Origin of the sequence: Streptomyces sp. NPDC059787, from assembly GCF_042732315.1 — a bacterium.
Lineage (GTDB): Bacteria > Actinomycetota > Actinomycetes > Streptomycetales > Streptomycetaceae > Streptomyces > Streptomyces atrovirens.
On record NZ_JBHWHX010000004.1, the window covers coordinates 76661 to 134331 of the forward strand.

The following is a 57671-nucleotide window of genomic DNA, read 5'->3' on the forward strand; positions in this document are numbered from 1 at the left end:
GCCGCGAAGGCGGAGGCCGAGAAGGAGAAGGCCGAGGCGAAGGCCGAGCAGGAACGCGAGAAGGCGGAAGCCAAGGCCGAGCAGGAAGCCGCCAAGGAGGAAGCCGCCAAGGAGAAGGCGGAGGCGAAGGCCGAGCAGGAACGCGAGAAGGCCGAGGCCAAGCAGGCGGCCGCCGAACAGCAGGCGTTCGTCCTCGCGCAGAACCAGAAGGCTCAGGACGAGGCGAAGAAGGAACGGGAGCGGGCCGCGGCCCAGGCCGAAGCCGACCGCGCCGAGGCCAAGGCCGAGCAGGAGGCCGCCAAGGAGGAAGCCGCCAAGGAGAAGGCCGAGGCGAAGGCCGAGCAGGAACGCGAGAAGGCCGAGGCCAAGGCCGAGCAGGAGGCCGCGAAGGCGGAGGCCGAGAAGGAGAAGGCCGAGGCGAAGGCCGAGCAGGAACGCGAGAAGGCGGAAGCCAAGGCCGAGCAGGAAGCCGCCAAGGCGGAGGCGAAGGCCGAGCAGGAGGCCGCGAAGGCGGAGGCCGACGCCGAGCGGGAAACCGCCAAGCAGGAACAGGCCGACGCGCAGGCCAAGGCGGAGGCCCAGCAGGAAGAGGCCCGCCGCGAGGCCCTGCAGGAGAGGCAGCAGGCCAGGCTGGACGCCGAGAACGCCAAGGCCGACGCGCAGGCCGACTACGAGCAGGAGAAGGCCGAGGCCCGCGCCGAGCGCGACGCCGCCCTCCAGGAGGCCGACCGCCAGGAGGCGGCGGCACGCCAGGAGTACGAGCAGGAGAAGGCCGAGGCCCAGGAACAGCGGGACCAGGCACGCCAGGACGCCGAACAGGAACGCGCCGAGGCACGCCAGGAGTACGAGCGTCAGATCGCCGCCGGCGCCGACGAGAACGAGGCCCGCGAGGAGTACGACCGGCGGATCGCGGAGATCGACGCCGCCGAACAGGCGGCCATCGACCGGGCGGACGCCGCCGAGGCCGACGCCAAGAGGGAGTACGACGAGGCGAAGGCCGACGTCCAGGCGGAACGCGAAGAGGCGCGCACCGAGGCCGAGCAGGCGCGCAAGGACGCCAAGGCCGAGTACGACCAGCGCATGGCCGACATCCAGGCCGAGTACGACCGGATCACCGCCGACGACAAGGACATCGACGAGCTGATCCGGCAGCGCATCGCCGACCTGCCCGAGCCCCCCGATCTCTCCGCCTACAACGGGGGCGGCTCCACGGGCTCGGCCGGCTCCGCGTACTCCTCCGTGTTCAACGACAACCTCTACAACCAGGACGACCTCGCCTCGGCGCTCGGGCGTCCGCAGAGCAGCGGCGCCCTGGCGGGCGCCTCCGCCGACGGCACCGGCACGGGATCGGGCTCGCCGGGGATGTACCCGCCGATGATGCGCGGCGCCGGCGGCGAGGCCGGCGGCAACAGCGGCGAGCGCACCAGGACCGTCATCGAGCCCACGGTCGGCCGCTCCGGCCGGACGACCGCCACGCAGACCGTCGACGACGAGGAGCACCGCGTCGTCCCCAGGTCCACGCAGACCAGCAGCAGCACGCCCTTCATGCCGCCCATGGGAGGCATGGGCGGGGCGGGGGAGAGGCCGCAGACGGAGAGCGGGGACAGGGAACGGACCACGTGGCTGGCCGAGGACGAGGACGTCTGGGGCACCGACGAGGGCGGCGCGCCGCAGGCCCTGGGGCGCTGAGGGGAAGGGGAGGAGCGGGATGAGTCAGCCGATGGAGGACCGAGTGGCCCAGGCGATGGCCCACCTCAAGGCGGCGGAGGCGGCCGCGGCCTCGGCGCGGGCCGAACTGGACACGGCGTCGGCCACCGCGCGTTCGGCGGACCGGTCGGTGCGGGTCTCCGTCGGCGCGAAGGGCGAGCTGACCAGCCTGGAGTTCCTCGACGGCAAGTACCGGACCATGGCCGCCGCCCAGCTCTCCGCGGCGGTGCTGGAGGCCGCGAACACGGCGCGGGCCGAGATGGCCCGCCGGGTCGTCGACCTGCTCGACCCGATCACCAGGATGACCGCGCGCGGCGCCGCCCCGGAGCGGATGGGCGTCGACTGGGAGGCCGTCTTCGGCTCGCTGATCGCCGAGACCTCCGTGGCGAAGGGGCCCACGGCGATGAGCAGGCTCCGCGACGAGATCGTCGAGGACGACGAGGACGACAAGGGACGGCAGGGGGGCGCGTAACCATGTCCGGCAACTATTCCGCCGACATCCAGGCGATTCTGCAGGGTTCCAGGCACCTCGCCGACGCCGTCCGCTACGGCGACGAGATGCTGCCCCGGTTCGAGACCGGCTGCGCGCAGTACTCGGGCTGGTGGGGCGAGGAAGGCGGCGACGACGAGTTCGCCAACGCGGTCGGCGAGCAGGTCCGGCGCGAACAGCAGCAGGTGACGGACACGGTCCTGGCCATCACCGGTGGGTTCCTGGCGCTGGTCGACGCGGTCGCCGCGGAGGCCGACCACGTGCAGCGTCCGCAGACCCAGGCGGTGGAGGACATCGAGACACACGGCTCGGAGAGCGAGAACAGGCGCTGAATGGCCATCATGTTCCCGCCCGGCCTGCGGGAGTTCATCGAGGTCTGGGTGGGCGCGAACGTCGCCACCGGCAACGAGGACCGGGGCTTCGACAGCCGTAACCCCTACAAGCGGCTGGCGGACGACGTCAGGGACCTCTCCGACGCGATGAAGGGAGCGATCTCCACCGCCGGGAACTCGCTCCCGCCGCGGATCGCCGACGAGTTCGTCGCCGCGATGAAGCTCTTCGTCGACGACAACGGCCAGAACCACCTGCAGAAGTTCTCCGACGAACTCCGGGAGCTCGGCTCCCAGCAGATCGACCGCTCCATCAAGCTGTCCGAGGCGAAGTACCAGATCCTCATCGAGTTCATCCTGATGAACATCGAGCTGGCCCTGATCGCCGCGCTGGCGGTCTTCACCGGCGGTACGTCGCTCACCGAGATCGCCATCCAGAAGGCGCGCACCGCGCTCACCATCCTGCTGCTCCTCCAGCGGCTGGGACGGGCCATCCCCACGCCGCTGTCGGTGCTGCTGGAGGCGATCCAGGAGGCGTTCGTCTCCTTCGCCTCGCAGCTGATCTCCATGACCGCGCCGGACGACCCGGAACGCCGGCGGGACAAGTTCGACTGGACGGACATCGGCCAGTCGGCGGTCGCCGGCGCGTTCGCGGGACTCTTCGGGGGCATCTTCGGTGAGGTCGGCGGACATTTCATCAACAAGTACTTCAGGAACAACAACTTCTGGAAGGAAACCTTCGAGCTCCCGTTCACCTTCGTCAACGAGGGGCAGGCGGAAACCTTCGCCGAGGCCTTCACCGGCCTCATCTTCCTGGGCACGTTCACGCTCAACCCCGGCACGTTCCTCAGCGCCGGCCTCAGCGGCCTGGTCTTCGAAGCGGCCTCCACCGGTGCGGAGTTCGGCGGAAAGTTCGTCTACAAGAATTACTTCCAGAACATCGACTTCGGCTCCGGCGACGTCAACGACCTGCCGGGCGGCGGCAACCGGTACGGGAACGGAAGCACCGGCCGGTACGAGTACGAGAACCGGTACGACACCACGTACGACGACGGAAGCACGTACCAGGACCTCCACGACGACACCTACAGCGCTCCGTACACGAACAGCAGCACGTACCGGAACACCTACGACGACACGTACGGCGACGACTCCCGCTCCTACGTCGGTGACACCAGCGACAGCGCGTCGGTCTTCAGCGACATCAGTGACACCGCGTCGGTCTTCAGCGACACCAGCGACATCAGTGACACCGCGTCGGTCTTCAGCGACACCAGCGACGTCTCGTCCGTCTCGTCCGTCTCCTCCCTCCCGTCCCTCCCGGACTACGACACGGTCTACGGCGCCGGCACCGACACCAACGCGTACGGCCTCCCGGGCACGACGGGCACGACGGGCGCGGTCAAGCCGTCGTACCAGCCCCCGTCGTCGAACGCGTACGACGACGTCCACCGGGACTCCCTGGTGGACGACACCGACACCGACACCGTCTTCTCCACCCTCAACCCGTCGGTGACCACGACCCCGGGGACCGACTGGACCGCCGGCACGGACAACACCCTGCCGGTCAGCAGGCCCGCCACCGTCGGCTCCTCCGTCCCGGAACCGCTCCCGACCCGGACCGGCGGCAGCGACCTCACACCGGACGAGACCGAACGACAGCGGTCGACGGACGACGACACGACCCGGTCCACCTCCGACGGGCAACAGCAACGGCAACAGCCGAACGCACAGGCGCCCCTCGCGACCCCCACCCCGTCGACCACCACCCCCACCCCGTCGACCACCACGCCCCCGGGCCACACCTCGCCGACCGCCACCCCGCAGCCACGGTCCCAGACCGCCGCACCCGGCGACCCGACGGTCACCGCCGGGCCGTCGGCCTCGGACACGGCCGTCCCGGACGACGTCCGCACCCCCTCGCCCGAGGCGTCCGAGCAGGCCGGCCCGTCCTCCACGGTGCCGAAGGCCGAGACCCGGACCACGTCCGACGCCCCGGAGCCCTACCGGCCCGTACGCACCGAGTCCGAGGAGCTGCCGGCCGCCACCGGCTCCACGGCGGAGCCCACCCGGACCCAGCCCGTCACCGTCGACGAGACACCGCTCAGCTCCCGGGCGCCGGACGGGATCCCCACCGGGGAGTCCTCCGCACCCGGTTCCCCGGACTCGATCGACATGATCATGGACTGGGAGGAGGAGCAGGGCGCGTCCGAGTACGAGTCGGAGCCGGACCCGGCCACCGAGGCGCTGTACGACCGGCTGCTGACGGACGTGTTCGGCCCCGGCATCGCGGCGAACCCCGTCCACCCCGCCCTCCGTGACGCCCTGACGCACCTCGACCAGCTCCGGCAGGCCGATCCCGCACTGCGGAACGCCCCGCTCGACCTGGACGGCCTGACCCGCAAGGTGCTGCTCCTGGACACCGCCCATCCGGTGACCGACGCGCAGCGCAGCGAACTGTTCCGGGTGGCGCTGGACCCGGCGGTGGAGTCGGCGAGCAGCCTGGCCGCCCTGGCCGCCTTCCACCTGGAACTCCGCGGCGTACTGTCCCCCAGCCACAGTCTGACCGACGCCGGCGGCGTGTGGGGCCGCAACTGGACGAACGCCACGATCCCCGACCTCGACCTCACCGAGGTGGGGAAGGTGGTCCGGCAGCCCGACGGCACCCTGGGCCGCGGAGATGTGGAGCCCGCGCCCTGGCACCGTCCCGGTGAGCCGAAGCCGTACGTCGTCATGGCGGAGGGCGACCACCGGCGGATCGTCGTACGAGGCCACGACGGCGCCCCGCGCCAGGTGCCCCTCGACGTGTTCGCCGAACTGCTGGCCCGCGACCCCCGGCTCGCCGGGCTGCCCCCGGACACCCCCGTGGTGCTGCTCGTCCCCGGCGCCGGTGCCCGCGGCCTGGAGCTGCCGCGCCAGGCCGCGGACCGGATCGGCCGGGACGTCTGGTCGGCCAACGGCACCGTGAAGGTCTCTCCGCAGCGCGACCCGTCGCAGCCGCACGTCGTCTCCCTGCTGTTCGGGGAGGGGATGCCGCGCGCCGACTGGATCCGCAGCACCCCCGGCCAGGTGCTCGACCCGGCGGAGCGCGAGAACGCGCCGGAGTGGGAGCGCGAGATGCTGTCGCACAGCGTCGTCGGCGACGGGGGCACGACCATCGGCAGAGGCGTGTTCGAGGACTCCGAGGCCCCGCGCCGGATCGCGGTGCTGAAGCTCGCGACGGAGTCGTCGGAGCTGTGGCACTACGACCCGGTCACCAAGGAAGCGGTCAAGGACGACGAGCCGGTTCCGTTCGCCGGCAAGCCGGTGTACGTCTTCAGCGCCCACGCCCGGCCGGGCGCGACCCGGGTGCCGACCACGACGGACCCGAGGCACCACACCCACCAGCGGGAGACCGGCCGGATGCTCAGGCGGCGTCCGAGCCTGGCCCGGCTCCCCAAGGACCACGCCGTGCTGATGGAGGCGTGCTCCAGCGCCGGGCCGCCGGGTGTGGTCCGCACCCGCAGGGGCATCGACGACACCTTCGTCCCCGACCCGCTGGCGGTCGTCAGCGAGAGCCAGCACGTCGCCAACGAGACCGGCCGCACGGCGTACGGCGGCACCCACATGGTCAGCTTCGCGACGCTGCCGGACGGGAAGTTCGTCCACCGCCTCTACACGGACTCGCGGGGGCGGCGCGGCAAGTGGGTGGAGCACCGGCCGGAACCCACCGGTGACCTGCTCGACGACCGCGCCCGCGCGGCGGGCCTGCACACGGACCCCGGACGGCCGGTCACGGACGCCACCCGCGAGCGGACGCTGCGGCTGGTCCGCGCGCTGCGGCTGGCCTTCGGCGCGGCGATCGAGGACGACAGCCGGTACGGCGATCTCCTCGCCGGGATCGGCGCGCTGGAGACCATGCGGGCGGCCGACCCGGCGCTGGGTGACCTCGGCCCGTTCAGCATGGACCTGTTCGAGCGCGCGGCCCACGCCCGCCGGCCGGGCGGCACCGGCCCCGACGCCTACCGGGACCTGCTCACCGACGCCGCCGACGCCGTACGCCGCGGGCCGGACACCGTGCTGTCCGACTTCGTCACCCTGCCCCACGTCACCGCCGCCGCACAGCGGCTGGGCGGTCTGACGGACCAGGACCTGGACACCGAGGCCGCCCGCGTCCTGCGACTGGACGACGGCCCGGCGGCCGTCGGGGAGCCCGAGCGGGCCCGGCTGTTCTGGGCGACGGTCAAGGCCCTGGAGTGGGAGAGCCGGACCCCCGACCCGGACGCCCTCACCGGCAGGGTCCTGCACCTGGAACAACCGGACCCGTCCCGGCGCCCCGACCTGCTCCACCTGGTCGCCCGGGCGGCGGCCGTCGGCGTCGACATCGACAACCTGACCGAACTGGGCGCGTTCCACCTGGAGACGCTCGGCGCCCTCGCGTCCGCCACCCAGCTCCGCGACGCCAACGGCGCACCGGTCGGCCGCCATTGGGCGCAGGCTCCGCCGAACGCGACCATGACGACCGACCGTGTCGTCGTCGCCGCTCCGAAGCCGGGCGGCGGCTACCAGCCCGTCGGCCAGGAGCGACCGCCGTGGAACGTGCAGGGCGGCCCCTCGGCCTACACGGTGTGGGCCGGAGGAGGCAGGGACCACCTGCTCATGCACCTTCCCGGAGGCTTCCGCGGTCGGGTGCCGTACGAGGAGGTCGCCGAGCTGCTGGCACGGGACCCGGTACTGAACACCCGCCCGACGGACGGCACGGACATCGTCCTGGCGGTCTCGAAGGCGGCCCCGCCCACCGGACCGGGCACCGCCCCGGGCACCGACCCGCGCGCCGTCGTCAGCGCCGGCACCGGCCGCGCCGTATGGGCCTCGCAGAGCAGTGTGGGTCTGGCCGCCACCGGGCCGTCCCGGCCGTACGTTCCCACCTTGCTCCCCGGCGCACCGGGCCGCCCGGCCGCCGCCGACTGGGCGGCCGCCCGGCCCGGCGACCTCACCGCGCCCGGCACCGGCAACACCGGAGTGGACGACGTCACCTTCGCGGACCGCCACGGGACCGATGCCCCGCCCGCCGCCCTCGTCGGCCTTCTCGATCCCGGACCGGTCGGGGGTCTCGACACGCCGTTGCCGAGCCTGGACGGCCTGCTGGACGGCCACGGGACCGATGCCCCGCCCGCCGCCCTCGCCGGCCTTCTCGATCCCGGACCGGTCGGGGGTCTCGACACGCCGTTGCCGAGCCTGGACGGCCTGCTGGACGGCTTCGACACCTCGCTGTCGGACCACCAGGACGACGGCGTGGACGGGGACCGGGGGGCGGAACCGACCCCGGAGGAGATCCGGCACCGGGAACTGCTGGCGGACATCTACGGCCCCGACATCATGTCGAGCCCCCTGTACCCGGACATCCGCGACGGCCTCGCACGCCTCGACCGGCTCCGCCGGACCGACCCCCTGCTGGACTTCGGCCCGCTCGACCTGGACGCCGTGGCCCGCCGGGTGCTGCTCCTGGACCCCGCCGATCCGGTGAGCGACGTGCAGCGCGCCCGGCTGCTGGGGCTGGCCTCGACACAGGAGGCACGGGCGGCGGGCGGTCTGGCCGCCCTCGCCGCGCTCCACCTCCGGCGCCAGGGCGTGCTGTCACCCACCCACGCCCTGACCACCGGCCCCGACGGACGCCCCCGCGGCCGCGACTGGACCCGGGGCAAGGACGGGCTCGACGACCTGGACCTCACCCGTACGGGAAGGACCGGGCCCCGGGCCGACGGCAGCCTGTCACGCGACGAGGTGGGACCCGCGCCCTGGCACCGGCCCGGCGGCCCGGACCCCTATGTCGTGCGGGCGGACGGCGACCGTGACCAGGTCGTCGTCCGCGGCCACGACGGCGTCCCGCGCGAGGTGCCCCTCGACGTGTTCGCCGAACTCCTCGCTCTGGACGCCGAGCTGAGCGGACTCCCGGCGGACGTGCCGGTGCTGCTGCTCGTCTCCGACGCCGGCGGGGGCGGCCTGGAGCTGCCGCGACGGGCGGCGGACCGGACCGGCAGGGACGTCTGGGCGGCCAACGGGGTCGTGGACGTCGCCGAAGGCCCGGACGGAAGCGCCTCCCACCCGTACGTCGTGCCCCTGCGAAGTGCCCGGGGCAGCGACCGCACCGACTGGATCCGCAACTCTCCCGGCCTGCTGCCCGACCCCGCGGAGTCCGCCCGCGCCCCCTTCTGGGAACAGGACCTGCAGTCCCACACCATCGTCACCGATCAGGGGCCGATCGGCAGGGCCGTGTTCGAGGACGGCGACCGCGCACGGCTGCTACCGGGGATCCGGCACTCGGCGACGGCGACCGAGCTCTACCACGTCAACCGGCAGGACGGGACCTGGGTCAAGGACGACGAGCCGGTCCCGTTCGCCGGCAAGCCGGTGTACGTCTTCGCCGGGCACGGCTCGCCCGGCGAGACGGCGCTGCCGACCCGGTCGAACCCCCGCCACCGGAAGCGGGAGCGGGCGACGGGCGGCATGCTCAGGCGCCGTCCGAGCGTGGCGCGGCTCCCCAAGGACCACGCCATCGTGATGCAGGAGTGCTTCGCCGCGACACCGCCGGGCATCACCCGCAGGCGCAAGCTGGTCACGGACACGTTCGTCCCCGACCCGCTGGCCGACGTCAGCCAGAGCCAGCACGTGGCCAACGAGACCGGCCGCACCGTCTACGGCGCCACCCAGGAAGTCGGCTTCAAGTTCGAGAAGGACGGCCGGGTCGCCCACTACATCATCATGGATTCGCGGGGCCGGCGCGGGAAGTGGGTGGAGCACCGGCCGGAACCCGACGACGCCGCGCTCGACGACCGCGCCCGCGCCGCGGGCCTGCACACCGACCCGGTGGGACCGGCGTCGGAGGAGGTCCGCGAGCGGACGCTGCGGCTGGTGCGCGCACTGCGGCAGACGTTCGGGGTGGCGATCGAGGACGACAGCCGCTACGGCGAACTCCTCGCCGGGATCGGCGCGCTGGAGTCCCTGCGTGCCGCCGACCCGGTGCTGCGCGACGCCGTACCGTTCAGTCTGGACCTGTTCGAGCGCGCGGCCCGTGAGATCCGCACGACGGAACACGGCGACCCGGACGGCGACCTGGGGCCCGACGCCTACGAGGACCTGCTGGCCAGGGCCGCCGACGCCGTGCGCCGGGACCCCGGCGCCGTGCTCACCGACCTGGTGACCCTGCCGCATGTGATCACCGTGGCCGAAGGGCTGGACGGTCTCACGGACGAGGAAGTGAACGAGGAGGCGGCCCGATTCCTGGGGTTGGACCCGGACCAGGTGGTCATCGGGGCGCCCGAGCGGGCCCGGTTCTTCTGGGCGACCGTGAAGACCCTGGAGTGGGAGAGCAGGACCCCCGACCCGGCCGCCCTCACCGGCAGGGTGCTGCACCTGGGCCGGCCCGACCCGGACCGGCTGCCCGATCTCCTGGACCTGGTGGCGCGCGCGGCGGCCGTCGGCGTCGACGTGGACGACCCGGTCGCGCTGGGCGCGTTCCACCTGGAGTCCCTGGGCGCCCTCGCGCCGGACACCCTGCTGCTCGACGACTCGGGCGCCCCGGCCGGCCGGAGCTGGGCGCCGGGCCCACCGGGTGCGGCGGTGGACGTCAGGTCCGCCCTCGTCATGGCGGCGACACCGGACGGCGGCCACCGCCCGCTGCGCCGGGCCAGGATGCCGTGGACCACCGACCCCGCCAAACCCGCCCCGTTCCTGGTGCGGGGCGAGGCCGGACCGGACCACCTCACCATGGAGCTGCCCGGCGGATTCCGGGCCGCGGTCCCCTACGAGGAGATCGCCGAACTGCTCGCGGTGGACCCGGTGCTGAACGACTTCCCGCGCACGGCCGACATCGTCCTCGCCTCCACGACCCCGACGGACCCGCGGGCCACCGACCGGCGAGCCCTCGCCGGCGCCGGGACCGCCCGCGCCGTGTGGACCTCACCGGGACCCGTGGGCCTGCTCGCACAGAGCGACCCGTCGCTGCCGCACGTCCTCTCCCTGCTGCCCACAGCGGACGGCCGGCGTCAGCAGGCCGACGACTGGTCGGCCGCCCGGCCGGCCCCCGCGTCCCCGGCGGACACCCATCTGTCGCCCACCACGGCCACGGCCGGGAACGAAACCGTCACTCCTCCCGGCCCGCCTCCGCCCCTGGAGCCGGACCCGACGACGGCCCTCGTCACGCTGACCACCGAGCCGGACCCGCCGTCTCCGAACGCCCCGCGCCTCGACCCCGCCATGGCGCCCCCGCCGAGGCGCCGCACCCCGGCCCGGTTCCAGGACGGCCGGCGGATGCCCGCGTACGTCGACGACCTCCAGTCGCTGCTGCCGGCCACCCTGACCGCCGCCGAGATCGAACAACTCCTCGCCAATCCGGGCACGTTCGGTCAGAGCACGGTCGTCCTGCGCGGCCTGGAAGAGGCCCTGGACACCGTCGACCGCGAACTGGAGCGCAGGCCGGACGCCCGGCCCGCGGACGGCGCACAGTTGCTGGACGACGTCCGGCGGACGCTCCGGGACAAGCCAAAGACGCTGGCGGACGGCGAGGGACGCCCGTTCCCGTACGTCACCGCGGACGGGAAGGCACGCGTCCTGTGGGTCAGAGCGCGTCACCACGGCAACTGGGCCCCGTTCGACGACGGCATCGGCGACTCGACGAAGATCGACAGCATGCACCGGGCGGCCGCGACCTTCGGGCTGACCAAGAACATGCAGGCCAACTCCCAGTACGGCCTCGGCGGGCCGATCGGCCCGGCGGGCACCGCGGCGTTCGGCGGCTTCGGCCGTCTCGCCCTGCGGTTCGGCTTCATCAACAAGGTCGGCTACACGCTGACCGACCAGCGCATGAACCAGATGGAGACCCGGACGCTGGACAAGTCGCGGGCGTTCCTGGACGACATCCACTACGAGTTCCGCGTCACCGATCCCGCCGGGCGGGTCGTCACGGGCATCGACCCCGAGCCCGGCACCACCCCCGATCCCGAGGCCGACTCGGCCGTGCCCGCCCGGTTCTCCTTCGGCGTCCGCAAGGGCCTCCTGGTCCGCCTGCCCGACAGCGTGACGAAGATCCCGAAGCCGGGCCGGATCCCCCGGTCGATCACCCTGGACCGCAACTCCCAGTACCGCTTCGTCCGTATCGAGGGGTTCGGTCCCGTCGCGGCGATCCGCGACTGGGCGGCCCGGCAGATCGGAGTCCTCCCAGGCAGCTCCGCCTACACCGAGCTGGACATCTTCTTCTCCGGCGACAGCTTCCAGCGGCACGGCGGCACGATGGCGCGCGGCCGCATCACCACCCCGCCGCTGTTCGCCGACGACAAGAAGAAGTCACCGCTGGGCGTCTTCGTCGTGGAGGAGGTGATCCCGCGGACGGCGATCCTCGTCGGCGAGACCGACCAGGCCGAGATGCGGGACATCAACACCTCGACGGTCCGCAGCGAACGGAGCCGGGCCGACGGCAGGAGCCTGCTGCTGCAGGCCGTCGCAGGACCCGCCTTCAACTTCTTCGACCCCGGCACGGCCCCCTTCGACCTGCGGCTCCAGTTCGGGCCGACCGCCCAGTACTCGTACGCGAAGACCTGGTCGGTCGGACTCGGCGGGGCCGGCACCCTCAAGTCGGCCGGACAGGTGAAGGGCCCCAGGACCGCGCTCTACCTGGTCGTGAAGTCGGTGCGGGTGCGGCGGGCCGGTGACAACGCGCCGCCGACGCGCTTCCTCACCTGGAGCCTGGACCGGATGACCAGCTCCGAGGCGCGGCGGCTGGCCGGATGGGACGACGGGACCGCACTCGCCCTGCGCAACGGCGCCGCACCGCCGTTCGTGCCGCCCTACCTGACCGTGGACCGCCCGCGCACCCTGGGCATGCACCGGGTGAAGGAGTTCACCTTCGACGACGGCCTGCGCACCCGGGTCACCCCGGACGCGGCGGACGGCGTCGGCCGCACCCTGCTGGACGCGTTCGCCGACGGCGTGGTCGACGCCGTCTCGAACCTGAACCAGGACCTGGTGGTGCCCCTCGACCAGCTGCTGCCGCCGAACCTGCCGAAGGGCTGGCGCACCCGCTTCAACGACCTGCTGGGGCGCAGGCCCGACCAGGTGCTCCGGGCGGCCGAGAGCCTGCCCATGCCGCCCCGGTGGACCGATCCCGTCAAGTACCGGATCGCGCTCCAGAACACCCTGCAGATCCTCGGTGTGCTGTCCCAGCAGAGCGTCACCGCGAACCTGGAGGCGCTCACCACGGTCGGCCTGCCGGTCAGGCTCAGGGACCCCGACTCCGTCGGGACGGTCTACTACACCCTCCGCGTGCACGGGACGCTGACCGGGCGCCGCTACGAGGGCAAGGACGTCGACGAGGGCATGCGCTTCAGCGCCCAGGGCGTCGACCGGATCGACGGCCAGACGAGCGTGAAACGAGGCGTGGACCTGGGCTTCGAGGGCACGTTCTCGGGCCGCGACAACGACCGCGACGAGGCGGGCCTGCCCCGGAACACGCTCGGGCTGACCCTGGGCGCACGCCAGGGCTGGCAGTGGGAGTCGGAGACCGGCTTCGGCTCGACGGTCACCAACGAGCCGATGTCGGTGACCAACAAGCCCACCCACCTGTACCGCTACGACCTCGCCCTCACCGCGAGCCTGAGCGGCTACTGGCGGCCCCGCGGCCTGATCCGCGGTCTCGGCCTCGGGCTGCCGGGACTGCTGGTGCTGGACGAACCGGTCAACGTGCTCTTCGGCCGGACACCGCGGGGCCACCTGCGGGGCGGCGGCCCGATGACCGGACAGGTGCTCATCGGTGTCCCCGTCCAGCACACGCCCGACGCGGACCCGCACGCGGACGGGGCGCTCAACCCGTACCTGTCCGACGAGCCCGCGCCCACGTCCATGACCACCGAGCGGGCCCTCGCCCTGGCGAAGGGCGACCTCGTCCTGCCCGCGGGCACCGGCCCGCAGCAGCCCGCCGGACGGCTCGCCGACCGCGGGACACCGCAGTTCAAGGAGTTCCGGCAGCACCCGTTCGTCATCGTGAACGTGGTGCTGTCGCCCACGCTGACCGCGGAGGTGGACCGGGTCCTGCGGACGGCGTCGGGCAGCGCCTGGCAGCTGGTGAAGGAGGGCGCCCCCACCCGGGACGCCATCGTCCGCACCTTCACCCCCCAGTACCTGACGTCGAGCTTCGACCAGAGTTCGGGGCCGCTGGGCCTGGTGGGCAGCGGCCTGCTGGGCAAGGGGCCGTACGGCGAGCTGTGGGGAACCTTCCGGTACACCACGACGGTCGGGAACCTGCGCGCCCTCACCCCGCCGATGTCCATGGACACCGAGATGACGCTCGGCGGCACCCGCCAGGCGGCCGGCAAGACCAGCAACAGCACCGGCTTCGTCTTCGGCGGCCAGCTGGTCTACTCCGTCGCCCAGAATCCGGGGCACGGACTCATGGGCGCGTACGGAATCGTCGCCAACCCCATTTCGAGGACCGGCACGTACAGTCTCAGCGTCGTACGCACCGTCGTCGCGGACATGAACCGCAAGGGCTTCACCCACCAGGTGCTCGTGGCCGGCGACGTGCAGCACTGGTTCGCGCTGTTCACCAGCCGGCTGGGCACCGGCCGCGTCGGAACGGCCGCGGCGGGCAGCGCCCTCGTGCCGCGTTCCCTCGCCGGGGCCGCGGGGACCGCACTGACCAGCCCGGGCGGTCTGCTGGGGCATCTGCCGGAGAAGAGCGCCCACCGGATGGGGCTGATCGACGACGGCATGGGCGACGTCCCCCGCTACACGAGTCGGGCCTGGACACCGCAGCCCTGGATGCGCGGCGCCGCCTTCGGCACGTACGCGGTGAACGCGCTGGACCCCACGGACGTGCTGCTCGCGTTCGACAGGCGGATCGGGAAGCTGGGACTCGACGACGAGAGCCGGGAGCGGATCCGGCAGCTGGTGACGGGTCGTGCCACCCGGGCGCTCAAGGGGGAGATGACGACCACCGGTCCGTCGACCCTGGTCAAAGCCGGCGGCTGGGGCTGGGACAGCATCCGGATCGGCAGCCGGCGGGTGCGGGCACGCGTCGAACTGATCCCCGGGACGCCCGTGTTCGACGGACTCGACCACAGCGCCGAACTGGAGGAGAACCGGCGGGCGATCGAGACCGCCCAGCAGAACTCCGAGTTCTCGGCCGGCGCCGACCTCGGCTTCCTGACCAGCCAGATGGTGTACACCGGCAACCCCCAGGTCCCGGCCGCCGGACCCACGTACACCGAGGGCGGCTCCAGCCGGAAGACGGTCGCGTCGAGCCACACGGTGACCACCGTCACCATCTACCGGGCGGCGTCCACCGAACCGCACGCGGAGGTCGTCACCCCGTACCGGATGCGCATCACCCTGGAGGCCGACGACACCCCCAACACCGGCGCGCCGGCCGACCCGGACCTGGAGGAGGCGGAGTCCACGGCCCTCGACCGCTTCCGGGGCCGGCTGAGCATCGTCGAGGAGGACGACGTCGGCGAGCTGCGCGAACACGTGCCGCTCAGCCTGATGGAGCCGGCGCCGTCATCGACGGGAACGGACGGGACCGGCACCTCCGGGGCCGGCCGGCGGCTGCCCGCGCCCGACCCGGCGGCCGACCCCGCCCTCGCCGGTCCGCCCCGCCCGGTACCGCTCTCCGGGGTGGAGGAGAAACTGACGGTCCGGGACGGGGACGGTGTCACGCGGTCGTTCACCTTCCCCGAGAACGGCATGCACCCGCGCGGGATCATCGGCATCGAGAACATCCGCATGGCCGGTGACCTCCTCCTCACGAAGGCGTACGACGTCGGCTTCCCCCTCCGGGCCCTGGAGGCCGAGGACGGTCCCGACGACGACGCCCTCACCGACCTCCTGCGCAGAACCAGGGAGACCGGGCTGACCCGCCTGGGCACCGGCTCGGCGCAGGCACTGGAGGACGGCACCAGCTCCACGGCGGTCACGGCGTTCTTCCCGCGCACCACCGAACCGGACGGCTACCAGGTGGCGGGGCTGACCGAGAAGTCCCTCGTGGGCACCGACACCGGACAGCTGTCACTGCGTTCGGCCCCCGACTTCAGCCGCGCGCTGCTGCTGACGGTCGCCGACGGCAAGAAACTGGAGGTGCTCAGACGGTACGGGGACAACGCCGGCACGTCGTCGTCCGTCGAGCACAGCCAGTCCTCGAGCCTCGGCGGCGGCTTCCTGTACGACTCTCCCAACAACGCGGGCCTCAACCAGATCGGCGCCTTCGGCCCCGGCCCCAACGACCTCGACGGTGACGTCATGCCGGTCGGGGACGACCACCTGACCTCCCGCAACCTCAAGCCCAAGACGGGCCGGTCCTTCCTGTTCGCCGTCCCGGCCACCTGGATCGGCGTCGGCGACGTGCACCGCGGCATCGTGGACTCCAGGCTCGCCAACCGGATCCGGGGCGGGACCTTCGCCAAGGCCCGGTCGGGTCCGCAGGCCATGGAGTCCGAGGCGTACGTCGTCACCTGGATCCGGGAGGACGTCGCCCGCGAACTGCGGATCATCACCGACACGAACTTCCCCGAGCGCGTCTCGAAGGCGTGGGACGCGGTCGAGAGCGCGAGCAAGGCGTGGGTCGACGCGGACAAGGCCTACTGGAAGAAGCGGCGCGCCTCCGGCGGGCTGCGCGCGGACCTCGACGCCGCGCAGGCCTCCCTCGACAAGGCCGCCGGGATCGCCCGCGCGGCGGCACGCCCGGTCGACCTCGCCCGGACGGGCGTCGAGGACGCGGACAGGGCCCTGACACAGGCCGAGGCCGACGCCCGCCGGGACCACGGCGTCGCGGACGCGAACGTGGCCGCCGCGCGGGCCGAGGTCGACGCCTTCGCCGACGACGAGTACGCCCAGCCCGAGCACGACGGCTGGGCGGAGTTCCTGCGGGACGAGCAGGACGCCGCCCTGGCCCGCCTGGCCGACGCGGAAGAGGCCGCCGGGAAACTGCGGAAGGCGGCCGACCTGCGGCTGGAGACCGCGCGCACCGAGAAGGCGTTGGCCGACGGACGGCTCGACGCGGCCCTGCTGTCCGCGAAGGCGCCCGGCCGGGCCCTCGACGAGGCCACCGCCCGCCGGGACACGGCACGCGACGCCTTCGACACCCGGCGCGCCGAGCTGGACGCGCTCAAGGACACGGCGGAGAAGGCCGCGGCGGAGTACCACCGGGTACGGGCCGGGACGGACCAGCTCACCCGCTGGCACCGGCTCGCGGCCACCGAGGAGGGCCGGAAGGGACTGGACGGTCTCGCCGAGCCGCCCGCGGTGACCTACCAGGCCCCGCCCAAGAAGCCCGTGGCCAAGCCCCCGGCCCCGCCCCGCTACACCAGGACCGGTGAGGCACCGGACACCGTCCTCACGTCGCCCACGAGCGAGACGTACACGCTCCACGACGTGCCGGAGGACGGCGACGCCTTCTTCCGCGCGCTCGCCGAGGGCCTCGAACGCGCCGCTCCGGGGCTGCTGGCCGCGCAGGGCATCGACCTCACCGACCCGCGGGCGATGTCCGAGATGCGCCGGAGGACGGCCTCCTGGCTCACCGACCACGCCGACGAGGACCTGCTGGCCGTTGTCGCCCCCGACCACACCGACACCTTCAGCGCGGAGGAGATCGCCGCGGCGGGCCTGGACCTCGGAACGGACACTCCCGCACGCCGTGAGTTCGACGGCCTCGGCGGTCTGATCCCGCACGTCGCCGAGCTGTCCCCCGAGGTACGGGCCGAACTGGCGATCACCCAGCTCCTCCGCCGGGGCGACGCCCCGTCCGAGGCCGGCTGGAACCACGGCGCGTCCGACCTGCTCCCGCTGCTCGCCGCACGCACCTTCGGCGTGCGCGTCACGGTGGTCGGGAGCGACGGCGGCTTCCAGGACTTCGCCCCCGAGGACCCGACGGGCACCGGCGACCTCCAGAAACTCGTCGGCCCGTCCCCCCACTCCGGCGCACACGTGGTCCTGAGCCTCGACAACCGCCACTACCAGCTGGCCCTGCCGACCAACCCGGTCCCGAAGCCGGACCCGAAGCCCCTGGCTCCGAAGCCGAAGCCGAAGCCGGAGCCGAAGCCGAAGCCGGAGCCGGAGCCGAAGCCGGACCCGTCTCAAAAGGACGGCAAGAAGGGCTCCGAGTCGGAGAGCGACAGCGGTCGGGCGAGAGGCCGTCGGGTGCCGGTGCCCGGTACGGGGGAGTGCCTTCTGTACTCCTTCATGGCCGGCGACCCCGTGCACATCCGCAGCCGTCTGGGCGGCCTCGCCACCACCGACCGCGCCGCGTACGACCTGCTCGGGGACCCCGACGCCGTACGCGCCGAACTGCGTCACCGGACCGAGGTCCGCGCCAGGACCGGCAAGGCCCCGACCGGTCCCTCACAGGCCGCGCTCCGGGCCATGCGGTCCTACCTGGAGGACTACGTGGCCCGCAGCGCGGGCCGGCTGCATCCGCAGATCGTCGGCCAGTTCCGGCAGACGGTCGCCGACGCGTTCGCCGCACGGGTCCGGGGCATGAACCGGGCGGAGAGGCTCGCCCTCCTCGCCCACCACGGCGTCCGGCGCGTCCCCGTCCCCGAGGCCCTCGACCCCGCCGAACTGCTGAAGCGGTACGTCGACGCCCGCATGGCGTCGCTCCCCGCCGACCCGGGCATCTCCCCGCAGGACGCCCGGGCCGTCCTGGAGGCGGAGGCCGAGGACCTGAGCCCGCGCCGGATGTTCGAGCACCTCGATCAGCACGACCTGCTGCCGGCACCCGACGAGCTCGACGACCGCGCACTGGGCCGACTGCTCGGTACCGCCTACACACAGAGCACCGCGCCGCTGGACGACACGGAACTGACCAGGCTCCTGGACGCCGTCGTCAACTGGGAGCAGCGCTGGGGGACGCCGGAGGGGGAGACCTTCCTGCCCCTCGCCGCGCACGCGTTCGACCTGCGGGTCGACGTGGTGCGGTCGCTCCCGGCGGGTCCCCGACGGGTCAGCGGCGCCGGACCCGACAACGCCACACGGCAGACGGAGGTCTACTACAACGGCGTCAACCACTACGACGGCAGCGACGCCGAAGCCCGCGACCGGTTCGGTGACTCGGTTCTCCCGAAGCGGATCAAGAACGAGGAACGCGACCAGGACGGCGACGTACGGCTCAACCCCCTGTGGGTGCCGTTGGACGAGGTCGACCCGGACCTGCTGATCACCGGCAACCGCGACGCGGTGTGGCTGTACACGGTCACCGATGACGGCCGGGTGATCCTCGGCACGGAGGACCTGAGCGGGATCGTCACGCCGGAGCAGTTCGACGCGCTGCTGGCGGGGATGCGGGAGAAGGACCCCGACCTGACGGCGGAGTCGCTGCGCAGGACGCTCGACGGGCTGGGCCACACCGGTATCGCCGCCGGTTTCGTCGACGGCGGCGGGGAGACGGCCGGCCGGACGCTGCCGGGCCGCAGCCGGGTGTCCGGCGAGTTCCGCTGGAGCGAGAAGCTGCGTTCCTGGGTGGTGAACGACAAGTCGGGCCGCTACATGAGCGAGTCGGTCCGCCCGGGTCTGGACGCGGCGGAGGCCGCCGACTGGCTGACCAACGTGGCGGCCCTGTTCAGCGACCGGCTGGGTGTCGTCGTCCGGACCGACCAGGTGAAGACCGCCGCGACCGTCCCCGCACCGCCCCCGGCCCCGGCCCCGCCGAAGGAACCCGCACCGCCCCCGGCCCCGCCGAAGGAACCCGCACCGCCCCCGGCCCCGGCCCCGCCGAAGGAACCCGCACCGCCCCCGGCCCCGCCGAAGGAACCCGCACAACCCCCGGCCCCGCCGAAGGAACCCGCACAACCCCCCGCCCCGCCGAAGGAACCCGCACAACCCCCCGCCCCGCCGAAGGAACCCGTACAGCCCGCACCCCCGCCGCCGCCGTCGGCGCCCACCGCCACTCCGGCCGCCCGCGCTGTTCCGGCCCCCTCGGGCACGCCGGGCACGCCGTCCGGTGACGACACCGGCAAGCTGGACGTCGCGCGCCGGTTCGGCGCCGTGCTGCAGGGCCTCGGCCACCCGGTGGTGCTGGCCGGAGCCGCCCGCGGCCGGGTGCAGTTCGGCCAACAACGCCCGCTGGGCACCGTGGAGTTCCAGCTGCCCGCGGCCACCCTGCCCGCCGTCGACGGGATACGCGCGGCGCTGGAGCGGGAGCTGCCCGGAGCGTCGGTGCGGGTCCTGCCCGGCACGGGCGGAGGCCGGGTGCTCGGCCTGTCGGTGAACGGCGTCGACATCACGGTCACGGCGGTGGACCGGCCTGCCTCCGGCACGGTCACGGCCGACGGCTTCACCGTGCCGGCCCCTGCGGACTCCCTGGCGGACGCCGCCCTCGCTCTGGCCACCGGCACCGACCCGCAGCTACGCGGACGCGACCTCCTCGACCTGCTGTGGGCACTGCACCGCACCCCCGCCGACGGCCCCCGTACGGTCACGTCGGTTCTCGCGCGCGAGGACGCCTACCGTGCCGCGCGGCCCGCCGGCGCCGCCCCCTCCCTCGTCGTACGGCTCAGCGAACTGCTCGACTCCGCCGCCCGGAACCCCGACGCCCTCACCCGCCACGAGGAGACCTGGCGCGCTCTCGGCGTCACCGACGCCGACCTGCCCGCGCTGCGCGCCGAGCTGACCGCGCTCGCCGACGGGCTGCGGGTCCGTCCGGAGGTGACCGCGGACCCGGTCCGGGCACTCGCCGCGCGGCTGCCCGGCCTGTCCGCCGCCGACCGTGACGCGGCGCTGGCGTCGCTGCCGCCCGCGCACCGCGAACGGCTGGCCGCCGACCCCGTGCTCGTGGACGCCCTGAGCGCCGGGCTCACCTCGACCGGGCTCACCTCGACCGGGCTCACCTCGACCGGGCGCGCCTCGACCGGGCTCACCTCGACCGGGCCCACCCCGACCAAGCTCACCCCGACCAAGCTCACCCCGGCCGAGTTCGCCTCGGTCGCGGCGCGCCTCATGACCCAGGTGCCCGACGGGGTCGAGCAGCCCGTCTCCGCCGGTGACCGGGCCCGTGCCCAGATCGCCCGGATGCTGCAGGACCCCGACGTCGCGGCCCGGTTGCTCAAGGGCGGCTCACGGGTCCTGGTGGTGCCCAAGGGCGAGGCCCTGACCTCCCTGGACGCCTTCCGCTTCCTGCGGGGCGCCGTCACCGGCGACGGCCGCCCCTGGGACGACGTCCGCGGTGTCGGCACACGCACCGCGGCCGTCACCGAGGAGAACCTGCTCGGCGAACGCACCACCGTCGGCACCGGCAAGTCCGCCTATCCCAACGGCTATTCGACCACCCTGCACGAATTCGCCCACACCATCCACCTGCACGGTCTGGACCCCGTCGACCGGCAGCGCATCACCAACACCTTCCGCACCACCACCCGGGCCGGCGAGGCGGGCAACTGGCCCGACGGCCCCCTCTACGGCTACGACGCCGACGGCCGCCGCAGCGCCCCCAACTACAGCAGCCGCGACGAGCTGGAGTTCTTCGCCCAGCTCAGCAACGTCTACCTCATGGCCAACGGCGGCGACGACCCCTACACCGGGCTGCCCCGCAACAACGCCGGCCCGGAGTGGGTGCGCACCCGCCAGCCCGCCCTGTACCCCCTGCTGCGCCGGCTGTACGGCGAGGGCCCCCGGCAGGAGCCCCGCCACCCGCGCAGCGTCGAGCCGGCCCGCCCCCGCGGGGTGCGTCCCGCGGACGTCAACCCCGTCGAGGCCACCGACACCGAGAACGAGGCGCTGGCCCGCGCCCGTGCGCTGTGGGACGTCGCCGAGGGCGGCCCGGGTGACGGCAGCGACGCCTACACGGCCGTCCGCGCCCTGTGGGACGGCACCACCGGCGCGCACACGCCGCAGCCGCACACGCCCGCGCCGCTGCCGCTGCCGCACCTCACCCCGGAGCCGGCGGCGCGGTCCGCCGCCGCACCGCCGCCCACCGACAGCGCGGCCCGGCAACGCCTCCAGGAACTGTGGGCACTCGTCGACGCCACCTTCGGCTCCCAGCCGCTCTCCCCGGACCTGCGCAACGGACTGTTCAACTCGCTGCGCGTGATCGAAGCGGCGCGCGCCGGGCACCCCCGTTTCGGCGCCGGCCTCGACCTGGAGGGCATCACCCGGACGCTGTTGCACCTGGCACCGGACGCGCCGGTGGACGCGGCCCTGCACTACGACGCCCTCACCCTCACGAGCAGCGCCCACCGCCGGGGCCGTGCCGGCAGCCTGGACGCCATCGCCGCCTACGGGCTGACCCGGCAGGGCTACCCGCAGCAGACCGCGCTCAGCGGGGACGACGGCGTGCCGTACGGCAGGAACTGGACCGGACGTCCCGGCATCCGCCTGCACATGGACGTGGTGGCCGATCCCCAGGGCGTCCGCCCCTCGCCCTGGGGGCCCGACGCCTACGCGGTGGTGGCCGAACGGAACGCCGAGGGAAGGCTGCTGGCGGACGGAAGACCGGTGTCGGACGAGGAGTTCGCCGAACTGGTGCTGCACGACCCGGGGCGGCGGCCGGACGTGCCCGTGGTGGTCCTGATCGCGGAGGAGGACGGCCGCAACGAGGCCCTCGCACGGGTGATCGCCGGCCGCACCGGCACCCGCGCCTGGTTCACCTACGGCGACCTGCGCCTCGAAACGGCTCCGACCGGCCGCCGGGTGCCGTTCCTGACCGCGCCGACCCCCGGGAGCGATCCGGCCGGCACCTGGGTCCCCGCCGACCCGGACCTGGTCCCGGACGACCCGGAGGCCACCGTCAGGGCCTCGGACGGCACCCTCTTCCCCGACTCCGACATCCACTCGTACCCGCTGGTCACGGTCGACGGGCAGGCACTGACCGGGCGGGCGTTCCTCGACGCGCACGACATGGCGCTGCGGGAGGAGGCCCTGCGGGTGGTGTCCGCCATCCAGCACTACGTCAACGTCATGGAAGGGCTGCCCGGTGTGTACGCCGGGCGGCAGAGCGGCCTGCTGCCCCTGCCGCGGAGCCTGGCCGGCTCCTACGTCGCCGTCGGCCACGGCGACAGCGGACGCACCACCCTGCCCCGCCGCAGCACCGGCGCCAACCAGGCGGTCCACCCGCGGCAGTTGGGCCGGGTGCTGGCGCGGCGCAGGAGCATGCGGGCACTCCCTCCCGAGACGCCGGTGTGGCTGCTGCTCTGCGAGCTGTCCATGACGCGCGCCGACCAGGACCTGCTCGCCCATCCCTCCTCCGCCCAGTACGTCGCCAACGAGACCCGCCGCACCGTCTTCACCGTGGACCGGCAGATCTCGCCGAGCGAGGCCGAGGGCGGCCTGCCGCCGCACCTGGTCGTGTACGACGACCCCGACAACCCCGTGGGCCACGTCGAGGAGTTCCGTCCCGAGCCCAGGACCGCCGCCCTCGACGCGCTCGCCGACCTGGGCGGACTCCCCGACGATCTGCCGGGGCGCACCGACCGCGCCCTGCACTGGGTGCGGGCCCTGCGCCAGACCCACGGCGTGCACATCGACTCCGACCCGGACCGCGAGGCGGAGTTCCACGAGCTGATCGAGGGCTTCGGCGCCCTCGAGAGGCTGCGGATCCAGGCGGCCGGCAACGCCGACCCCGGCCTGCTCACCTGGGGCGGGCTCCGGCACACCGTCGGCCAGTACGCCGCCCGGCAGGGCTGGGACCGGTCCCTGACCGCCGGCTCCCTGACACACCTGCTGCGCGCCGCACGCGCCGGCCGGCTGTCGCCCTCCGACGCCGTGGGACCCACCGCCGCCGCCGCGCCGCCGGTCTCCACCGTCACCCTGGCCCCGGCGGACGGGGTGTCGCGGCAGGCGGGCCCGGGAGCGCTGCCGGGCACCGGCCCCGACCTCGGCGACGAGGCCGGGAGCGTGGCGGTGCCGGACGACGGCGGACCCGCCCCGGAGCCTCCTCCGTCCCCGTCCCGGTCCCGGGTCGCCTTCGAGCACCGCCACCGGGACGTCACCGACCCGGACCAGCGCCGGCGACTCGCCGACCTGGCCGAGCGGATCGTGGTGTCCGGCCTGCGGGACCTCAGGGCCGGTCTCCGGCTGCCCACGATCACGGTCACCGGTTACAGCAACGGCCCCCGCTTCGCCCTGTCCGGTGGCGCCGTCGAGCACGCCGGGACGGTCGGCCGGCAGCGGGCGGAGGCCGTGCGTGCCCTCCTCCTCGACGAGATCCGGCGTCAGCTGGAGCTCAACGAGCAGGCCGTGCGCGACGTCGCGGAGACACGCGGCGGCACGGTCCGGGCCGAGGACTTCACGGTCACCACGGAGAGCGGCGGCCGGGACATCGGCGCCGTCGGCCCGATCGACGGCGCCACCGGGCGGGCGGCACGGCGGCAGGCGGTCGTCACGGTCGACCGCTCCCCCCTGTCGGAAGCCGCCGACCGGCTGGCGGAACTGAGCCCGGAGGACTTCGGCCCGGCGGACTACTCCACCGGCCCGGACCGGCTCGCCAGGAACCTCCTGCACCTCGACGACAACCCCGGGGACGACCCCGACCCGGACGACGACCCGGACGACGAGTCGGACAGCGAGTCGGACAGCGAGTCGGACAGCGAGTCGGACAGCGACTCGGACAGCGACTCGGACAGCGGGTCCACGGACTCCGCTCCCGCACCGGTGCGCTTCGACGTCGACGATCTGTCGCACCGCGTACGCAGGCTGTACGAGCTGACGCAGGAGGCGATGGCCGCCGGGCGGGCGACCAGCCCGGCGGCGCTGACCGCCTACCACCTGGGCAAGCAGGGCCTGCTGTCCGACGCCACGCGCATGACCGCACCGGACGGCACCCCGCTGGGCCGGAACTGGACGGGCCGGCCCGCCCGGGACCCGGACACCTCCTCGTACGACGTGGTGGACGGCGACGACCGGGACCCCCGTCCGTCACCGTGGGCACGCCGGCCCGGTGCTCCCCTCCCGTACGTGATCGGGACGAAGGACGGCGACCACACCAAGGTCAGGCTGTCCCTGCCGGACGGCGGCAAGCGGTGGCGGTTGTCGACCGAGGAGTTCGCCGAACTGCTGGCGCTGGACGAGGAGCTGGCGGGACGCGAGGGCTCCGCCGAGGTGGTGCTCGTCTCGCCGAACGCCGGTGCCATGGGACTGGACCTGCCCCGCAGGTCCGCGGCCCGGGTGCGCAGGACGCTGTGGTCGCACAGCGGCGAGGTCGCCCTGAAGCCGCACCCCGACACCGGCCGGAACCGCATCGAGGTGACCGACGACCGGGCCCTCGGCGACGAGTCGATGGGCGAGTCGGCGGACGAGATGATGGGCGAGCCGCTGGGCGAGTGGATCGCCGCCGACCCCGACGACCTGGGGCCGGACGAGGGACGGCCGAACCCCGGGGAAGGCGTCCTGCACACGATCGACGGGAAGACCCTCCGGGACGCGGACGTCAAGTCGGTCACCCTCACCGACGAGGGCCGGCCCGTCGGCCGTGCGGTGGTCAACGGCTCGGACCTGCTCCGGCGCGAGCCGTGGCTTCAGCAACTGACCCGGTCAACGGAGTGGTCCGTCTACGACCCTGTCACCGGTGAGCCGATCGGGAATCCCCGGCCGGTGCCGTGGAAGGGCCGCAAACCCTACTTCTTCCTGGTCCACGGCCTGCCGGGGCAGACCCTCATGGTCGAGAACATGTTCCAGAACAACGTTCCGGTCCCGGGCACGGAAACCGGCGGCTACCTCCGGCGGCGCCCCAGCGTGTCCCGGCTGGACCGGGACACCCCCATCGTGTTCCTGTCCTGCTGGGGGAGCGGACCGGAAGGACACACCGCCGCCGCCCTGAAGCGGAGCCGCCCGTTCGTCCCCGACCCGCTCGCCGTCCCGTCGGCGGCCCAGGACGTCTCCAACTCGACACGGCGCGACGTCTACGCCCCGGACAGGGAGCACCTGAGCCGTTACGCGAAGGGAAAGCTGTACGACCACGGTATCGGCACCACCCCGGCGAACGACCCGGTGGACATGGTGAAGCTGCGCCCCGAACCGACCCCCGACGAACTCGACACCCTGGCCGCGCAGGCCGGCCTGGAGACCTCCCCGGACCTCACCCCGGCCATGGCCCGGGACACGACACTGCGACTGGTCCGCGCCCTGCGGGCCACGTTCGGCGTCGACGTGGAGAACGACAAGGATGACCCGGCGGGCACGTACCGTCGACTGCTGCGCGGCATCGGCGCCCTGGAAGTCATGCGCCGCGGGGACGGGAACCTGCGGGAGTACGGCGAGCTGACGCTCGACCTGCTCGACCGGGTCACCCGCGCGCACCACGGCCTGACGACCACCCCCGGCACCCGGCCCGCGCCGCCGGACCCCGAGGACGTACGGACGATGCTGGAGGCCGCGTCGGCGCGTCTGGCGACGGACCCCCGGTCCGCGCTGCCCGACTTCGTCCCCCTGCCCTCCGTGGACCGGGCCCGCGAGCTGATCACACGGCACGACCCGGACCGGTGGGCCCGCCAGGTGCTGGGATTGCGTACGTCGGCGCCGGTCACCGCGGCCGACCGGCAGAACGCGCTGTGGGCCACGGTCAAGGCCGTGGAGAGCGTGGAGAACCATCCCGATCCCGACGCCCTGACGGCGAAGGCGCTCCACCTGGGCTCCGGTGCGGACCCGGGGGACGAGGCCCTGCGGGCGGACCTGCTCCGGCTGGCGGCCTCGGCGGCGGCCCTGGGCCGTGACGCCTACGACCCCACGGCGCTCGCCGCGTACGACCTCGAACGCCACGGCGCGCTGGACGACCGCACCCTCATCACCTCCGTGAACGGCAGGAGCACCGGCCGCAGTTGGACGGGGAAGCCCGCCCCGAGCCGTATGTGGGCGGACCGCTACGTGATCTCACCCGACGGCGGCCTGAACAACAGCCGCGGGGCCCTGGCACCCTGGCACCGCAAGGGCGCCGGAAAGAACGACCACCCCGGTGGATACGTACTGGACATGAGCGGCACCACCCCGGGACGGGTCGACATGCCCTGGCCGGACGGCACCACCCGCCCGGTGCCCTACGACGAGATCGCCGAGCTGCTCTCCCACGATCCCGTTCTGGCGCAGCTCGACCAGGACGTCACGGTCGTCCCCGTCGGGGTGGGGGCAGGCGATACCGCCCTGGCCGAGGCGGTCGCCGCCCGGACGGGGGCCGCCCGGACGGTGTGGCTGCCGACGCGGCCCCTCCGGCTCCTCGACCGGCGGCCGGCGGTGAACGAGAGCCTCCTCGTGCTGACCTCGCCCCAGGACGACACGGGAGCCCACTGGTCGCAGACCCGTCCACCCGAGCCCGAGCCCGCGCCCGAGGCCGGGTCCGAGGCCGAGCCCGAGCCCGAGCCCGGGTCAGTGCCCGCGCCCGAGCCCGGGTCCGTGCCTGCGCCCGGGTCCGAGGCCGGGTCCGAGGCCGAGCCCGAGCCCGAGCCCGAGCCCGAGCCCGGGTCAGTGCCCGAGCCCGAGCCCGGGTCCGTGCCTGCGCCCGGGTCCGTGCCTGCGCCCGGGTCCGAGGCCGGGTCCGGGTCCGAGGCCGAGCCCGAGCCCGGGTCAGTGCCCGCGCCCGAGCCCGCGCCCGAGCCCGGGTCCGTGCCTGCGCCCGGGTCCGTGCCTGCGCCCGGGTCCGAGGCCGAGTTCGGGTCCGAGGCCGAGCCCGTGCCCGAGCCCGTGCTCGAACCCGCGCCCGCGGCCCAGCCCTCCGGACCCGCTCCCGACGTCGTCACGGTCGGTGACGACACCCCGCTTCAGGCGCCGCCGTCCGAGGAGGCCCGGCGCCAGTGGATCGCCGGCCGGGTGAGCGCGGACGACCTGTCCGGCAACCCGCCGGGGTTCACCGGCGCCGAGATCGTCACCCTGGCCGAACTGAGGGACGCGGGCATCGAGATCACCCCCGGAATGGACGTCGAGGCGCAACTCGGCGGAGGCGTGCGGGGCAGTGGACTGGCGCCGCTCGACCAGGTGCGGCTGCTGTTGGTCCGCCCCGGCCCGTGGCCGGACGCCCTCGGGGCCGTCGCGGCCGCTGTGTCGCGCCGGATCTGGCGCTCGGCGTTCACGGCCTTCGAGACCGCGAGCCCGGACCCGAACGCCGTCCGGGCATGGGACACGGCCCTCACGCTGCTCCTGCCGGGCGATGCGGACTCCGTGCTGGCGGACTGGCGGTACGCCGCGGAGACGTACCGCGACGGGGTGCGCCGGCTCGCCGACCTGTTGGCGGCGGAAGGGACGGACCCCCGGACGGTCGCGCGCCTCGCCGCTCGGTTCCGGGAGATCCTCGGACTGCCGCCCCTCGGGACAGGTGATCCGGATGCCCAGTAGACGAAGCAGGAGGACGGATGGCGGCCGACGAGCCGAGTGACCGGAGCGGGACAGCGATGATGCCCACGCCCCCCGACGACATCGTCGAGGCCGCACGGCTCGCGCCGGACCACTGGATCAGCATGATCGACCCCGGCTGGGACGGCGAGGGCGTGCCGCCCGACCGGGTCGTGGTCGGCCGCTGGCGCACGGGCGCGACAGGCGAGATCGAGGAGTGGGAGGACAACGAGGCGTACCGCCCCTCCCCGGAATCGCTCGGCTGGCCCGAGCCCACCGACGACGTCGACACGGCCCTCCAGCTCGCCGTCACCGGTTACGGACCACCCGAGGACGTCCTGCGCGCCCTGGCCACCGCCGAGGTGGCGGTGCTGACCCTGCCGGACGGATCCCTGGTGACTGCCGCAGTGGAGGACGGCGGGCTCGTGGTCCCGGTCTTCACCTCCTCGACCCACCTCGACAGCGTCGGCGGCTTCGCCTTCGAACGCGTCACCGTCCCGGCCCTCCTGGACCGCCTGCCCCCCGGCCACGCGCTCTACGTCAACCCGGCCGGCCCCGCGGGCAGCGTGCTGGAGCCCGATCAGCTCGGGCAGACGATCGGGGGCGGAACACACCCGGACGGGGCCGAGCCCAGTGCGCATAGCATCACCGGGTAACGGCCCGAAGGGCTCGGGGACTTCCGCGGAGGAGCGTGTTCGTGCAGCGCACCGGTCTGTACTACCCGTACGTCCACTTCCGTGATCCGGCGTGGATCAAAGCCGCCGCGCTGTACTTACCGGAGATGGCCCGTGTGGTGCCCGAGGGCTTCCGCGTCTCGGACCCGGACCACGTCCGTGTCCTGCGGGACGACCTCGGCTTCATCCAGGACATCGACCCCGCCGAGGCCGTCGAGGCGGCGTCACGGCACCTGCTGCGACTCGTGGACGAGCGGGGTGAGGAGGTGCGGAGCCGCTTCGGTGTCCACGGCACCGGCGGACCGGACGCCGTGGACGTGGTGAACGCCGAACCCTCGCCGCCCGGCACACCGGCACCCGTGGGCAACAGAGGGCGCTTCTCCTCGGCCGGGGGTCGGACTCTGGCGGGCCTGTACCCGGGGGAGATGTCGCCGGAGCTGAGGGACGCCCTGTTCGGTACCGGACTGGCGGTGCGGCGAGTGCGCAACACGGTCAGCCATGACGCGCACCACGCGTGGGTGGGGATGGACCCGGCGCTCGCCTGGGTCTACAAGTGCGCGCTGACCGCCGAACTCGCGGGCCACACCGCCTTCCTCCCCGTCACCGACCAGGAGGCCGCCCACACGGCCGTCGACCCCTGGGACGCCGAGCGGATGGCGGCGGTCCTCCTGGGTGGTGCCCCGGCCCCGGTCGGAACCGGCGACCTGACAGGGCGGGTCGGGGTGCTGTCGGTGCGGTGCGTGCTCCCCGCGGGGCTTGCCGAGGTGCCCGCAGAGAAGATCGTGGAACTCCGCAAGAAGTACGAGCCGGAGTTCTTCGCTTACATGGACGCCATCGCCCGGACGGCGGCGGACCTGCGCGAGGAACTGGCCGGCATCCGCAGTTCGCGGGCACTGGACATGTACGTGCGGCAGGCGGTGCACAAGGACTTCGAAGTCGAGTTGGTGAAGCTGCGCAAGGCCATGAAGGGCGTCGGCCTGCAGACGATCACCACCTCCGTCAGCACCACGTTCGACACCCCCACCTCGGCGGCCCTGGTGAGCGGGCTGTTCGGCACGGTCGGCGGCACCGTGGCCGGCAGCGCGGCGGGCATCGTGGCCGGCGTCGGCGCGACAGCCGTCGGCATCCTCGGCGGAGCCCGGAGACAGCGCGACGCAGCACTCGCCTCCTCCCCGGTCAGCTTCCTCCTGCGCGTTGAAGGCGGGCTGAAACCCACCACCGTGGTGCGCCGGATCGGACGCGCCCTGCGACGGAGCGCCGGCGCGAGCGTGTGACGGGCATCGAACCCTGTCCGAAGGCCGCTGTCGCCTCCCTCCGCTTCGAGATATGACGGCTGGGCGAGCGCGTGCTGCCGGGGGCGCATGACCCCTTACTCTGCCGAAAAGGGTGAGCATTTGGCGGGCAAATGTAACCCGTGCACTCAAATGAGCGGAGTGTGAACAGTAGGAGCCGGGATGCTCCCGCTTTTCAGAGCGACACATGCCTTCCGGCGGTGCGGTGGCCCCCGAGGGCCTCGACGAACCGGCTCCAGGCGTCCGCCGGGAACAGGAGGACGGAGCCGCGGGGATCCTTGGAGTCACGGACGGGGACGAGGCCGGGGAGGTTATCGGCGACTTCGAGACATTCCCCCCCGGTGCCGTTGCTGTAGCTGCTCTTGCGCCACCGCAGGTAGTTCAGGTCGGTCCTGCTGTCGGGCTTCATTCCGGTAATCCTCCGCCGCTGCCTCGATCATGGTCAGGGACGCCTCCGGCGCCAGTGCGGCGGCCCTGAGCGGATCGTACGACTCCCGGTGATCCATCACGAGGGACGGATAGTCGATGACCTGGCCATGGTGCACTCCTTCCGTGTACACCAGCGGTGGCGCGTCCACAAAGGTCATGATCCGCGTCGTCCCCATCATGAACGGATGGGCCACCACGGTTTCCGGAACGATCTGCACAATGGAACGCGTAGCCCTGGCCACCTCGACGATGTGCTCCAGTAGTTCCGCCATGCCCGTGGGCGGCAGCACCCGCCGTCGGACGACCGACTCGTCCAGAATCGCCCAGAGTTTAGGTGGTACGTCCACTCCGAAGAGCCCAGCCCACCTGGCTGGTCCTGCGCCACCCGGGCACGGACGACGAGATGGGCCGAAGCCTCCTCCTGCTCGACGCCGTGACCGCACGCTGGGGCGTGACGCAGAACGCGCGGGGCAAGACCGTGTGGTGCGAGCTGCCCGACGGCTCCGGCAGTCCCCTCTGACCGAACGGACGCCTCCCGCCAGGACGGCGTCTCTCGCCAGGAGACGCACCGTTGTGGACATTCGCGGCGGAAGGCCGACCCCGCCCCGGCGGCGACCGCGTGCGAATGCGCCGGTCGGGGCCCGCACCCTCAGCACTCGATGATGTTCACCGCGAGCCCGCCCCGGGCCGTCTCCTTGTACTTGACCGACATGTCCGCGCCGGTGTCCTTCATCGTCTTGATGACCTTGTCCAGGGACACCTTGTGCGAGCCGTCGCCGCGCATCGCCATCCGGGCCGCAGTGACCGCCTTCACCGCGGCCATGCCGTTGCGCTCGATGCACGGGATCTGCACCAGGCCGCCGACGGGGTCGCAGGTCAGGCCGAGGTTGTGCTCCATGCCGATCTCGGCGGCGTTCTCCACCTGCTCGGGGGAGCCGCCCAGCACCTCCGCCAGCGCGCCCGCCGCCATCGAGCAGGCGGAGCCGACCTCGCCCTGGCAGCCGACCTCGGCGCCGGAGATGGAGGCGTTCTCCTTGAAGAGCATGCCGATCGCGCCGGCCGCCAGCAGGAAGCGGACCACGCCCTCCTCGTCGGCGCCGGGCACGAAGTTCATGTAGTAGTGCAGGACGGCGGGGATGATCCCGGCCGCGCCGTTCGTCGGCGCGGTGACGACCCGGCCGCCGGCCGCGTTCTCCTCGTTCACGGCCATGGCGTACAGGGTGATCCACTCCATGGCGAGGGCCTGCGGGTCGCCCTCGGAGCGGAGCTTGCGCGCGGTGTTCGCGGCGCGGCGGCGCACCTTCAGGCCGCCCGGCAGGATGCCCTCGCGGGACATGCCACGGTCCACGCACGCCCGCATCACGCGCCATATCTCCAGCAGGCCCCCGCGGATCTCCTCCTCGCTCCGCCAGGCCCGCTCGTTCTCCAGCATCAGGGCGGAGATGGACAGACCGGTCTCCCTGGTGAGGCGCAGCAGCTCGTCGCCCGTGCGGAAGGGGTACTTCAGGACCGTGTCGTCCAGCACGATGCGGTCCGCGCCGACCGCGTCCTCGTCCACGACGAAACCACCGCCGACCGAGTAGTACGTCTTCGTCAGCAGCTCCGTACCGGCGGCGTCGTACGCCCACAGCGTCATGCCGTTGGCGTGGTACGGGAGTGCCTTGCGGCGGTGCAGCACCATGTCGTCGTCGAAGGAGAACGCGATCTCGTGCTCGCCGAGCAGCCGGATCCGGCCGCCGTCCTTGATCTTCTCCACCCGCTCGTCGGCCGACTCCACGTCCACCGTGCGCGGCGAGTCGCCCTCCAGGCCCAGCAGCACCGCCTTGGGCGTGCCGTGGCCGTGTCCGGTGGCGCCCAGGGAGCCGTACAGCTCCGCCCGGACCGAGGCGACGGAGTCCAGCAGGTCCTCGTTGCGCAGTCGCCGGGCGAACATCCGGGCCGCCCGCATCGGGCCGACCGTGTGCGAGCTGGACGGGCCGATGCCGATCGAGAAGAGATCGAAGACCGAGATGGCCACGGGAGGACTCCTAAGGGTTCGGCGGACGACGCTGTCCACCGGGAAAGGGTGGTTCAGAAGAGAGGGATCGTTCATGCGGCGGTGCATGGTGCGGGGCACCGCGCCCACCGACCCAGTGTGCGCGATGCCCCTGATGTTCGTACGTATGAAAGCGTACGAAATTACTTCAGACCGGGGTACAGCGGGTGCTTCGCGGCGAGTGCCGTCACCCGGGCCCGGAGCGCCTCCACCTCGAAGGACGGCTTCAGCGCCTCGGCGATCACGTCCGCGACCTCGGCGAAGTCCTCGGCGGTGAAGCCGCGGGTGGCCAGGGCGGGCGTACCGATGCGCAGACCCGAGGTGACCATCGGCGGGCGCGGGTCGTTCGGGATCGCGTTGCGGTTGACGGTGATGCCGACCTCGTGGAGGCGGTCCTCGGCCTGCTGACCGTCCAGCTCCGAGTCGCGCAGGTCGACCAGGACCAGGTGCACGTCCGTGCCGCCGGACAGCACGTCCACGCCCACGGCCTTCACGTCGTCCTTGACCAGGCGCTCGGCCAGGATGCGGGCGCCCTCCAGGGTACGGCGCTGGCGCTCCTTGAAGTCCTCGGTGGCGCACACCTTGAAGGCGACCGCCTTGGCGGCGATCACATGCTCCAGCGGACCGCCCTGCTGACCGGGGAAGACCGCGGAGTTGATCTTCTTGGCCAGCTCGGCCGTGGAGAGGATCACACCGCCGCGCGGGCCGCCGAGGGTCTTGTGCGTGGTGGTCGTCACGACGTGGGCGTGCGGCACCGGGTTCGGGTGCAGGCCCGCGGCGACCAGGCCGGCGAAGTGCGCCATGTCGACCATGAGGTACGCGCCGACCTCGTCCGCGATCCGGCGGAACGCGGCGAAGTCGAGCTGACGCGGGTACGCCGACCAGCCGGCCACGATCAGCTTCGGCTTGCTCTCCTTGGCGAGGCGCTCGACCTCGGCCATGTCGACCTGGCCGTCGTCGCCGACGTGGTAAGCGACCACGTCGTAGAGCTTGCCGGAGAAGTTGATCTTCATGCCGTGGGTCAGGTGCCCGCCGTGCGCGAGGTTCAGACCCATGATCGTGTCACCGGGCTTGAGCAGCGCGAACATCGCGGCGGCGTTGGCCTGCGCGCCCGAGTGCGGCTGCACGTTGGCGTGCTCGGCGCCGAAGAGCTCCTTGACCCGGTCGATGGCGATCTGCTCGATCACGTCGACGTGCTCGCAGCCGCCGTAGTAGCGGCGGCCGGGGTAGCCCTCGGCGTACTTGTTGGTGAGGACCGAGCCCTGGGCCTCCATGACCGCGACCGGGGCGAAGTTCTCCGAGGCGATCATCTCGAGGGTGGACTGCTGGCGGTGCAGCTCGGCGTCGACGGCGGCGGCGACGGCCGGGTCGAGCTCGTGCAGGGGCGTGTTCAGAAGCGACATGCGGTTACGGCTCCTCAGCCCTTGATGAAGGCGTCGTACTCGGCGGCGGTCAGCAGGTCGGCCGGCTCGTCGGTGACGCGCACCTTGAACAGCCAGCCGCCCTCGAAGGGGGCCGAGTTCACCAGCGACGGGTCGTTCACCACGTCCTCGTTGACCTCGGTGATCTCGCCGGTGACCGGGGAGTACAGGTCGCTGACCGACTTGGTCGACTCCAGCTCGCCGCAGGTCTCGCCCGCGGTCACGCCGTCACCGACCTCGGGGAGCTGGACGAAGACCACGTCGCCGAGCGCGTTGGCCGCGTGCTCCGTGATGCCGACCGTCGACACGCCGTCCTCGGCGGCCGACAGCCACTCGTGCTCCTTGCTGTAACGCAGCTGCTGGGGGTTGCTCATGGCCTGGATTCTCCTGTACGCGGGGGACTGCTGATGAATGAGGGGACTGCGGTGCGGCGCCGGTGAGCAGGCACGACGTGCTCACCTCACGCGCGGGAAGCCGTCTACGACGGTGTCACTTCTGCCGCTTGTAGAACGGCAGCGCCACGACCTCGTACGGCTCGTGGCTGCCGCGGATGTCCACGCCGACACCCTCGGTGCCGGGCGCCGCGTGCGCCGCGTCGACGTACGCCATCGCGATCGGCCTGCCCAGCGTGGGGGAGGGGGCGCCGGAGGTGACCTCGCCGACCACCTCGCCGCCGGCCACGACCGCGTACCCGGCGCGCGGGACCCGTCGGCCCTCGGCGACCAGGCCGACCAGGACGCGCGGCGGCTCGGAGGCGGCGCGCTCGGCGGCCTCGGCGAGCGCCGTACGGCCCACGAAGTCGCCCTCCTTCTCGAACTTCACCACCCGGCCCAGACCGGCGTCGAAGGGCGTGAGGGAGGTGCTCAGCTCATTGCCGTACAGCGGCATGCCGGCCTCCAGGCGGAGCGTGTCCCGGCAGGACAGCCCGCAGGGGACCAGGCCGGCGCCCTCGCCGGCCTTGGTGAGCGCCTGCCACAGCTCCACCGCGTGCTCGGGCTTCACGAACAGCTCGAAGCCGTCCTCGCCGGTGTAGCCGGTGCGGGCGATGAGCGCGGGCACACCGGCGACGGTGCCGGGCAGGCCGGCGTAGTACTTCAGACCGTCCAGGTCGGCGTCGGTGAGCGAGGCGAGGATGCCGGGGGACTCGGGGCCCTGCACGGCCAGCAGCGCGTAGGCGTCGCGGTCGTCGCGGACCTCGGCGTCGAAGCCGGCCGAGCGCTCGACGAGGGCGTCGAGCACCGTCCGGGCGTTGGAGGCGTTGGCGACCACCATGTACTCGGTGTCGTCCAGCCGGTAGACGATCAGGTCGTCCAGGATGCCGCCGTCCTCACGGCAGATCATGGTGTAGCGGGCGCGGCCCGGCTTCACGCTGCCGATGTTGCCGACCAGCGCGAAGTCCAGCAGTTCGGCGGCCCCCGGGCCGGTTACGGTGATCTCGCCCATGTGGGAGAGGTCGAAGAGGCCGGCCTTGGTGCGGACGGCGTTGTGCTCGTCGCGCTCGGAGCCGTAGCGCAGGGGCATGTCCCAGCCGGCGAAGTCGGTCATCGTCGCGCCGAGCGAACGGTGCAGGGCGTCGAGCGCGGTCCGGCGGGGTTCGGTACTGCTCATCGGTCGGTCTCCCAAAGGCATGACGGGCGGCGAGGGCGTTTCCTCCCCATCTGTCATCGGAACCTGAGAGGTTCGCCATGACCGCCCACGCAGGGGGCGTCCTGGCTTGCACCTTGGGTGGAGCCACCGGAGCACTGCTGAATGCCCTTCGGCGGCCCGCTTTTCAGATGTGCCTCGCCCGCGCGGTAACGGGGCCTGAGAGATTCAAGGGAGGGACTTGCTCCTTCGGCGCCCCGGCGGCAAACGGTGCCGGGGACTCTCCCGCGCGGATTCAAACGGCCGGTATGCAGTTGGCGCGCACATCATTGCACGCATTGCGGGGGCGCGGCAGGGGGACCCTTCCCAGGGGGTGCACAGGGTGTGCGGGCGCTGTCACAGGGGGCTGTGACACGCCTGTTTCAGGAAACGGACGGAAACGACAGACACCCGGCATTACCTTCTCTTTACACTCGGCGGGGATCGGTACTCGTACCCGGCCCCAGGGGAGGACGATCACGGTGAACAGGACCACGGCGTGCGCCACCACCACGGGCGTCACGCTGCCCCAGCAGCCGGCCGCTCAGGCCCGTCGGGCCCGCGGCGCGCTGCCGGCGCCCGTAGTCCGCGATCTGCGCGCACGGGCCGGCCGCAGCCCGCGCGCCCTGCTCTTCGGACCCCGGGACCTCGTCGTGGTCACCGGACTGCCCGGCAGCGGCAAGTCCACACTGATGCGGCGCACGGTGCGCGGCACCCGCGTCGACTCCCAGGACACCCGGGACCGCTGGGACGGCCGTATGCCGCGCCTCCTGCCGTACGCGGTCTACCGCCCGCTGGTCCGCCTCGCCCACTACGCCGGGCTGCGCCGCGTGCTGCGGGCCGGCGGGCCGGTCGTCGTGCACGACTGCGGTACACAGGCCTGGGTGCGCCGCTGGCTGGCCCGCGAGGCCCGCCGCCGGGGCGCGAGCCTGCATCTGCTGCTGCTCGACGTCACCCCGCAGCAGGCCCTGGCCGGCCAGCGCGAACGCGGGCGCGGGGTCTCCCGGTACGCGTTCCTGCGCCACCGCGCGGCGAGCGAGCGGCTGCTGCGCGCGGTGCGGCGGGGCGCCCTGCCGGCGGGCGCGGGTTCGGCGGTCCTGATCGACCGGGACGCGGCGGACGCGCTGCGCCGGGTCGGCTTCACGGGCTGACCGGTAGCCTTTCCAGCCACAGCAGTGGTTCCAGGCAGCAGGCGGTAGGTAGATGGACTTCCCGGCGGACTTCCCGGCACAGACGCACCCCCACCCGCACGGCGGATGGCCCGGCAACGAGCTGGAGGAGGTGCTCTCCGCCTCCCTCGGCGTCCCCTCGGCGGGCGGCAGGATCGTCGAGGTGCTGGGCCGCAGCTTCGTCTGGGTCCCGCTGCCGAACGGCGGCGGCCCGGACAGCGGCCCGCTGGACCTGCCCACCATGGAGATCGACGGCCAGGTCCACGTCCCCGTCTTCAGCTCCGAGGAGCAGTTCCGCCAGGTCGTCGGCGCCCACATGCCGTACACCGTCGCGCCCGCCGTGGAGTTCGCCCGCGGCCTGCCGCCGCAGGCCGGGATCGCGGTGAACCCCGGCGGCGTGGTCGGCATCCCGCTGCCGCCGCCGGCCGTCGCCGAGCTGTGCCGGGCCGGACGCACCCCGCTGGACGGTCCGGCGACCGGCGGCCGGGTCCGGCTGTTCGAGCCCGACTGGCAGGACGACCCGCTGGACTTCCTCGCCGCCGCCTCGGCGGAGTTCGACGCCCTCGGCGTGGTGACCACCGCCCGCCGCTGCCTCGCCGCGATCGAGACGGCCGCCCCGGTCCTCTTCATCGGCGTGGAACTCTCCCAGTGGGAGGGCGACGCCCGCACCCTCCCCCTGAACGCCCTGGGCCGGGCCCTGGGCCGGACCTCCGCCCCCTGGCCGGTCAACCTCATCGTCCTGGACATCGCCCAGGACCCCGTCGGCGACTGGCTCCGCACAAAGGTCCGCCCCTTCTACGAACGCCCGCAGTAACCCCCTGAAGGGGCGCGGGGAACTGCGCGACAAGCCACAACAAACCCGCACCCGCCGGACGACGCGAAGCCCCGAGCCCTTCCGCGCTCGCCGCACAGCAGCCTGCTGCACGACGTCGGCTTAAGCTAGGTCCATCCGCTGGCGAGGTACGGAGGGGCGATACAAGTGAGCGCTGGCACCGCGGCGACCGGACAGGTCGAGCACATGCTGCGCCAGGTGACGCCCGGGCGTTACGACGCGTACGAGGCACTGCTGCGCGCCCTCGCGACCCCCGCCTCCGGCCAGGTCTGGATGCTGCTCTGGCACGGCCAGGCCGGCTCCCCGGACGCCCAGTACGGGAACATGGAGGTCGACGGCCTCGGCTACGCGCCCTGCGTCACCTCCGCCCAGGAACTGTCCGCCAGCGGCTGGAACCGGTCGTACGAGGTGGTCGACGGCCTCGAAGCGGCCCGCGCGCTCTACCCCGACCACTACGGGCTCTGGCTCAATCCGCACGCCCCCGGGGGTGGCGTCGGCATCCCCTGGCTGGACCTGCGCCGGATCGCCGGCGGCCTGGACCGCCAGCCCGCCGGACCGCTGCGGCTGTCCGAACCGGCCATCGAGATCCCGCAGTTCTACGCCCTCCTCGCGCAGAACGCCCACCGCACCCCGGCCGTCCGCGCCCTGCGCCGCGCCTGGGTGCAGCCCGCGCTGGGCGCCCCGTACCTCGCCATCGGCCTGGACGTGTACGACACCTCCCCGCCGGCCGTGGACGCCGTACGGGCGATGATGCAGCAGTCCCTCGGTGGGGTCCCGGACGGACTGCCCGTGTCGACCGTCGCGATGTCCGACGAGCACGACCCGGTCGCGATGTGGCTGCGCGCCAACTCCCGCCCGTTCTACGACCGCGAGGCCCACGGTGCCGTGCCGTCCCCCGCCGCGGCCTACGGCTACCCGCCCGCGCACCGGGGCTGACCGGCCCGGATGCCGCTGTACTGACGGCCCGTCACTGTCCACGGAGTGGACAGGCCCGGAGGGCCGGAGTCGTCACGTCCGCTTGGCCCGCCGCGCACCGTCGACTTCCCGCCACATTTTCGGCCATGCGCGCTCAGCGACTACCTGTTGACCGCCCGTCACCTGCGGTTTCACCCGTTCTTCACGCTTCCCCGGTGCCACCTGGGCGACCGCCGCGACGGCGCTTCCGTGTCCGGCGGGTTAAATCCTGACGGGGGGACGCCTGAACCGTCCCTTATGTCAACTGTTCAGATCTCAGGTAGGTATCACCGCTATCCGGACTGTTCCTGACACCCTTCGATCGTCTGTAGTGTTCGGCCGGTCAAGATGCATCCACATAGCGGACCCGGAGTGGCCCCAGTATGCGCATATTCAAGTCCCGAACCGCTCGGGCGATCACGGCCGCGGTGGCGGTCGGTCTGATCGCCACGGGCTGCTCCAGCGAACGGGACGCTGACAACGAAAGCGGCGGCGGCGACAAGGACACCTTCGTGTTCGCCGGTGCAGGTGACCCGGGTTCCCTGGACCCTGCCCTCGCGAGCGACGGTGAAACCTTCCGCGTGACGCGCCAGGCGTTCGAGGCCCTGCTCGAGCACGAGTCCGGCGGCACCAAGCTGGTCGGCGGCCTCGCCGAGACCTGGTCGAGCAACGACGAGGGCACCGTCTGGACCTTCAACCTCCGCAAGGGCGTGAAGTTCCACGACGGCGAGGCGTTCAACGCCGCGGCCGTCTGCGCCAACTACGACCACTGGTTCAACTGGACGGGCACCTACCAGTCCAGCGCGGTCTCCTACTACTGGCAGACCATCATGGGCGGCTTCGCGAAGAACGAGGACAAGGAGACGCCCGAGGCGAACTACAAGTCCTGCACCGCGAAGGACGAGAACACCGCCGTCATCGAGGTCAAGAAGCCCTCCGCCAACCTCCCCGGCGGCTTCTCCCTCCAGGCCCTGGCGATCCACTCGCCGAAGGCCCTCGAGGCGTACGCGAAGGAGGAGGCGACCGCCAAGGGCGACGCCATCACCTACCCCAAGTACAGCCAGGAGGCCGGCACGGTCGCCGGTACCGGCCCGTACAAGATCACGAAGTGGAACAAGGGCAACAAGGAAGTCACCCTTGAGCGCTTCGACGACTACTGGGGCGACAAGGCCAAGATCAAGAACCTGGTCTTCCGCACCATCGACACCGAAGAGGGCCGCCGCCAGGCGCTCCAGGCCGGTGACATCGACGGCTACGACCTCGTCGCCCCGGCCGACGTCAAGACCCTCGAGAACGAGGGCTACGTCGTCCCGACCCGTGGCGTCTTCAACCTCTTCTACGTGGGCATGAGCCAGGAGGCCAACAAGGCCCTCAAGAAGAAGGAAGTCCGCCAGGCGATCGCGCAGGCGATCGACAAGGAGAACCTGGTCAAGACCCAGCTGCCCGAGGGCGGCAAGGTCGCCGACCAGTTCATGCCGGACACCATCGCGGGCTACTCCAAGAACGTCAAGAAGTACCCGTTCGACACCGCCGCGGCCAAGGGACTCCTCAAGAAGGCCGGTGAGGAGAAGCTCAAGGTCGAGTTCTGCTACCCGACCGAGGTCACCCGCCCGTACATGCCTGCCCCGCAGGACCTGTTCGAGCTGATGAAGGCCGACCTGGAGAAGGCCGGCATCACCGTCACGCCGAAGGCCATGAAGTGGGCCCCGGACTACATCGACGCCACCGAGGCGGGCTCCTGCGACCTGCACATGCTCGGCTGGACCGGTGACTTCAACGACGGCTTCAACTTCATCGGCACCTGGTTCGCCGGGTACGACAAGCAGTGGGGCTTCAAGGACAAGAAGGTCTTCGACGCCGTGAACGCCGGCTCGAAGCTGGGCAAGGCCGAGGAGCGCACCGCCGCGTACGAGAAGGCCAACGAGGCCATCATGGAGTACCTCCCGGGTGTTCCGATCTCGTCCTCCCCGCCGGCCATCGCCTTCGCCAAGAACGTGAACCCGCCGAACGTCTCCCCGCTGACGCAGGAAGTCTTCGCGGAGACCTCCTTCAAGTAGGCGAGCAGCGGTAGGAAACCAAAACGGGGGGTCCGCCCGGTCGTCGCAACTCGGCGACCGGGCGGGTCCATTCATGTAAGACATCACGCAAGAAAGGGGCATGCGGGGTGCTGCGTCTCGTCGTACGAAGACTGCTCCAGCTCATACCCACGCTGCTCGGCCTGTCGGTTCTGCTCTTCCTGTGGCTCGACCGTCTGCCCGGTGGACCCGCCTCAGCGATCCTGGGGGAGAAGGCCACCGAGGCCGAAGTGGTGCGCATCAACCGTGCGCTCGGGCTGGACCAGCCCGTTTACGTCCAGTACTGGCGCTTCCTGAAGCGCATCTTCGAGCTCGACCTGGGCACATCCACCCAGACCGGTCAGCCGGTGTGGGACGAGTTCGTCCTGCGCTTCCCCGCGACCGTGGAGCTGTCCCTCCTCGCCATCCTCATCGCGGTCGTCGTCGGTGTGCCCCTCGGCTACTTCGCGGCCCGCAACCGCGGTGGCTGGCTCGACGTCAGCGCGGTCTCCGGATCGCTGATCGGCATCTGCATCCCGGTCTTCTTCCTGGCTCTGCTCCTGAAGCAGGTCTTCGCCGTCAACCTCGGCATCTTCCCCGCTTTCGGGCGCCAGGACACCGGCATCAACGCCACCGACGTGACCGGCTTCGCCGTCCTGGACGGCGTCCTCACCGGGGAGTTCGACGCCTCCTGGGACGCGATCATGCATCTGATCCTGCCGTCCGTCGCCCTGGCGTCCATCCCGCTCGCCGTCATCGTGCGCATGACCCGCGCCAGCGTCCTCGAGGTGCAGGACGAGGACTACGTCCGCACGGCCGAGGCCAAGGGCCTCCGGCGGAGCGTCATCCGGAGCCGGCACGTGCTGCGCAACGCGATGCTCCCCGTGGTCACCGCGGTCGGTCTGCTCACCGGATCCCTGCTGTCCGGCGCGGTCCTGACCGAGTCCGTGTTCTCCTTCGGCGGCATCGGCTCCTTCATCCGGACCGCGATCGACGGCCGCGACTACCCCGTGCTCGTCGGGTTCATCATGTTCATCGCGCTGATATACGTCCTGATCAACCTGCTGGTGGACCTCGCGTACAGCCTCATCGACCCGAGAGTGCGGGTGCACTGACATGAGTGTCGCCACCAAGACCGACAAGATCCAGCGGCTCGCGGAACTGGCCGCGACCAAGGAGACCAGCACCGGCGCCAGCCTGTGGCGGGAGGCGTTCCGACGCCTCAAGCGCAGCAAGATGGCGATCATCGGCGCGGTCGTCATCGCCCTGTTCGTCGTCCTCGCGATCATCGGGCCCTACATCGCCCCGTTCTCCCCGACCGCCCAGACCTGGCGCGGCGAGGTCTTCCCCAACCGCGGCGAGTTCGTCGGCGCGCGCGGCGAGAACTGGTTCGGGCTCGACCACCTCGGCCGGGACATGTTCTCCCGCATGCTGGTCGGCGCCCGCCAGACGCTGCTCGTCGGTGTCGTCGCCACGATGATCGGTCTGATCATCGGCTTCGTGATCGGCGGCCTCGCCGGCGCCTTCGCCACCCTCGGCGGTGACACCGGCAAGCGCGTCGACTCCGTCATCATGCGTTTCATCGACATCATGCTGGCGATGCCCTCGCTGCTGCTGGCCGTGTCCATCGCCGCGGTCATGGGTCAGTCGCTGACCACCGTGATGATCGCCGTGGGTGTCGTGCAGATCCCGGTGTTCGCCCGGCTGCTGCGCGGCTCCATGCTGGCCCAGGGCAGCTCGGACTACGTGCTCGCCGCCCAGTCCCTGGGTGTGCGCAAGCGGCGCATCGTCCTCTCGCAGATCATCCCCAACTCGCTCAGCCCGGTGATCGTGCAGGCCACGCTCTCCCTGGCCACCGCGATCATCGAGGCCGCCGCCCTGTCCTACCTGGGCCTCGGCAACCCCGACCCGGCCATCCCCGAGTGGGGCGTCATGCTCACCCAGGCGCAGCGGTTCTTCGACAACGCGCCGATGATGGCGGTCTACCCCGCCGTCGGCATCATCATCACCGCCCTCGGCTTCACCCTCCTCGGCGAGGCCATGCGGGAAGCCCTCGACCCGAAGCTGAGGGGCTGAACCACCATGTCTCTGCTCAATGTCGACGAACTGACCATCACCTTCGGCGGCCGTGGCCGCAAGGAGTCCCGGGCGGTCGACGGCGTCTCCTTCGAGGTCGACCAGGGCCAGGTCGTGGGCCTGGTCGGCGAGTCCGGCTGCGGAAAGTCCGTCACCTCCCTGGCCCTGATGGGCCTGCTGCCCCACAAGGGCGTCACCATCGGCGGCCGTGCCGAGTTCGACGGCGTGGACCTGTTCACGATGAGCTCTTCCGCCCGCCGTGACCTGCGCGGCAGCGAAATGGCGATGATCTTCCAGGACCCGCTGTCCTCGCTCAACCCGGTCGTGCCGGTCGGCGTGCAGGTCACCGAGATCCTGGAGCGTCACCGCGGGCTCAAGGGCGAGGCCGCCCGCAAGGAGGCCGCCCATCTGCTGGACCGGGTCGGCATCCCCGACCCGACCCGGCGGCTCAAGGAGTACCCGCACCAGCTCTCCGGCGGTATGCGCCAGCGTGCGCTGATCGCCATGGCGGTGGCCTGCGCCCCCCGCATGCTCATCGCCGACGAGCCCACCACGGCCCTCGACGTGACCATCCAGGCCCAGATCCTGGAACTGCTCAAGGAGCTCGTGGACCAGGAGGGCACCGCCCTGCTGATGATCACCCACGACCTCGGAGTGGTCGCCGGCCTCTGCGACCAGGTCAACGTGCTCTACGCGGGCAAGACCGTGGAGTCCGCCGGGCGCCGCGAGCTGTTCGGGCACCCGACCCACCCCTACGCGCACGGACTGCTGGGTTCCATCCCGCGGCTGGACGCTCCCCGGGGCGAACCCCTCAAGCCCATCCGGGGCTCCATCAACGACCGCATCGCCTGGGCCGACGGCTGCGCCTTCGCACCCCGCTGCGACCGGTACGAGATGGGCTGTCTGACCGGCACCCCGCAGCTCACCGAGCCGCGCGCGGCCGGCCACCAGGTGCGGTGCGTCAACCCCGTACTCGACGACACGAAGGCCGAGGAGGTCACCGCATGAGCCTGCTCGAACTGGACGGCGTCAAGGTCCACTTCCCCATCAAGAAGGGCGTCTTCGTCGACCGCACGGTCGGTCACGTCTACGCCGTGGACGGGGTGTCACTGAAGGTCGAGGCCGGCGAGACCTACGGTCTGGTCGGCGAGTCCGGCTGCGGCAAGACCACCCTCGGGCGGTCCGTGCTGCGGCTGGTGGACATCACCGAGGGCTCCGTCGTCCTCGACGGCACCGACCTGGCGAAGCTGCCCGGCGAGGAGATGCGCCGCTTCCGGCGCCGGCTCCAGATGGTCTTCCAGGACCCGCTGGGCTCGCTCAACCCCCGGCAGAACATCGAGTCGATCCTGTCCGAGGGCATGGTCGCCCACGGCATCGGCAAGGACCAGGAAGAGCGCCGGGAGAAGATCAAGTCGATCCTGGACAAGGTCGGCCTGCCCTCCAACGCGCTCTCCCGCTACCCGCACGAGTTCTCCGGCGGCCAGCGCCAGCGCATCGGCATCGCCCGCGCCCTCGTCCTCGAACCCGACGTGATCATCTGCGACGAGCCGGTCTCCGCGCTCGACGTGTCGGTCCAGGCCCAGGTCATCAACCTGCTGGACGAGCTCCAGGAGGAACTCGGCCTGACCTATGTGGTGATCGCCCACGACCTCGCGGTGGTCCGGCACATCTCCGACACGATCGGCGTGATGTACCTGGGCTCGCTGGTCGAGGAGGCACCGAGCGACGCGCTGTACGCCGAGCCGAAGCACCCGTACACCAAGGCCCTGATGTCGGCCGTGCCGGTGCCGGACCCGGAGGTGGAGGACAGGCGCGAGCGCATCCTGCTCACCGGCGACCTGCCCTCCCCGGCCAACCCGCCCAGCGGCTGCCGCTTCCACACGCGCTGCCCGTGGGCCCAGGCCGAGCGCTGCGCGACGGAGCGGCCGGAGCTGCGGGACCTCGGCGGCGGCCACCGGGTGGCGTGCCACTTCGCCGACGAGATCGCGGCCGGGACGCTGGAGCGGACCACGGGCGAGGTCGTGTCGGCGACCCGCGAGGGCGTGGACGACAACCCGACGACCGAGGACCCCGGCACCCCGGCGGTACCGGAACAGCCCGGCCCGCCGAAGCAGGAGACCGTACCGGAGCAGGGGAACACGCCTGAGTCGGCGGAGAAGGCGGAGAGCGCCGACAAGGCCGACGGGGCCGCCGAGGCTGAGAAGGCCGAGATCGCCGACGAGGTCGAGCGCGCGGAGAAGGCCGCCGAGGCTGCGAGCGCCGACGACGCCGAGAGCGCTGAGAAGGCCGAGGCCGACGGGGCCGCCGAGGCTGAGAAGGCCGAGGGCGCGGAGAAGGCTGACGAGGCCGACGCGGCTGCGAGCGCCGACGACGCCGAGAGCGCTGAGAAGGCCGAGGCCGACGGGGCCGCCAAGGCTGAGAAGGCCGAGGGCGCGGAGAAGGCTGACGAGGCCGACGCGGCTGAGAAGGTCGCGACCGTCGACGAGGCCGAGACCGCCGATGAGGCTGACGAGGCCGCGGGCGCCGACGACACCGAGTCCGCCGATGAGGCCGCGACTGCCGTCAAGGCGGAGAAGGCCGTGAGCGCCGACAAAACCGAAAGCGCTGAGAAGGCCGAGACCGCCGGGGCCGCCGAGGCGAAGGCGGAGAGTGCGGAAGAGGCCGGCAAGGCCGAGGCCGCCGGGAAGGCCGGCGCCGCCGGGAAGGCCGTATGACCGGCTGACGGCTGCGACTGGCCGCAGCCGTCGGCCGGGTCTTCGCCCGCGTCCGGGGTACCGCCCGACGGGATCCCGGACAGCAAGTTCACATCACCCCTCGCCTTGCTTTGCAAGGCGAGGGGTTCTTGCTGGGTGAGAATACAAAGGTGCTCCAGCAACTGTTCAGTCCGTCCGTCCTGCATACGCTCGACCTGATCGGCATCTTCGTCTTCGCGATCTCCGGCGCCCTGCTGGCCGTCCGCAAGAACTTCGACGTCTTCGGCATCGCCGTACTCGCCGAGGTCACCGCGCTCGGCGGCGGACTCTTCCGCGACCTGGTCATCGGCGCCGTACCGCCCGCCGCCTTCACGGACCTGGGGTACTTCGTCACCCCGCTGCTCGCCACGGTCCTGGTGTTCTTCCTCCACCCGCACGTGGAACGCATCCAGACCGGCGTCAACGTCTTCGACGCGGCCGGTCTCGGCCTGTTCTGCGTCGTCGGCACGACCAAGGCGTACGACTACGGCCTCGGCCTGACCGCCTCCGCCTGTCTGGGCCTGGCCACCGCGGTCGGCGGCGGTGTGCTGCGCGACGTGCTCGCCAACGAGGTGCCGTCGCTGCTGCGCTGGGACCGCGACCTGTACGCCGTCCCGGCCGTCGTCGGCGCCGCCCTGACCGCGCTGTGCATCCGCTACGACGTGCTGAACGCGGGGACCAGCAGCGTCGCCGTGGTCACGGCCTTCGTGCTGCGCATCCTCGCGATGCGCTACCACTGGCGTGCCCCTCGCGCATGGCACCGTCGTTCGACGGTCCGGGAGGAGTAGTCCCAGGGACCGCAAGAGCAAAGCTACCGCTTAGTATTATCTTCTTGTACTGTTCAGCCATGCCAGAAGCAGCCTCCGCCCAGCCCGTCAGGGCCACCATCGGCGCCAGTGAGTTCGACCGCGACACCGCACTCACCCCGCGCGCGCCCGGCGTCTACGACATCGACCTCTCCGCCGGCTGGACGATCATCAACGCCGTCAACGGCGGCTATCTGCTGGCGGTCCTGGGCCGCGCGCTCGCGGACGCCCTGCCGCACGCCGACCCGTTCACCATCTCCGCGCACTACCTGACCGCCTCCCAGCCGGGCCCGGCGGTCGTCCGCACCGAGACCGTGCGCACCGGACGGACCCTGTCGACCGGTCAGGCATCCCTCTTCCAGCTCGACGAGCGGGGCGACGAGGTGGAGCGCATCCGCGTCCTCGCCTCCTACGGTGATCTGGACTCCCTCCCCGACGACGTCCGCACGACGGCCGAGCCGCCCGCGATACCGCCGATGGAGCAGTGCTTCGGCCCGGAGGACGGCCCCACCCCGGTCGACGGCAGCTCCGCCATCACCGAGCGCCTGATGCTCAAGCTCGACCCCTCGACCCTGGGATGGGCGCTCGGACAGCCCTCCGGCAAGGGGGAGATGCGGGCCTGGTTCGGTCTTGCCGACGGCCGGGACCCCGACCCGTTCGCGCTGCTCCTCGCGGTGGACGCCCTGCCGCCGACCGCCTTCGAACTGGGCCTGTCCGGCTGGGTCCCCACGGTGGAGCTGACCGTCCACGTCCGCTGCCGCCCGGCCCCGGGCCCCCTGCGCGTCTCGATCACCACCCGCAACCTCGCCGGTGGTTTCCTGGAGGAGGACGCCGAGGTCTGGGACAGCAAGGACCGCCTGGTGGCCCAGTCCCGCCAACTGGCACGGGCCCGCCTGTGAAAACCAGCCTCTCCGGCGTCTGAGGAGCGGGGGTCCGGGGGCAGCGCCCCCGGGATGGGACGGGTAGGGGCGGCGGGGGCGAAAAACCTCCGTACGCTCTACGGGTGAGCGAAAACAGCCAGTTCAGCTTCGCCCCCGCGACAGGGATCGGCTCCATGCCGGGCGGGGACGCCCGAGAGGCCGCCAAAACGGTCACCGGCAGCTTCGAGACCTTCCCCCACCTCCCCGAACTCCCCGCCCGCGGCCCCGGCGCGGACATGATCGGCCGCACCGCGGGCCTGCTCGTGGAGCTCTACGCCCGCGTCGAACCCAGCGGCTGGCGCCTCGGCGACCACCCCGGCCGAGACACCAGGCGCGCCCGCTCCTGGCTCGGCGAGGACCTCGACGCGCTGGAGGAGTTCACCCAGGAGTACCAGGGCCCCCTGAAGGTCCAGGCGGTCGGCCCGTGGACGCTCGCCGCCGCCCTGGAGCTGCGCAACGGCGAGGCCGCCCTCTCCGACCCCGGCGCCTGCCGCGACCTCGCCGCCTCCCTCGCCGAGGGGCTGCGCCTCCACCTCGCCGAGGTGCGGCGGCGCGTGCCCGGCGCGCGGCTCGTCCTGCAGCTCGACGAACCCTCCCTCACCGCCGTGCTGCGCGGACAGGTGAGGAGCGCCAGCGGCTACCGCACCCACCGCGCGGTGGACCGGCAGATCGTCGAGGCCACGCTGCGGGACGTCGTCGGGGTTCACGACGGCGGGCCCGTCGTGGTCCACTCGTGCGCACCGGACGTCCCGTTCGCCCTGCTGCGCCGGGCGGGCGCGGCGGGGGTCTCCTTCGACTTCTCCCTCCTCACCGAGCGTGACGACGAGGTGATCGGGGAGGCGGTGGAGGGCGGGACCCGGCTGTTCGCCGGTGTCGTTCCGGGGACGGACGGACCGTTGTCGGACCCTGGCGGTAGCGTCATGGGTGTCAGGACGCTCTGGCGCAGGCTGGGGCTGCGGCCGGGACTTCTCCCGGAGGCGGTCACGCTCACTCCGGCGTGCGGACTCGCGGGGGCTTCCCCGGAGTACGCGCGCAGGGCCCTCGCCCATTGCGTCCGGGCGGCGAGATCCCTCGCGGACAACCCAGAGTAACGGGAGGACACACGGTGGCCGGCGACAAGCAAGCGGAGACGACGAGCGTGCCCGCCGAGGCACGGGAGAAGCACGCCGAGCTCGCTGAGCAGATCGAGGAGCACCGCTTCCGGTACTACGTGAACGACGCCCCCGTCATCAGCGACGCCGACTTCGACCGGCTGCTGCGGGAGTTGGAGGCGCTGGAGGAGGAGCATCCGGAGCTGCGCACCCCGGACTCGCCGACCCAGAAGGTTGCCGGGGCGTACGAGACGGAGTTCACCTCCGTGCGGCACGTCTCGCGCATGCTCTCCCTCGACAACACGTTCAACGACGACGACCTCGCCGCGTGGGTGGAGCGCATCCACAAGGAGCTGGGCGAGCAGAGGTTCCACTTCCTGTGCGAGCTGAAGGTCGACGGCCTCGCCGTCAACCTCACCTACGAGCGGGGGCGGCTGGTCCGCGCGGCGACCCGCGGCGACGGCCGCACGGGTGAGGACATCACGCCCAACGTCCGCACCATCGCCGAGATCCCGGACCGGCTGAAGGGCGACGAGGTGCCCGACCTGGTGGAGATCCGCGGGGAGGTCTACTTCCCGATGGAGAAGTTCCAGGGGCTCAACGCCCGCCTGGTCGAGGCCGGCGACAAGCCCTTCGCCAACCCGCGCAACGCGGCGGCCGGTTCGCTGCGCCAGAAGGACCCCCGGGTCACCGCCTCCCGTCCGCTGCACATGGTGGTCCACGGCATCGGCGTCCTGGAGGGCTACAAGGGCATGACCCGCCTCTCCCAGGGCTACGACCTGCTGAAGAGCTGGGGCCTGCCCACCTCCGAGCACAACAAGGTGGTCGACGACCTCGCCGGCGTACGGGAGTTCATCGCGTACTACGGCGAGAACCGGCACTCCGTGGCGCACGAGATCGACGGGGTCGTCGTCAAGCTCGACGAGATCTCCCTGCAGGGCCGCCTCGGCACCACCTCGCGCGCGCCGCGCTGGGCCATCGCGTACAAGTACGCGCCCGAGGAGGTCAACACCAAGCTGGTCAACATCCGCGTGGGGGTGGGCCGTACGGGCAGGGTCACGCCGTACGCCCAGGTCGAACCGGTCACGGTGGCCGGATCCGAGGTCGAGTTCGCCACCCTGCACAACCAGGACGTGGTCAAGGCCAAGGGCGTCCTCATCGGTGACACGGTGGTGCTGCGCAAGGCCGGTGACGTGATCCCGGAGATCCTCGGTCCGGTCGCCGACCTGCGGGACGGCAGCGAGCGGGAGTTCGTGATGCCGGCCGAGTGCCCCGAGTGCGGTACGCCGCTGAAGGCGATGAAGGAGGGCGATGTCGACCTGCGCTGTCCCAACGCCCGTACGTGTCCGGCACAGTTGCGGGAGCGGCTGTTCTACCTGGCCGGGCGCAAGGCGCTGGACATCGAGCACTTCGGCTATGTCGCCGCGGCGGCGCTGACCGGGCCGCTGGAGCCGGAGGAGCCGCCACTGCGGGACGAGGGCGACCTGTTCGACCTCACCGTCGAGCAGTTGCTGCCCATCAAGGCGTACGTCCTCGACCAGGACAGCGGGCTGCCCAAGCGGGACCCGAAGACCGGTGAGGAGAAGACCGCCACCGTCTTCGCCAACCAGGAGGGCGAGCCGAGGAAGAACGCGGTCGCGATGCTGGCGAACATCGCGGCGGCCAAGGAGCGTCCGCTGGCGCGCGTGCTCACCGGTCTGTCGATCCGTCATGTCGGTCCGGTCGCGGCGGAGGCGCTGGCCCGTGAGTTCCGTTCCGTCGACCGCATCGAGCAGGCCACCGAGGAGGAGCTGGCGGGCACCGAGGGGGTCGGCCCGACCATCGCCGCCTCGCTCAAGCAGTGGTTCGCCGAGGACTGGCACCGCGAGATCATCCGTAAGTGGAGAGCGGCCGGTGTCCGTATGGAGGACGAGGGGGCGGGGGAGGACGAGGGGCCGCGTCCGCTGGAAGGGCTCACTGTCGTGGTGACCGGAACCCTGGAGGACTTCACCCGGGACGGCGCGAAGGAGGCACTGCAGAGCCAGGGGGCGAAGGTGACCGGATCCGTCTCCAAGAAGACGTCGTTCGTCGTCGTGGGCGACAATCCCGGGACGAAGTACGACAAGGCGATGCAGCTCAAGGTGCCGGTTCTGAACGAGGACGGCTTCACCGTCCTCCTCGGACAAGGCCCGAAGGCCGCGGCGGACGTCGCTCTTTCGGCCGAGGAGTAGCGGTTGAAGGTCGCCCGATCGGCGCATATCAGATGCATACGGGTGGCTGGGGCGCATTCGGGCAACCGTCGGCGACCGGTGCCCGTACAGGCCCTCTGCGGCCTACTGTTGAGATGTGCGCCTGCCGTGCCCAGCTGCGGTCGGAGCAACCCCGTACTCGTGAGGGGTCCGGGGTAAGGGCTTTCCACCGCGGAGCCGCTGAGGGTCGTCGGGCATCGGGCCGCGTGGCGTGGGCACCGCCGGCTGGGAGAGGGACGGGAATGGAACCGACCGAGAGCGCCGCCCCGGGCTCACGGCTGCGTCTGCGCCGCATGGCGGTCGCATGGCTGCGCGGCCGTGAGGACGGGCGGCCCGCGGGGCGGCCGGGCGCAAAGGGGCGCACCGGGGCGCGTACCGCGGACGCGCGCGGTGTCGGGCAGCCGGCCGCCGGGCACGGTCCCGGGCTGGCCGAGCTGTCCGAGGCGGACGCGGAACGGCACCCGTCCTGGCCCGCGTTGCCCACGGCGGTCGTCGCCGCGGCCGGGTTCGTGCTGGGCGCCGGCTTCCTGCGGGCGTTCACCGGAGGGCACGCGCTCTTCCCGTCCGGCACCGTCGGCTGGTCGCTGGCGGTGCTGACCGGAATCATCGTCGGCCATCTGGTGATGCTGGGCCGTTCCCGGTGGTGGGGCGGTACGGGTTCCGGCGCCGCCCTCACCCTCGCGGTGCTGCTGCTCTACGGCTGGGTCTCGGCCGGGATGGTCAGCCTCACCGTCGTCGTACTGGTCGGCATGGCCCGGCGGGGCCGCTGGCGGCAGGGCGTGCTGCACGGTGCGGTGGACCTGCTCGGCATCGGCGCCGGTGCGCTGGTGCTGGCCGCGTTCGGCTGCGTGCCGTCCGTCGAGTCGCCGTCGACCCCGGACACCTGGACGCTGTACACCGCCCCAGGAGTGGTGCTGGTCGCCGCGGTCTATCTCGCGGTCACCCGCGGTCTGCTGTGGTACCTGCACACCCCCCGCGCGGGGCTGCCCACCGTGGCCCGTACCGCGCTGGTCCGGCAGGGGCTTGTCGCTGTCGCCCTGCTCGGTATAGCCCCGCTGGTGTGTGTGGTCGCCGATGCCAAACCGGTGCTGCTGCCCTTGTTCTCCATTCCGCTGATCGCCCTCGACTCCACGCTGTGGATAGCCCGCGCGCGGGCCGAGGAGCAGCTGCGCGATCCGCTGACCGGACTGCCGAACCGGCAGTGGCTGCTGGAACGCATCTGGACCGCGCTGGACGACGCGGAGCGGATCGGAGCCCGCGCCGCGCTCATGCTGATCGACCTGGACCGGTTCCGGTCGGTCAACGACACCCTCGGGCATCTCGCCGGTGACCGGCTGCTGCTGCAGATAGCCGACCGGCTCAGACTCGCCCTGCCGCGCGGGGCGGAGGCCGCGCGGCTCGGTGGTGACGAGTTCGCCGTCTTACTGCCCGTCGCCGACTCCACGACGGCCGCCACCCGCGTCGCCCGCTCCCTCGTCGCCGCCCTCAGCTCCCCGCTCGACCTCGACGGGCTCACCCTCGTCCTGGAGGCGAGTGCGGGGGTCGCCGTCTTTCCCGACCACGCCGACGACGCGGAGGGGCTGTTGCGGCGGGCGGACGTGGCGATGTATCAGGCCAAGCGGGACCGTACGGGAGTCGAGGCGTACGAGTCCAAGCGGGACTCCAACACCCCTGACCGGCTGGGGCTGCTGGGGGATCTGCGGCGGGCGCTGGACGCCCGGGAGGTCGAGCTCCACTACCAGCCGAAGGTGCGCTTCGACGGGCAGGTCGCGGGGCTCGAGGCGCTGGTGCGGTGGGTGCACCCGGAGCGGGGGAAGGTGCCGCCGGACGAGTTCATAGCGATCGCCGAGTCGTCCGGGCTGATGCCGCACCTCACCGAGTACGTGCTGGAGACCGCGCTGGGGCAGGTCGCGCGGTGGCGGGCCCAGGGGCTGTTCGTGCCGGTCGCCGTGAACGTGTCCCCGCGCGATGTCCATACGGCCGGTTTCGCGGGCTCCGTGGCGGCGCGGCTGGCTCGGCACGGGGTGCCGGCGGGGGCGCTGCAGCTGGAGATCACCGAGCATGTGCTGCTGGAGGATCCGCAGCGTGCGGCCGACACGCTGAACGCGTTGACCGGGCACGGGGTGAAGATGTCGCTGGACGACTTCGGTACGGGGTACTCGTCGTTGGTGCATCTGCGGCGGCTGCCGGTGAGTGAGCTGAAGATCGACCGGTCGTTCGTGGCCCGGCTGGCCGTGGACACGGAGGACGCGGAGATCGTGCGCTGCACGGTCGATCTGGCGCATTCGCTGGGGCTGCTCGTCGTCGCGGAGGGGGTGGAGGACGACGAGACGTGGGAGCGGCTGCGCGATCTCCGCTGTGACGCGGTGCAGGGCTGGCTGGTCGCCGCGGCGATGCCGCCGGACGAGACCACGGCCTGGCTCCTCGCCCGCGGCTCGCGCGGCTGGCAACGCCCGGCCGCGGCGCTCCCGGCCGCGACGACCACGGCCGACGAATAGCCCGCGCCGGGTGGGCGGGACGCCTGCGGCGCGGCGTCCGGTCCGCGTCGGCACAGGGCGTCGCCCACCCTCCCGCCGCACGCGGAGAAACGCCGCAGCGCGTCCGGCGGGGCAGGCCCGCGGAAAGGGTTTCACGGGCACGGCCCGCCGCCCCATAGGATTGGGGACTGGCGTCACATTCCCGCCTGCCCCGCGACGCCTGGCACGCTCGCTCGCCGCGTTGCCGAACCGCCCACGTGGCTCCGCCACGAGGGCGCTCCGGCGCCTTGCGATCGCACGCACCGGACGCCGCGGGGCCCGCCCTGCGGGCGGACGACGGGAATGCGACGCCGGCCCCCAGCCCCAAACCACACACTCACCCCAGAGGATCGCTGCATGCCTGGCATTACGCGCGAGGAGGTCGCCCACCTCGCCCGGCTGGCGCGTCTGGAGCTGAAGCCCGAAGAGCTCGACCACTTCGCGGGCCAGCTGGACGACATCATCGGCGCGGTCGCCCGCGTCAGCGAGGTCGCCGACCAAGACGTACCGCCGACCTCGCACCCGCTCCCGCTGACGAACGTCATGCGCGCGGACGAGGTCCGTCCCTCGCTCACCCCCGAGCAGGCGCTCTCCGGCGCCCCGGCCCAGGAGCAGCAGCGTTTCAAGGTGCCGCAGATCCTGGGGGAGGAGTAACCCGTCATGAGCGATCACATCATCAAGCTCACCGCCGCCGAGACCGCCGAGAAGATCGCCTCCGGTGAGCTCACGGCCGTAGAGGTCACCGAGGCGCACCTGGCCCGGATCGAGGCCGTCGACGAGAAGGTGCACGCATTCCTGCACGTCGACCGTGAGGGTGCCCTGGCGCAGGCGCGCGCCGTGGACGAGAAGCGGGCCAAGGGGGAGAAGCTCGGTCCGCTGGCCGGCGTTCCCCTCGCGCTCAAGGACATCTTCACCACCGAGGGCATCCCGACCACCGTCGGTTCCAAGATCCTCGAGGGCTGGATCCCGCCGTACGACGCGACGCTCACCAAGCGGCTGAAGGCCGCCGACGTCGTCATCCTCGGCAAGACCAACATGGACGAGTTCGCCATGGGGTCCAGCACCGAGAACAGTGCCTACGGGCCGACCGGCAATCCGTGGGACCTGACCAGGATCCCCGGGGGGTCGGGCGGTGGTTCGTCCGCCGCGCTCGCCTCCTTCCAGGCACCGCTCGCCATCGGTACCGACACCGGTGGTTCCATCCGCCAGCCGGCCGCTGTCACCGGCACCGTCGGTGTGAAGCCGACGTACGGCGCCGTCTCCCGGTACGGCATGGTCGCCTTCTCCAGCTCTCTGGACCAGGGCGGGCCCTGCGCCCGTACGGTCCTGGACGCGGCCCTGCTGCACGAGGTGATCGCCGGGCACGACCCGATGGACTCCACCTCCGTCGACGCCCCGGTCCCGCCGGTCGTCGAGGCGGCCCGCAACGGCAGCGTCGCCGGCATGCGCGTCGGCGTCGTCAAGCAGTTCCGCGGCGAGGGCTACCAGGCCGGTGTCGTCCAGCGGTTCGACGAGGCCGTCGAGACGATGAAGGGGCTCGGCGCCGAGATCGTCGAGCTGGACTGTCCGTCCTTCGACCTCGCGCTGTCGGCCTACTACCTGATCGCGCCCTCCGAGTGCTCCTCCAACCTCGCCCGCTTCGACGGCCTGCGCTACGGCCTGCGGACCGGCGACGACGGCTCGCACTCCGCCGAGGAGGTCACCTCGCTGACCCGTGAGGCCGGCTTCGGCCCCGAGGTCAAGCGCCGCGTCATGCTCGGCACGTACGCCCTGTCGAGCGGCTACTACGACGCGTACTACGGCAGTGCCCAGAAGGTCCGCACCCTCATCAAGCAGGAGTTCGAGCGGGCCTTCGAGCAGGTCGACGTGATCGTCTCCCCGACGACCCCGACCACCGCCTTCCCGATCGGCGAGCGCGCCGACGACCCGATGGCGATGTACTTGGCCGACCTGTGCACCATCCCCACCAACCTGGCGGGCAACGCGGCCATGTCGCTGCCCTGCGGCCTCGCCCCCGAGGACAACCTGCCGGTGGGTCTGCAGATCATCGCCCCCGCCATGAAGGACGACCGGCTCTACAAGGTCGGAGCCGCCGTCGAGGCCGCCTTCGTGGAAAAGTGGGGCCACCCGCTGATCGAGGAGGCACCGTCGCTGTGAGCGCACTGTCCAAGGCCAAGGGCTTCAAGAAGTCCAAGTCCGGTCTGTACGTCTCCATGGCCACCTCGGCGTTCGGCGCCGTCGGTGTGTACAAGCAGATCAAGAAGGCGCGTGGCGAGAACGACACGCTGCGGCTGATCGACGCCGTCGTCACCGGTGCCGCGGTCGTCACCAACCTCGCCATCCTCTACCGCGAGCTGAAGAGCCTCGGCGACGACGACGTCCTGCTGGGCTGAGAGGGAAGTTTCACCGTGACCACCACGACTGACCTGGTGTCGTACGAGGACGCGCTGGCGTCGTACGACCCCGTCATGGGCCTAGAGGTCCATGTCGAACTCGGCACCAACACCAAGATGTTCTGCGGCTGCTCGACGGCGCTCGGCGCCGACCCGAACACCCAGACCTGCCCCGTCTGCCTCGGCATGCCCGGCGCGCTCCCGGTCGTCAACGCGACCGGCGTCGAGTCGGCGATCAAGATCGGTCTCGCGCTGAACTGCGAGATCGCCGAGTGGTGCCGCTTCGCCCGGAAGAACTACTTCTATCCGGACATGCCGAAGAACTTCCAGACCTCCCAGTACGACGAGCCGATCGCCTTCGACGGCTACCTCGACGTGCAGCTGGAGGACGGCGAGACCTTCCGCGTCCAGATCGAGCGCGCCCACATGGAGGAGGACACCGGCAAGTCCACGCACGTGGGCGGTGCCACCGGCCGTATCCACGGCGCGTCCCACTCCCTGCTGGACTACAACCGCGCCGGCATCCCGCTGATCGAGATCGTCACCAAGCCGATCGAGGGAGCGGGCGAGCGTGCCCCCGAGGTCGCGCGGGCGTACGTCCGTGAGCTGCGCGAGCTCATCCGGGCGCTCGGCGTGTCCGAGGCCCGGATGGAGATGGGCCAGATGCGCTGCGACGTGAACCTGTCGCTGCGCCCCCACGGCACCGAGAAGTTCGGCACCCGCTCGGAGACGAAGAACGTCAACTCGCTGCGGTCCGTGGAGCGCGCGGCCCGCTTCGAGATCCAGCGGCACGCCGCCGTGCTGAGCGGCGGCGGCACGATCATCCAGGAGACCCGTCACTTCCACGAGGACACGGGGTCCACGACCTCGGGCCGCGTGAAGGAGGAGGCCGAGGACTACCGGTACTTCCCGGAGCCCGACCTGGTGCCGGTCGCCCCGTCCCGCGAGTGGGTCGAGGAGATCCGTTCCGCCCTGCCCGAGCTGCCGCTGGTGCGCCGCAACCGGCTCCGCGAGGAGTGGGGGATCTCCGGCACCGACATGCAGGCCATCCTCAACGCCGGTGCGCTGGACCCGATCGTCGCCACGATCGACGCCGGTGCCGACGCGGCCTCCGCCCGCAAGTGGTGGATGGGTGAGCTGGCCCGCAGCGCCAACGAGTCCGGCAAGTCGCTCGACGAGCTGGCGATCACCCCGGAGCAGGTGGCCCGGGTCACCGAGCTGGTCGTCAAGGGCGATCTGAACGACAAGCTGGCCCGTCAGGTCATCGAGGGCGTCCTCGCCGGTGAGGGCACCCCGGACGAGGTGGTCGACAAGCGCGGTCTGAAGGTCGTCTCCGACGAGGGCGCCCTGGGCACCGCCGTCGACGAGGCCATCGCCGGCAACCCGGGCATCGCGGACAAGATCCGCGGTGGCAAGGTGGCCGCGGCCGGTGCCCTGGTCGGCGCGGTCATGAAGGCCACGCGCGGACAGGCGGACGCGGCCCGCGTCAAGGAGCTGATCCTGGAGAGGCTGGGCGTCGCCGAGGGCTGATCGCCGAGGAGTGCGAGAGGGAGGGGGCGCATCGGGTTCGATGCGCCCCCTCCCTCATGCGGTCACGCGGTCAGGCGCGGCGGCCCACCACACGGGCGAAGCCCAGCGTGCGGCCCCGGTCCGTGCGCAGCATCTCCGCGCTCTCCCGGCTCATCCGCACGTGGAACTCCTCCGTGCTCTCCTCGTGGACGACGTCGCACCAGAGCAGCCACTCCCGCCAGCCGTCCTCCAGCCAGTCGGCCGTCTCGACCTCCACGGCCCCGCTGCGGGTCCAGTGGCGGCGCCACCAGGCGGGGGTGTGGAAGCACCAGAACCCGGGGTCCCAGAAGGGCTTCAGGTGCTCCGGCGGTTCGCTGCCCTCGATCTCCTCGGTCAGCGCCGGGACGACGACCCCGATCCGCCCGCCGGGCTTCAGCAGCCGGGTCAGCGTCGGCAGGTACAGGTCGTCGGTGCCGAAGTACTGGTACGCGTCGACGGAGACGATCGCGTCGAAGCTCTCCTCCCCGAAGGGCAGGTCGTGCGCCTCGGCGAGGACCGGGAACACCCGGTCGGCGACGCCCGCCTCGGCGATGCGGCGCGCGTTGTCGTCCGGCCTGATCCACAGGTCGGCCGCGGTGACCTGGACGTCGTACTCCCTGGCCAGGAAGACCGACGTCATGGCGCGTCCGCAGCCCAGGTCGAGCACGCGTGCGCCGGGGCGCAGGGTGTCGAGGCCGAGGGCCGGGGCGAGCCACTCCAGCAGCCACAGCGCGTGCGGGCCCATCTGGTTGTCGACGGCCCAGCGGGCGTCGTAGGCGCCGCTGCGGGGGTACCGGGGCAGGGTGATGCGGCTAGCGAGGTCGTCGTGCGGGGTGTTCGGTGTGATGTCCGACATCGGTGAACGGGCTCCTTGGGGCCGTGAAGAGGTAAAGGGACGCGTCGGAGATCGGGCGGACAAGCATCAAAGCACCTGCTTCGGCCGGCGGCGGACTGCCGCGGAACGTCGGAACGGCGGACGTTAGCAGTCGGCCCCGCACCCCCGCATCCGGATTTCCGGGCCGCGGACGCTACGCTCCCGCGCCATGAGTGGACGCGCCGATTCCGATGACTCGACCGCGGACGTCC

The 57671-nt window shown here is 72.2% G+C and carries 30 protein-coding genes, 2 pseudogenes and 1 riboswitch (1 of these 33 cut by a window edge); of the genes and pseudogenes, 25 read left to right on the forward strand and 7 right to left on the reverse strand.

The features are described from left to right. From ACFV5H_RS05345 to ACFV5H_RS05370, 6 genes and pseudogenes are all read left to right on the forward strand, one after another. Window positions 1-1689, forward strand: a pseudogene (locus tag ACFV5H_RS05345) (hypothetical protein); the annotation flags it as partial. A 19-nt stretch (window positions 1690-1708) separates the two neighbouring features. Further along, a complete protein-coding gene (locus tag ACFV5H_RS05350; RefSeq protein ID WP_167744726.1) occupies window positions 1709-2179 on the forward strand; it encodes a YbaB/EbfC family nucleoid-associated protein in 471 nt (156 codons plus the stop codon). Between the two features lie 2 nt (window positions 2180-2181). After that, window positions 2182-2529 (forward strand): hypothetical protein, encoded by a 348-nt coding sequence (locus ACFV5H_RS05355; protein ID WP_385192978.1) that lies wholly within the window; start codon window positions 2182-2184, stop codon window positions 2527-2529. Next, a complete protein-coding gene (locus ACFV5H_RS05360; protein ID WP_385192981.1) occupies window positions 2530-27795 on the forward strand; it encodes a lonely Cys domain-containing protein in 25266 nt (8421 codons plus the stop codon). It begins immediately after the preceding gene. A 17-nt stretch (window positions 27796-27812) separates the two neighbouring features. Beyond that, window positions 27813-28448: a type VII secretion system-associated protein gene (locus tag ACFV5H_RS05365; protein WP_385052578.1), complete on the forward strand. Its 636-nt coding sequence runs from the start codon at window positions 27813-27815 to the stop codon at window positions 28446-28448. 41 nt (window positions 28449-28489) lie between these two features. After that, window positions 28490-29740, forward strand: coding sequence for a DUF6236 family protein (locus ACFV5H_RS05370; protein WP_385052577.1), 1251 nt, complete (start codon window positions 28490-28492; stop codon window positions 29738-29740). Between the two features lie 193 nt (window positions 29741-29933). Here the strand turns inward: ACFV5H_RS05370 and ACFV5H_RS05375 are convergent, their stop codons facing one another. After that, window positions 29934-30167 carry a DUF397 domain-containing protein gene (locus ACFV5H_RS05375; RefSeq protein WP_385052574.1) on the reverse strand — a complete coding sequence of 78 codons (234 nt, stop codon included), beginning with the start codon at window positions 30165-30167 and terminating at the stop codon, window positions 29934-29936. Continuing rightward, window positions 30070-30534, reverse strand: coding sequence for a DUF5753 domain-containing protein (locus ACFV5H_RS05380; protein WP_385192983.1), 465 nt, complete (start codon window positions 30532-30534; stop codon window positions 30070-30072). Before ACFV5H_RS05380 ends, ACFV5H_RS05375 begins: the two co-directional genes overlap by 98 nt. Between ACFV5H_RS05380 and ACFV5H_RS05385 the strand changes: the two genes are divergently transcribed. Continuing rightward, window positions 30522-30707, forward strand: coding sequence for a hypothetical protein (locus ACFV5H_RS05385; protein WP_385193125.1), 186 nt, complete (start codon window positions 30522-30524; stop codon window positions 30705-30707). The two genes, ACFV5H_RS05380 and ACFV5H_RS05385, sit on opposite strands and share 13 nt — an antisense overlap. Before the next feature lie 129 nt (window positions 30708-30836). Here ACFV5H_RS05385 and ACFV5H_RS05390 read toward each other — a convergent pair whose 3' ends face one another. The 4 genes from ACFV5H_RS05390 to gcvT all read right to left on the reverse strand — a co-directional run bounded on the left by ACFV5H_RS05390 (window position 30837) and on the right by gcvT (window position 35251). Next, a complete protein-coding gene (locus ACFV5H_RS05390) occupies window positions 30837-32204 on the reverse strand; it encodes an L-serine ammonia-lyase (protein WP_385192985.1) in 1368 nt (455 codons plus the stop codon). Between the two features lie 161 nt (window positions 32205-32365). Further along, the gene (gene glyA / locus ACFV5H_RS05395; protein ID WP_385052566.1) at window positions 32366-33625 is read right to left on the reverse strand and encodes a serine hydroxymethyltransferase; all 1260 of its coding nucleotides are present in this window, start codon (window positions 33623-33625) and stop codon (window positions 32366-32368) included. Window positions 33626-33639: 14 nt separating this feature from the next. Next, a complete protein-coding gene (gene gcvH, locus ACFV5H_RS05400) occupies window positions 33640-34017 on the reverse strand; it encodes a glycine cleavage system protein GcvH (RefSeq protein ID WP_385052563.1) in 378 nt (125 codons plus the stop codon). A 115-nt stretch (window positions 34018-34132) separates the two neighbouring features. Then, a complete protein-coding gene (gene gcvT / locus ACFV5H_RS05405; RefSeq protein WP_385052560.1) occupies window positions 34133-35251 on the reverse strand; it encodes a glycine cleavage system aminomethyltransferase GcvT in 1119 nt (372 codons plus the stop codon). 173 nt (window positions 35252-35424) lie between these two features. Next, window positions 35425-35525, reverse strand: a riboswitch (glycine riboswitch). A gap of 223 nt (window positions 35526-35748) precedes the next feature. Here gcvT and ACFV5H_RS05410 point away from each other — a divergent pair. From ACFV5H_RS05410 to gatB, 17 genes and pseudogenes are all read left to right on the forward strand, one after another. Beyond that, a complete protein-coding gene (locus tag ACFV5H_RS05410) occupies window positions 35749-36417 on the forward strand; it encodes an AAA family ATPase (RefSeq protein ID WP_385052557.1) in 669 nt (222 codons plus the stop codon). Window positions 36418-36469: 52 nt separating this feature from the next. Next, window positions 36470-37249 (forward strand): enhanced serine sensitivity protein SseB, encoded by a 780-nt coding sequence (locus tag ACFV5H_RS05415; protein ID WP_385052554.1) that lies wholly within the window; start codon window positions 36470-36472, stop codon window positions 37247-37249. A 204-nt stretch (window positions 37250-37453) separates the two neighbouring features. After that, window positions 37454-38203, forward strand: a complete 750-nt coding sequence (locus ACFV5H_RS05420) for an enhanced serine sensitivity protein SseB C-terminal domain-containing protein (protein WP_385052587.1) — start codon at window positions 37454-37456, stop codon at window positions 38201-38203. Window positions 38204-38604: 401 nt separating this feature from the next. Beyond that, window positions 38605-40278: an ABC transporter substrate-binding protein gene (locus ACFV5H_RS05425; protein WP_385052552.1), complete on the forward strand. Its 1674-nt coding sequence runs from the start codon at window positions 38605-38607 to the stop codon at window positions 40276-40278. Between the two features lie 107 nt (window positions 40279-40385). Then, window positions 40386-41390: an ABC transporter permease gene (locus tag ACFV5H_RS05430; protein WP_385052549.1), complete on the forward strand. Its 1005-nt coding sequence runs from the start codon at window positions 40386-40388 to the stop codon at window positions 41388-41390. A gap of 1 nt (window position 41391) precedes the next feature. Continuing rightward, a complete protein-coding gene (locus ACFV5H_RS05435) occupies window positions 41392-42351 on the forward strand; it encodes an ABC transporter permease (protein WP_385052546.1) in 960 nt (319 codons plus the stop codon). 6 nt (window positions 42352-42357) lie between these two features. Next, window positions 42358-43359 carry an ABC transporter ATP-binding protein gene (locus ACFV5H_RS05440; RefSeq protein WP_385052545.1) on the forward strand — a complete coding sequence of 334 codons (1002 nt, stop codon included), beginning with the start codon at window positions 42358-42360 and terminating at the stop codon, window positions 43357-43359. Continuing rightward, window positions 43356-44403 (forward strand): annotated as a pseudogene (locus ACFV5H_RS05445) (ABC transporter ATP-binding protein); the annotation flags it as partial. The gene ACFV5H_RS05440 and the pseudogene ACFV5H_RS05445, both read left to right, overlap by 4 nt. Before the next feature lie 811 nt (window positions 44404-45214). Further along, window positions 45215-45871, forward strand: coding sequence for a trimeric intracellular cation channel family protein (locus ACFV5H_RS05450; RefSeq protein WP_385052539.1), 657 nt, complete (start codon window positions 45215-45217; stop codon window positions 45869-45871). Between the two features lie 59 nt (window positions 45872-45930). Continuing rightward, window positions 45931-46788: a thioesterase family protein gene (locus ACFV5H_RS05455; protein WP_385052536.1), complete on the forward strand. Its 858-nt coding sequence runs from the start codon at window positions 45931-45933 to the stop codon at window positions 46786-46788. A gap of 104 nt (window positions 46789-46892) precedes the next feature. Further along, window positions 46893-47900: a methionine synthase gene (locus ACFV5H_RS05460; protein ID WP_385192988.1), complete on the forward strand. Its 1008-nt coding sequence runs from the start codon at window positions 46893-46895 to the stop codon at window positions 47898-47900. 14 nt (window positions 47901-47914) lie between these two features. Beyond that, window positions 47915-50110: an NAD-dependent DNA ligase LigA gene (gene ligA, locus ACFV5H_RS05465; protein ID WP_385192990.1), complete on the forward strand. Its 2196-nt coding sequence runs from the start codon at window positions 47915-47917 to the stop codon at window positions 50108-50110. Between the two features lie 260 nt (window positions 50111-50370). Beyond that, the gene (locus ACFV5H_RS05470; RefSeq protein ID WP_385192992.1) at window positions 50371-52626 is read left to right on the forward strand and encodes a putative bifunctional diguanylate cyclase/phosphodiesterase; all 2256 of its coding nucleotides are present in this window, start codon (window positions 50371-50373) and stop codon (window positions 52624-52626) included. A gap of 375 nt (window positions 52627-53001) precedes the next feature. Next, window positions 53002-53298: an Asp-tRNA(Asn)/Glu-tRNA(Gln) amidotransferase subunit GatC gene (gene gatC, locus ACFV5H_RS05475; RefSeq protein WP_006130840.1), complete on the forward strand. Its 297-nt coding sequence runs from the start codon at window positions 53002-53004 to the stop codon at window positions 53296-53298. A gap of 6 nt (window positions 53299-53304) precedes the next feature. Further along, window positions 53305-54801: an Asp-tRNA(Asn)/Glu-tRNA(Gln) amidotransferase subunit GatA gene (gene gatA / locus ACFV5H_RS05480; RefSeq protein ID WP_385052347.1), complete on the forward strand. Its 1497-nt coding sequence runs from the start codon at window positions 53305-53307 to the stop codon at window positions 54799-54801. Beyond that, entirely contained in the window at window positions 54798-55037 is a 240-nt protein-coding gene (locus ACFV5H_RS05485; RefSeq protein ID WP_030824592.1) for a hypothetical protein, read from the forward strand. Before gatA ends, ACFV5H_RS05485 begins: the two co-directional genes overlap by 4 nt. Window positions 55038-55052: 15 nt before the next feature. Continuing rightward, the gene (gene gatB / locus ACFV5H_RS05490) at window positions 55053-56567 is read left to right on the forward strand and encodes an Asp-tRNA(Asn)/Glu-tRNA(Gln) amidotransferase subunit GatB (protein WP_385192994.1); all 1515 of its coding nucleotides are present in this window, start codon (window positions 55053-55055) and stop codon (window positions 56565-56567) included. A gap of 70 nt (window positions 56568-56637) precedes the next feature. On the opposite strand, the gene ACFV5H_RS05495 is transcribed toward gatB, so the two are convergent. Next, a complete protein-coding gene (locus ACFV5H_RS05495) occupies window positions 56638-57441 on the reverse strand; it encodes an SAM-dependent methyltransferase (RefSeq protein ID WP_385192997.1) in 804 nt (267 codons plus the stop codon). A gap of 187 nt (window positions 57442-57628) precedes the next feature. Here ACFV5H_RS05495 and ACFV5H_RS05500 point away from each other — a divergent pair, with 187 nt between their 5' ends. Further along, a protein-coding gene (locus tag ACFV5H_RS05500; protein WP_385052338.1) for a hypothetical protein crosses the window boundary here: on the forward strand, window positions 57629-57671 show its beginning. 281 nt of this gene lie beyond the right edge of the window; 43 of the gene's 324 nt are visible here — the first part of the coding sequence; it begins with the start codon at window positions 57629-57631; the stop codon falls past the right edge of the window.

Bases quoted from the DNA above. Each gene is read 5' to 3' on its own strand.
- ACFV5H_RS05420 (WP_385052587.1), top strand. From the start codon at position 37,454: ATGCTGCGCCAGGTGACGCCCGGGCGTTACGACGCGTACGAGGCACTG.
- ACFV5H_RS05375 (WP_385052574.1), bottom strand. From the start codon at position 30,167: ATGAAGCCCGACAGCAGGACCGACCTGAACTACCTGCGGTGGCGCAAG.
- ACFV5H_RS05360 (WP_385192981.1), top strand. From the start codon at position 2,530: ATGGCCATCATGTTCCCGCCCGGCCTGCGGGAGTTCATCGAGGTCTGG.
- glyA (WP_385052566.1), bottom strand. From the start codon at position 33,625: ATGTCGCTTCTGAACACGCCCCTGCACGAGCTCGACCCGGCCGTCGCC.
- gatC (WP_006130840.1), top strand. From the start codon at position 53,002: ATGCCTGGCATTACGCGCGAGGAGGTCGCCCACCTCGCCCGGCTGGCG.
- ACFV5H_RS05350 (WP_167744726.1), top strand. From the start codon at position 1,709: ATGAGTCAGCCGATGGAGGACCGAGTGGCCCAGGCGATGGCCCACCTC.
- ACFV5H_RS05365 (WP_385052578.1), top strand. From the start codon at position 27,813: ATGGCGGCCGACGAGCCGAGTGACCGGAGCGGGACAGCGATGATGCCC.
- ACFV5H_RS05425 (WP_385052552.1), top strand. From the start codon at position 38,605: ATGCGCATATTCAAGTCCCGAACCGCTCGGGCGATCACGGCCGCGGTG.
- ACFV5H_RS05470 (WP_385192992.1), top strand. From the start codon at position 50,371: ATGGAACCGACCGAGAGCGCCGCCCCGGGCTCACGGCTGCGTCTGCGC.
- ACFV5H_RS05455 (WP_385052536.1), top strand. From the start codon at position 45,931: ATGCCAGAAGCAGCCTCCGCCCAGCCCGTCAGGGCCACCATCGGCGCC.
- gcvT (WP_385052560.1), bottom strand. From the start codon at position 35,251: ATGAGCAGTACCGAACCCCGCCGGACCGCGCTCGACGCCCTGCACCGT.
- ACFV5H_RS05440 (WP_385052545.1), top strand. From the start codon at position 42,358: ATGTCTCTGCTCAATGTCGACGAACTGACCATCACCTTCGGCGGCCGT.
- ACFV5H_RS05495 (WP_385192997.1), bottom strand. From the start codon at position 57,441: ATGTCGGACATCACACCGAACACCCCGCACGACGACCTCGCTAGCCGC.
- gcvH (WP_385052563.1), bottom strand. From the start codon at position 34,017: ATGAGCAACCCCCAGCAGCTGCGTTACAGCAAGGAGCACGAGTGGCTG.
- ACFV5H_RS05355 (WP_385192978.1), top strand. From the start codon at position 2,182: ATGTCCGGCAACTATTCCGCCGACATCCAGGCGATTCTGCAGGGTTCC.
- ACFV5H_RS05415 (WP_385052554.1), top strand. From the start codon at position 36,470: ATGGACTTCCCGGCGGACTTCCCGGCACAGACGCACCCCCACCCGCAC.
- gatA (WP_385052347.1), top strand. From the start codon at position 53,305: ATGAGCGATCACATCATCAAGCTCACCGCCGCCGAGACCGCCGAGAAG.
- ACFV5H_RS05435 (WP_385052546.1), top strand. From the start codon at position 41,392: ATGAGTGTCGCCACCAAGACCGACAAGATCCAGCGGCTCGCGGAACTG.